Consider the following 57,671-nt stretch of genomic DNA (forward strand, 5'->3'; position numbering starts at 1 on the left):
GGTGAGCAGCCTGGTTACCAGCGGTGCGTTGGTCAGCGCCTTCGGCGACGCGAAGATGGCCCCTAACTGCCACGGCGTCTCGTCGCCAACCCAGCCGAGCAATTTCGCGCCGTTGGAATCCATCAGCGTCCGCGCGGTCGAGACCGGCAGCAGCGCGGCGTCGACGGTTTCGCCCTTCAGCGCCGCGGCCGCGTTCGACAGCGACTGCAGCGGCACCACCTTCACGTCGGACAGCCTGAAGCCGTATTTGTCGGCGAGCAGGCCGAGCGAATAATGGAAGCTGGAGCCGACCTGGGTCACCGCGACGCGCTTGCCCGCCAGATCCTTCGGCGTCTTCAGTCCGGCGGCATAGGCGTTGTTGCTGGCGAAGTAGCCGATCAGGGGATAGCCGGCCTTCTCGCGGCTCATGCCGCCGATCACCTTCAGCGTGCCCTTGCCGGCCAGATTGTAGAGGCCGGCGGTGACGGCGGTGATGCCGAAATCGACATCGCCCGACGCGGTCGCAACCGCGATCGGCTGCGCCGCGTCGAAGAACTTCAGCTCGACGTCGAGCCCGGCGTCGCGGAAATAGCCCTTGTCCTGCGCGATGAACACCGGCGCCGAGGACGACAGCCGCAACACGCCGATCTTCGCCTTCAGGAGATCATCGGCCCGCGCGAGACCGCTCGCGACCCACACCAGGAGACCCGCGAGTGCGAGCCGCGCCCAACCTCTCATTGCCGTCTCCACTCATAATCCTTCAGGCACAGCCTGATCGCGGCCGATGAACGCGCCCTGTGTGCCGAGCTGTTGTTGCAACTTTTCGACGGAAATGTCGCGCGGAATCGTATTGCCCGACAGCGCGAGCGCGGCCGCGGTTCCCGCCGCCTCACCCATCACAAAGCAGGCACCGGAGACCCGCGCCGCCGATTGCCCTTCATGGGTCATCGACGCGCAGCGGCCGGCGACCAGGAGATTGTCGACGCCTTCCGGTACCAGCATGCGGTACGGCAACTCGTTATAGCCGCGGCTCTCCGGGATCGGCGGAAACTCGAAGATCACATCGCCCGGCACATGGGATTCCTTCGGCCAGCCATTGACGCCAATCGAATCCTCGAACGAGGCGCAGCCCAGCACGTCCTCGCCGGACAGCATGTAGCCGCCGATCACGCGCCGCGTCTCGCGGATGCCGAGCTGCGGCGGCAGATCGACGATGTAGGAATTCTCGAAGCCGGGCACCGTGCGCAGGAACTTGAACGCTTCGACCGCCTGGCGGCGCCCCTCGATCTCGCCGCGCGTCATGTCATCGGGATCGATGCCGGAAATGGCGCCGCCGTCGCTGCGCGTCACCTGGGTGAAATTCACCCGCCATTCGATCTGCGATTTCTGCGGCCGCACGATCGCGGATTTGCGCGGGAATGTGTGGGTGCCGGCGGCCTCGGCCTGCGCCATCCGCTCCGGGATGGTGCGCCATGCATCGCCGGCCTTCGCCGGATCGATGCCGTTGAGGCGGAACATCATCGAGGGGTAGAGCATGCCGCCCTGGTTGTCGCCGACCTCATGGGGCGCACCCGCCCACACTGCGAGGTCGCCGTCACCGGAGCAATCGATGAAGATGCTGGCGCGCACCGCCTGCCGGCCGGCCTTCGTTTCGACCATCAGCGCACGGATGTGCGAACCATCCATGACGACGCCGGCGCCGAGCGCGTGGAACAGAATGTCGACCTTGTGATGCGCCAGCAGATCGTCGGCCGCGATCTTGTAGGCCGCGGTGTCGTAAGCCTGCGCAAAAATCTTGCCGAGGATCAGATGCGGCGCGTTCAGCCCGCCGAGCCGGTCGATCCGCGCCAGCAGGTCGGAGGCGATGCCCTGCACCACGCGGTGCATCTCGCCGAAGATGTTGGCGTGCAGTCCGCAGAAATTGGTCACGCCGGCCGCGGTGCCCATGCCGCCGAGAAATCCGTAACGCTCGATCAGCAAGGTCCGCCGTCCGGCACGCGCCGCGCCGACCGCTGCCGCGATGCCGGCCGGTCCGCCGCCAAGCACCACCACGTCATATTCGCCATAGACCGGGACCTGCCGCGCAGGTTCTTCGATCGTGCTCGCTCGCATCATTTCCGCCCTGAACAAAGTTGATTGGGCCAACTATGAATTGATGCAGATTGCAGTACAATCCACCAAATTATGTAATCAGCTTTCGCGAATCGAGAAAGGCCCGAGGCAGATGGATACGCTGGTCAATCTCGAAGCCTTTCTCGCCACCGCCGATGCCGGCGGCTTTTCCGCCGCGGCGCGCAAGCTCAATATCGCGACATCCGTCGTCGCCAAGCGCGTCACCCAGCTCGAGGAGCGGATCGGCACCGCACTGTTCCATCGCTCGACCCGCCAGTTGCGGCTGACCGAGGCCGGGCAGCAATACGTGCATCGCGCCCGTGGCGTGGTTGCCGATGTCGGCGATCTCTTGTCGCGGATGGGCGAGAAGCAGCGCGACCTCTCCGATCATCTGCGCGTCAAGGCGCCGACCTCGCTGACGGTTGCGCGGCTCGCCGATGCCTTCACGATCTTCCAGAAGCAGAACGGAAGCGTGAAGCTCGAGATCGTGATGATCGATCGCCCGGTCGATCCGGTGACCGAGGGTTTCGACCTCGCGATCGGCGCCTTCCCGCATTCCTTTGGCGGCGTCGTCGATGAACCTTTGTGCCGGCTGCCGCGCCTCGTGTGCGCCTCGCCGGCCTATCTGAAGAAGCACGGCATGCCGAAGCATCCGCGCGACCTGGTCGATCATCGCTGCCTCAGCTTTCTGCCGACCGGACCGGAATGGCCATTCGAGGGACCGCGCGGCCGCATCAATATCCAGGTCCGCCCGATTCTCTCTTCGAACGAAGGCCGCGTGCTGGCGCAAAGCGCGATCGCCGGCAACGGCATTGCGCTGCTCTCGCATTATCTGGTCGCGGACGCGCTGCGCGACGGCGCGTTGCAACCGGTACTCACCGACTTTCCGATCCCCGAATTGTGGGTCAAGGCCGCCGTTCCCGAACGCCGCATCGATGCCGCCGCGGTGCAGGCGCTGCTGAAGACATTGAAAAGATCGCTGTCGCAGCCGCTGTGATGCGACGCCCGCCTTGCCGTTGGCATACCGAGCTGAGACAAAGACGCGAAAGGATCGCCCGCTTGAAACTCCTGATCTCAATGTCGTTTGGTCTCGTCATCGTTGCGACGCCCGCGGCGGCGATCGAGACCTGCCGCTTCATCGAGGCCAAGGCGGAGCGCGAGGCCTGCTACCATCGCCAAGAGCAGGACCTTGCGGCGAAGCGCAAGCCCGAGCCGCCGGTGACGCGGTCGAGCGAATCGAAGACATTCGATCAGCTGCAGCAGATGCGCCGCGACGACGACGAGGTCTATCGCAGCATGCGCGGCATCTGCCGCGGCTGCTGAGCTTACGCGCCGCCGCCCCAGCGGCCCGCGCGCTTCTCGGCGAAGGAGGCAAGCCCTTCAGCAGCTTCCGCGGTCTGCCGCTTGGCCGAATGCAGATGAACGAGGCGCTTGTAGGCCCCATCGTCCACCGCCATGCCGCCGAACGAGCTTTCCATCGCGAGCTTCTTTGTCTCGGCCATCGCATCCGGCGCATTGCCGAGCAGCTGCTCGACGACCTTGGCGCCGGCACTGTCGAGATCGGCTGATGGCACCACCTCATGGACGAGGCCGATGCGGCAGGCATCCTCGGCGCCGAACCGTTCGCCGGTCAGCGCATAGCGGCGCACCTGGCGGACGCCGATCGCGTCGCAGAGCTGCGGGATGATGATCGCCGCGGTCAGGCCCCAGCGCACCTCGGTGATCGAGAACAGCGCATTGTCGGCCGCGATCACGATATCGCAGGCCGAGATCACGCCGGTGCCGCCGCCGAAGCAGCCGCCCTGCACCAGCGCCACGGTCGGGACCGGCAGCGTGTTGAGGCGCTGCACCGCCTCGAAGGTGGCGCGCGATGCCGCCTCGTTCTCCTCGAACGATTTCGGCCGTACGCCGTTGATCCATTTCAGGTCGGCGCCGGCCTGGAAATGCTTGCCGTTGCCCTTCAGCACGACGACGCGCACCGGTTTGGTCGAGAGATCGTCGATCGCGGCCAGCACGCCTGCGATCAGCGCGCCGTCATAGGCATTGTTGACCTCGGGACGATTCAGCGTGACGGTCGCGACCCCGCGCGCATCGAGGCTCCACAGGACTGGGCTGGCCGACATGACGTTGCTCCCTCGTTCGGCATTGCTGTTGTCTTGTACCAGCCTTGCACTATGGCGAGTGCAGATGCCCTGATCCATCACTTTCGAGCGCGCGCGACCGCGCCACGCGCATGACGGGTTGCGCGATGCCCCGCGCTTGTGGAAACTGACGGGACACGCTGCGGAGAATTGTTCCACTCATGCGTATTTGCATTTTCGGCGCGGGCGCCGTCGGCAGCCACTTCGCGGTCCGGCTCGCGCGCGCCGGTCACGATGTGTCCTGCGTGATGCGCGGGCCGCATCTCGACGCGGTCAGGGCCAATGGACTGACGCTGAAGGTCGGCGATAGCAGCGTCACCGCGAAGGTGAAGGCCTCAGCCGACCCTGCCGATCTGGGGCCGCAAGACATCGTCATCAGCACACTGAAGGCGACCGGCATCGGCGCGCTCGCAACCGGGCTCCCGCCGCTGCTTCAGCGCGACACGTCAATCGTGTTCGCGCAGAACGGCATTCCCTGGTGGTACGATCTCGGCCTGCCGCCGCAGCATCCCGCCATCCCCGACCTCGGCTTCCTCGATCCCGGCGGGCATTTGCGCAGCGTCATCCAGAACGAGCGGATCATCGGCGGCGTGATTTTCTCCTCCAACGAGGTGGTCGCGCCCGGCGTCGTCGCGAACCTGTCGCCGGACCGCAACCGCCTCCTGATCGGTGAATGCGACGATCGGCAGAGCGAGCGCATCGCCCGCCTGCGCGCGGCGCTCAGCGACGCCGCGATCGAATCGCCCGAGGTCAAGGAGATCCGCGAGACGATCTGGTCGAAGCTATTGACCAACATGTCGATGTCGGTGCTCTGCCTGTTGACCGGGCTGACCGCGCGCGGCGTCCGCGACGATCCTGACATGCAGGACGTGATCCCGCGCCTGCTCGACGAAGCCAATGCGGTGGCGACACGCTATATCCCCGCCGTCAAGCGCGTCACCCGCAGCGGGCCGGCGCCGGACCACAAGCCATCGATCCTGCAGGATTACGAACTCGGGCGCGCCATGGAGATCGATGTGCTGGTGCGCGCACCGGCGGCATTTGCCCGCGCAGCCGACATTTCGACCCCGATGCTCGACCTGATGGCCGCGCTCGCAATCCAGAAGGCGCGTGACAAGGGCCTGTATCAGGGCTGACAATCCGACCCACCACGATAACAAGCAGGGACATCGAACCATGCAAGTCAAGGACAAGGTCTGCGTCGTCACCGGCGGCGCGAGCGGGATCGGCGAAGCGGTGGCGCGGGCCTATGCGGACGCCGGTGCGCGCGGCGTCGTGGTCGCCGATCTCAAGACCTCGCGCGACAGGCTCGCCAGCGTCGCCGGCGATATCGACGGTCTGGCGGTCACCGCCGATGTCGGGCTCGAGGAGGACATCAAGGCGTTGATCGCCGCGGCCGAGGACAAATATGGCCCGGTCGACGTGTTCTTCTCCAATGCCGGGCTGTCGCGCAAGGGACAAGAAACCGCGTCCGATGCCGACTGGGATGTGAGCTGGCGCGTGCATGTGATGAGCCACGTGTTCGCGGCGCGCGCGCTGGTGCCCGGCATGCTCGCGCGCGGCTCCGGCTATCTCATCAACACTGCATCCGCCGCGGGGCTGTTGGCCTCGCTGAACTCGATGCCATACGGCGTGACCAAGAACGCCGCGGTCGCGCTCGCCGAACACCTCGCCATCCAGTATGGCGATCGCGGCATCCGCGTCTCCGTGCTCTGTCCGCAATCGGTGCAGACGGGGATGACCACGCCGGGCCCGAGTGCCGCGCGCGTTGACGGCGTGCTGCAGCCGGGCGAGGTCGCGCGCATGGTGATCGAGGCGATGGCCGAAGAACGTTTCCTGATTCTCTCCCATCCGCAGGTGCAGGAATACATGCAGCGCAAGGCCACCAATCGCGAGCGCTGGCTGTCCGGCATGCGCCGCCTGCGCGACCGGATCTATGGCGGGGTTGCGTCAACCTGACGGCGGCGCAAATTTCTCCAGCAGGCCGGAATAGGCTTTGGCCGCGGGCGACGCGTAAGCACCGCGGCGCGACGTCGTGAGCTTGAGGCCGGCAAGCGCCTCCGCCTGCTTCACCGCGGCGGCCACGCCGTCGACCACAGGCGCGCCGAACTGCACCGACAGCTCATGGGCAAGATCGGCCATGCCGGCGCAGCCGAGCACGATGGCGTCCGCACCCTTATCCAGCGCGCGGGCGACCTCAGCCTCCAGCCTCGGTCTGGCGCCCGAGCCCGGCTTCTCGAGATCGAGCACCGCGACATCGCAGGCGGTGACCACCGCGCGGTCGGTAAAGCCGTAGCGGCGGACCAGTTCCTCCAGCGGGACGATCGAGCGCGGCAGCGTGGTGACGATGCCGATGCGCTTGGCGATCTGCCCGGCGGTGACCAGCGCCGCCTCGCAGATGCCGACCACCGGATAGCGCGCCGCCGACCGCGCGGCATCGAGCCCGGTATCGTCGAAGCAGGCGATGATGCCGGCATCGGCATCGGGCGTCTTCAGCAGCGCCTCGATCAGCCCGGGAACGGCGAAGGCCTCGTCATAGAAGCCTTCGATCGAGGCCGGTCCCATCGCAGATGTGACGGCGACGATCTCGGTGCTAGGTGCGGCCACCGCCCGCGCGGCGGTCGCGACGGTCGCGGTCATCGACGCGGTGGTGTTGGGATTGACGATCAGGATCCTGGTCATGTGTTTCGACTCACGAATGCTTCGCCGCCCAGCCCGCGAAGGCATCGAGCACCTCGGCCATCACCTCGTGGTCGTCGCGGCCGGAGCGCTTGAGGACATGGAAGGAGTGATCGGCCTCCTGCACCAGATGCAGCGTCGCACGCGCCCCCAATCCCTTCACCACGGGCTCGAGCAGATCGAGCTCGGCCAGCGCATCGCGCGTGCCCTGCAGGAACAGCATCGGGACCTTGACCTCGGCGAGATGCTTGGCCCGCTCGCTCGACGCCCTGCCGGCGGGATGCAGCGGAAAGCCGAGGAACACCAGTCCGCGCACGCCGGCGAGCGGCGCCCTGGCCTGCGCCTGCGAGGTCATGCGTCCGCCGAACGACTTGCCGCCGGCGAACAGCGGCAGTTCGCCGCAATGACGCACGGCTTCCGCCACCGCGGCGCGCACCGTTGCCTGCGCGACGGCGGGCGGATCGGGCCGCTTGCTGCCCTTCTCCATGTAGGGAAACTGATAGCGCAATGTCGCGATGCCGCGCTCCGCCAGGCCCTCCGCGATCACGGCCATCGACGGATGCGTCATGCCGGCGCCGGCGCCATGGGCAAACACATAGGCGCTACGGGCCTGCGCCGGCCGCAGCAGCAGCGCGGACACCGTGCTGTCGTCCGAGACAGTGATCGAAAGCTGTTGTGCAGCTGACGCGTTCAAGATGACATCTCGAAGAATTGTTGCTCCGTTACTTCTAGTCGCAGGCCTCGATGCGCGCAAATGCCGCCGCAACCGGCACGCCGCAAGTGAACTGGCTCACAGCCAGCCAACGTTTCCTTTGCAACATTTCCGTTGTTAGACCAAGCGCCGCCACTGTAGGATGGCGCACACCGTATCACACGCTTAACGCGAACTCGTTTTTCGGCGAACTTTAACATCTCGTCCATATGAGGCGCGGGTACCGCGAATTGGGGGAACGGGGCATGCCTCGCAAGACGATATTCGTCATCGGACTGTTGATTGTCGCCGGCGTCCTCTATTTCAAGGACGATATCGAGACGGTCGCGAGCGGCTTCCGCGTCAAGGTCGTCGACTACCAGCCGCCGGCAAAGACCGTGTGGCTGGATCAGAATGTCAGCGCGGAGCGGCTGCGCTGGTTCTACCACGCCGACCAGGGCACGCGAACCTTCGGCATTCCCCATGAATGGTTCATGGCGCTGGAGCAGCCGACGGTCTGGCCGCTGCTCACCGCGGCGCCACGACTCAGCGAGACCAATTATCTCGGCCGCTTCGGCTTTATTCCCGACACGGTGATTCCGGGCAAACCCGATGCGCTGCCGATCGGCTTCGCGCAGGGCGGCCCGATGGCCGATGCCAACGGCGCGCCCTGGCGCAACCCGCACAGCAAGGCCGACATGACCGGCGTCGGCCTCACCTGCGCCGCCTGCCACACCGGCAGCTTCAGCTATCGCGGCACCGAGATCGTGATCGACGGCGGGCCGGCCAACACCAATCTGTTCGAATTCCAGAAGAGCGTCGGCGTCTCGCTGCTGCTGACGCGGTTCTGGCCGGGCCGCTTCGCGCGCTTTGCCGACGAGATCCTCGGCAAGGATGCCAGCCTCGACGAACGCATGGCGCTGCGCGGCCAGCTCGACCTCGTGCTGAAGCAATACGCCAACATCAATTCGCTGGAGAACAAGGTCGCCGCCAACAGCGTCGAGGAAGGCTATGCGCGGCTCGACGCGCTGAACCGGATCGGCAACCAGGTGTTCTCGATCGACCTGAACAACCCGAACAACTACGCCTCGCATTCGGCGCCGGTGCATTTCCCGCGAATCTGGAACGCGCCGTGGTTCAGCTGGGTGCAATATGACGGCTCGATCATGCAGCCGATGGTACGCAACGCCGGCGAGGCGCTCGGCGTCAGCGCCGAGCTCAACCTGCTCGACGAATCCAAGGGACTTTACAAATCGAGCGCGCGGATCGACGTGTTGCACGAGATGGAGCGGATGATCGCCGGCGAGCCGCCCAGCGAGGACAAGGGCTTTGGCGGACTTGCGTCGCCGAAATGGCCGGAGACCATCCTGCCGCCAATCAACATGGATCTCGCGAAGAAGGGCGGCGAGCTCTACAAGACGCGTTGCCAGGGCTGCCACGGCCCGGCGATCGACAGCAAGGCGCTGCCCGCGAGCGAAGCCTTTGCGCTGTTCAAGGACAAGAAGCGCTGGATCAAGAACGAGGCCGGCCAGCCGCTGCTCGATGTCGAGATGATTCCGATCAGCCATATCGGCACCGACAGCGCGCAAGCCGAGGGCCTCGCGCACCGCACCGTCGAAACGCCGGCCAATCTGAACATCAAGGACGGCAGTTTCGGTCCGGCGCTGGGCGATCTCGTCGAGAAGACCGTCGATTATTGGTACGACCAGAACAAGACCCCGCCGGAAGATCGCAAGCGCATCAACGGCTACCGGCCGAACGAGATCCAGGCGCCGCTCGCCTACAAGGTCCGGCCGCTCAACGGAATCTGGGCGACCCCGCCCTATCTGCACAACGGCTCGGTCCCGACCATCTACGCACTGCTGTCGCCGGTGAAGGACCGTCCGGCAACCTTCTATCTCGGCAGCCGGGAGTATGATCCGAAGGATCTCGGCTATGTCTGGAAGGACAAGATCAGGAACGCCTTCCTGCTCGACACCACCAAGCGCGGCAACAGCAATTCCGGCCACGAATTCTCCAACGAGAAGCGCACCGGCGTGATCGGGGCGGAGCTGAAGGAAGACGAGCGCCGCGCCCTGATCGAGTTCATCAAGACGCTGTAGGCCCCGAACGGGCTGCGCCCCCTCTCCCGCGAGCGGGCAGGGCTATCGCATATGCCCCTTGGCGACCGCGCAAGTGCTTGGCCTCGTGGTTCGAGACGCGCCGCAAGCGGCGCTCCTCACCATGAGGGTCTACTATTGTGCCGCAAAACAAGACCTCATCCTGAGGAGCCCGCCGAAGGCGGGCGTCGCGAAGGATGGCCACGAGGGCACCGCCACGATATGCGATAGCCCTGCGCTTGCGGGGGAGGGAGCGCAATTGCTGCGCCTCGCCCTCAACTCTTCGGCACCGGCTGCCGGCGCGCCGGGCGGGTCATGGCCTCGAGCTCGAGGAGCTGGTTGAGCTGCGCCTCGGTCAGAAGCTTTTCCTCCAGCACGATGTCGGCGACCGAGCGGTTCTCCTTGAGCGCACGGCGCGCCACGCGCGATGAGGCCTCGTAGCCGAGCGACGGCGCCAGCGCCGTGATCAGGCCGATCGAGCCCTGCACCAGGCTCCGGCAGCGCTCGCGATCGGCCTCGATGCCGTCGACGCAACGCTTGGTCAGCGTATCGACCGCCGCCGTCAGCATGCGCAGCGAGCTCAAGACGCAATAGCCGATGGTCGGCTCGAACGCGTTGAGCTGCAATTGGCCACCCTCGGCGCACATCGTCACCGTAAGGTCGTGCCCGATCACCAGGAAGGCCACCTGATTGACCACCTCGGGAATGACAGGATTGACCTTGCCGGGCATGATCGACGAGCCGGCCTGCACGGCTGGCAGGCGGATTTCGCCGATGCCGGTGCGCGGCCCCGACGACAACAGCCGCAGGTCGTTGCAGATCTTGGACAGCTTGACCGCGACGCGCTTGAGCACGCCGGAGAACAGCACGAAGGCGCCGAGATCGGACGTCGCCTCGATCAGATTGGAGGCCAGCACCATCGGCTGGCCGGACAGCCGCGACAGCTCCTCGACCGCGAGCGCCGCATAGCGCGGATCGGCATTGATGCCGGTACCGATCGCGGTGGCGCCGAGATTGACCTCGCGGAACAGCGCGGAAATCTCGTTCAGGCGCGCGACGTCCTCCTTCACGGTCACGTGGAAGGCATCGAATTCCTGGCCGAGCGTCATCGGCACCGCATCCTGAAGCTGGGTCCGCCCCATCTTCAACACGTCGGCGAACTCCACCGCCTTGCCCTTGAGCGAGTAGGCGAGATCGTCCAGCGCGCGCACCAGCGGCTGGGTAGCGAAGATCACCGCGAGCCGCAGCGCGGTCGGATAGGCGTCGTTGGTCGACTGCGCCATGTTGACGTCGTCGTTCGGATGCAGCGCGTGATAATCGCCGGGCTTGCGCCCCATCAGCCGCAGCGCGACGTTGGCGATCACCTCATTGGCGTTCATGTTGGTCGACGTGCCGGCGCCGCCCTGGATCGCGTCGACGACGAAGGATTCGGCATAGACCTTTTCGGTCGCAATCTGGGTGCAGGCGGCTTCGATCGCATCCGCCTTCTCGGGTGCAAGGTAGCCGAGCCGCTTGTTGGCGCGCGCGGCGGCCTGCTTCACCAGCGCCAGCGCGCGGACGAATTCCGGGAAGTGCCCGACCGGCACGCCGGTGATCGGAAAGTTCATCACCGCGCGCTTGGTGTGAATGCCCCACAGCGCATTGGCCGGCACGTCGTCCTCGCCGAGCAGATCGTGCTCGGTGCGGGACTGCGCCTGCTCGATCGGCACGGTGCGGACGGTCGCGACCGCGAGCTCGCTGGGGCCGCCGCTCTCGCCGGAGGCGGACGCGGCAGCTGCAGTGTTGGCGGTCTCAACCTTCGATTCGGTCATCGGTACCTCCGTTACGTCTCGCAGATCTTGTCGTCAGCGACGCCGACGATGATGCGCCGGGCGGGCGTCGAAAGCCAATGCCTATCGGCAGTGTCTTGCACACCGGTGAGCGGCAAGACGCGGAAAAGCGGCATTGGGGCGCGCCGAACCGGGAGATTAAGGGCTTTGCCTTATCCGTCATGATAACAACAACTTATAGCTCGATATCGTGGCTCGCTTGGCGACCGATGCGGCTGCTTTCTCCGCCCCGTCGTCGCGTGCTAGACGAGCATCGACTGGCGCAAGGGCGCCGCCGACACTGAACGAACCAAGGGCCAAAGCCGTGTCCAACAACAACGAAGCGATCACCATCAAATTCCGCTGCCCGGCGGAGCTCGAGGGCAAGATTCCGCCGCCGGTGCCTGCATCATTGGGTCTTCCCGGATGGCTCAAGGCGATGCCGACGCAGGCCTTCAATACGATGAGCAATCGCGAAGAGGATACCGTCAAGCGCTGCCCGCCATTCGTCGATGCGATGACATCGGGTTTCCTGTTGCCGCTGGTCTGCGATCTCAAGGTCGAGAATGGCGCGATCACCTGGGACAACGACCTTCCGGCCGGCGGCGCGCTCGAATTCCCGCGCTCACCAGTCGGATTCCACGACGAAAGCCAGGTGGTCGGCTCGCCGCTGTTCGAGCCCGACCGCTTCGTCATCAAGTTCATCAATCTGTGGACCATCGAGGCGCCGCCGGGCTATTCGCTGTTCTTCACGCATCCGGTCAACCGGTTCGACCTGCCGTTCACCACGCTGACCGGCATGGTCGATTGCGATCTGTTTCACGACAGCTGGGTTCATTTCCCGGCACGCTGGCACGACACCAGTTTCAACGGCGTATTGCCCAAGGGCACGCCGGTTGCGCAATGCTTCCCGGTCAAGCGCGAGAACTGGGTCGCGCAGACCGCGGCGATGACGCCGGACGAAACATCGCGCGCGCAGGAACTGACCAACAGGATGGCCCGCGAGTCCGGACTCTATCGGCGCCAATTCCGGACGTAGAGCGGGCGCGCGAAACCGCGTTGCGGGCGATGACGGGCGTTGGTGGGGAGAAGATTCCCCCCACTTGTCGTCCCAGCGAAAGCAGGGACCCATACGCCGCGGCGGGTGTTGTGAGCGGGACTCGTCGTTCTGGCATCGCTCAACAATGACCATTGGTGGTTATGGGTCCCTGCTTTCGCAGGGACGACACTGAACTTGTGGCGCGATCGCGAGCAGGTTCGGTGTCATCACCCGCGCATGCAGATGATCGAGTATTCCAGAGACGCTTGTGCTTGAACGCAGAGGCTTATCCCGGCTGTCGTCCCTGCGAAAGCAGGGACCCATACGCCGCAGCGGGTGTTGTGAACAGGACTCGTCGTTCTGGCATCGCTCAACAATGACCATCGGTGGTTATGGGTCCCTGCTTTCGCAGGGACGACACTGAACTTGTGGCGCGATCGCGAGCAGGTTCGGTGTCATCACCGCGCATGTGGGTGATCCAGTATTCCAGAGACGCTTGTGCTTGAGCCGAGTGGCCGCGGCTTATCCTGGCTGTCGTCCCAGCGAAAGCAGGGACCCATACGCCGCGGCGGGTGTTGTGAACAGGACTCGTCGTTCCGGCATCGCTCAACAATGACCATTGGTGGTTATGGGTCCCTGCTTTCGCAGGGACGACACTGAGTTTGTGGCGCGATCCTGAGCCAGTTCGGTGTCATCACCCGCGCATGCAGATGATCGAGTATCCAGAGACGCTTGTGCTTGAACGCAGAGGCCGTGGCTTATCCCGGCTGTCGTCCCGGCGAAAGCCGGGACCCATACGCCGCAGCGGGTGTTGTGAGCGGGACTCGTCGTTCCAACGTCGCGGAACAAGCAGCATTTGTGGTTATGGGTCCCGGCCTTCGCCGGGACGACGGTGCACCAGCGGCTGGACCGCCTAGCGCTTCTGTTCTCATTGTATCAGAACCGAAGCTCTGGATTCTAGTTTGACGTGCTTTCCTGGCGCGAACTGGTGTCCGCTTCGCTCGAAAACGCTAGCTCAGGAATTCCGCAAAGGCGCTGCGACGGAAGAAGAAGCGGCCGTGCGATGACATGATCAGCGCGGCGGTCGTGCGGCCGATCATTTGCGGCCGGCCGCGCAACGCCAGACGCAGATTGGCCTCGCCGGCGGCGCGGTCGCCCATTTCCAAAAGACTGGCGGAGAAGCTGAGACGCATCAAGGGATCGTCGGGCCGCTGCGCCATCACCTGGCGGTAGAGATCCGCTGCGGCAGCATATTCGCCATCGAGCAGCAGCACACGCGCGAGCGCGGCCAGAACATCCGGATGTCCCGGCGCCGCATTGCGCAGCTTCTCCAGAATCTCGCGCGCCCGGCCGCGCTCATTGCGCTGGGGCAGCAGCTGCGCGAGCAGGAGCTGAAACTCGAGGCTCCCCGGCGCGAGAGCAAGCGCGCTCTCAATGACGGCAACCGCCTCGTCGATGCGACCGCCCGAGTGCAATTGCCCTGCCAACGCCTGAAATGCGGGCAGGTACGGCGGCCGCCGCGCGGTGGTTCGCCGCAGCACGTCGATCGCCTCGCTGCCGCGACCGGCGCCGCCGAGCGCTGCGCCGAGCAGGGTCTCGAGGCCGGGATCGTCGACGCGGCGCACGGCTCGCTCGAGCGGCGCGATCGCCTCCTCGTTGCGGTTCTGGATCATCAGCGCCCGCGCCAGGATCGAGGCCGCGCCGACATCGGTCCGGTTTGCCTTCAAGACCTCTGCCGCCAGCCGCTCGGCTTCGACGACCTGTCCCATCTGCAATGCGACCACGGCGCGTTGCAGGACCGGAGATGGGCTGGGCCCGCGATTGGAAGGAGGCGGCGGTTTCGGCATGCGGTCCGTCGTGAGATGGCTCTTGTCAGCCGTTATCACTGCCGCCGACGGAGCGTCCAGCGAAAGTCGCATCCGGACACCGAGATACCGTCCGGTTCCAGCCTCCACCGTCCGATTTCATGCATCCCTGCGGCTGTCGGGCGACAGGGACCAACCGCCCTCTCCCTGCAATTTTTCGACTGCTTAACCTATTCAATCTAGCTTGGGTTGCCATCACAGGGCCCGGCTTGATGCTCTCGGTCACGGCCAGCAGATAGGGCCAGATGATCGACGAGCTTGGCGACGAGACCTCGGACGCATTGACGCCATAGCCGCCGGACCGAATGTGATCGGCAACGGCGAGGTGGATGTAGGGATCGTCGAGGGTGAAGATCAGCCGGCCGTCGCAGAGCGTGACGCTGAAGGTCAGGGTCGCCGCGAACAGCACGAACCACAGCGATGCCGTCACAAGCGGGACGCTCTGCCGGATCGCGCTGGATCGCGGGAACGACGCGTGGTTGGCGGCGACGCCAGGCATCAGATGCGCATCCGTTTGAAGATCGTCTCCGGCAGCGCGCAGATGATCGCCATCACCAGCCGGAAGCGGCGGGCCACATAGATCACGTCACGCGGCCTCGTCACATCGGCCCGGAAGATATCCTCCGCGACCCGATCCGGCTGCACCGTCAGGGGAGCCGGCAGCTTCATATGCGCCGTCATCCTGGTCCGCACGAATCCCGGCTTGACGGTGACGACACGGACTTTGCCCGCAAGCGCCAGGCGGTTGCGCAAGCCGGACAGGAACTGCGAGAAGCCGGCCTTGGCCGCGCCGTAGTAATAGTTCGAGGCCCGCCCGCGATCGCCGGCGACCGAGCTCACGCCGACGATGGTTCCCGAGCCGCGCGTCGCGAAGGCTTGCGCGAACAGTTCGAGCAGCAGCGCGGGCGCCTCGAAATTGGTGCGCATGATCTTCGTCGCAAGCTCGGGATCGGTCTCGGCACGCCCTTGATCGCCGAGCTCTCCGACAACGCATACGACGGTGTCAGGAAGTGTGGAAAGACCGGCGACGAAGCCGGCAAGGTGCCCTGTCTGCAGGACATCGAGCGCGACAACCGAGGTTTCGATACCGCTTCGCGTCTTGATGTCGTCCGCATTGCGCTGTGCCGCCTCGATATCGCGGGCGGCGAGCATCACGCGCCATCCCTCGCTCGCATAGCGCAGCGCGGTCGCATGCCCGATGTCCGAGCTGCCGCCAATCACCAGAATTGATTTTGTGCCGGTCATCAAATTCCAAGCCGTGCTGAAAGATGGGACACGAGACGGGTGTTCGCCCCGGTCTGCTGGCGGATGTCCCGCAAGGCCCCAAGGCCAGGATATCCGGATTCGAATGTCGCGCGGGACTGCCGCGCGTCCTTGGCGAGATAGAGCCGGCCGCCGGCATCGACCACCAGTGCATCAAGCTGGTCTAGAAACCCGAACAGCGCGTCGCTGACCGGAAAGTCCATCGTCAACGTATAGCCGCGGAGCGGAAACGACATCGGCCCGCTGCCTTCGCCAAGCTGCTTGAGCACCGCGAGAAACGACGCATCGCCGCGCCGCGACACGCGATCGAGAATTTCGGCGAGAACGCCGCGCGCGCGGTCGAGCGGGATCACGCATTGATATTGCACGAAGCCACGCCGGCCGTAGATCCTGTTCCAGTCGGCGATCGCATCGAGCGGAAAGAAATACGGGTCCCAATGGACCAGCCGCGGCTTGCCCGGATGCGCGGCGCCGCGGCGGAAGTACAGCTCGTTGAACACCCGCATCGATGCGCGATTGAGCAGCCATCCCGGAAACGGTTCCGGGACCGCGAGCAGCGACGTACGAAGCCTGGGAAACGTCTCGAGGCCGGGCCCCAGCATATCCTTGTCGCGGCGCGTGGCGTGCTCGGCGAGATAGACCAGCGACCGTCCGAGCGCCGCGCCGCGCGCGAGGCAGTCGATCCAGGCCACCGAATAGGTGGTCGATGCGCTGCTTTCCAACTGATCGATCGCCGCGTCGAGATTGCCGGCGACGCGGGTGTCCTGACGCAGCCAGGCGGTCTCGATCGGCAGCAGCCGCAGCGTCGCGTCGAGGATCATGCCCGTCAGGCCCATGCCTCCCAGCGTCGCCGCGAACAGCGCGGCGTTTTCCGATCGCGAGCAGGTGACGATCTCGCCGCCAGGTAGCGCGAGGCGGAACGAATCGACGATGGTGCCGAAGCCGCCATCGCGATGATGGTTCTTGCCGTGAACGTCGGCCGCGATCGCGCCGCCGATCGTCACGAATTTCGTGCCGGGCACGACCTTGAGGAAGAAGCCGCGCGGCTCGAAAACGGCAAGGATGTCGGCGATGGTCACGCCGGCTTCGACCGTCAATCGGGCGGTTGCGGCATCGAAGCTCCGCATCCGGTTCAGGCCACGCGACGAAATCGTCGATTGCGTTCCGATCGCGGCATCGCCGTAGGCCCGCCCGGCCCCGCGCGCGACGACGCCGGACCGCGCGAGCAGGTGGTCCCGCGCGCCTGCGGGCGTCTGCGGCGCCAGCAGTTCGGACGACGCCTTGGGATAGTTGCCCCAGCCGGACAGGCCAATGTCGCCCGGACTGGAGGTCGACATCACAGCTCCTGGTAACGCAGCCGCCGGCATCGCTAGATGGCGGCGAGCATGATGGCGCCGATCGCGCCGAGCGCGACCCAGCTGACGCGATCCCTCAGCGCAAAGATGACCGGATCGTCGTCGATCAATCCGCGCTGCGCGAACAGCATCACGCGGCCGATCCAGTACATCAATATCGGACAACCGACCCAGAGCAGTTGCGGATGGCTGTAAAGCGCGCGCACCGTATCGGACGAGATGTAGAGCGTGAAGATCACGACGGCGTTGAAACCTGACGCGGCGGCAAGGATCGCGATCATCGATTTGTCTTCGACCTGGTAGCCGCGCGCCGCCAGCACGGCGCCGTCCGGTTGGCTGGCGAGCTCGATGTAGCGCTTCACCAGCGCCAGCGACATGAAGATGAACAGCGAGAACGCAAGCAGCCATTCCGACATCGGCACGCTGATCGCGACGGCGCCGCCGATCACGCGGACGGTGTAAAGCGTGGCGAGCACGACGACGTCGACGGTCGCGATGCGCTTGAGCCAGAACGAATAGGAGGTGGTCAGCGCGAAATAGCCGAGCAGGACGCCGCCGAACTCGATCGATATCGACATTGCGATCGCAAATGCGGCGACCAGCGCCAGGGCCATCGCGCCGACGGCTTGCGATGCTGGGATGGCGCCGCTTGCGATCGGACGGTTGCGCTTGGTCGGATGCGCGCGGTCGGCCTCGACGTCGAGAAGATCGTTCAGAATGTAGGCGCCCGACGCGCAGAGTGAGAATGCGATCACGGCAAGCAGCGACGTCGCGGCCGATCCCGATGCGAATTTGTGTGCGGTTAGCAGCGGCACCAGCACAACGGCGTTCTTCGCGTATTGATGCACCCTGAACAGCTTCAGCCAGCCGCGCATACTGACGCGCATGCCGACTTGCGCGGGCGCGGGCGACTCGGATCGACCGGGGCGGGCGAGGCGCGATGCGGAATCGGGCAACACGACCGCCGCGCTGCCGATATAGTCAAAACCCTGGCGAAGCACGGGCGGCAGCTCTTTGCGCCGTGCCGCCGGCAATTGACGTTCCGGCGGGGCGGCCCAGGCGGTGAAGACGCCAAGATGCTCGGCGACCGCGCTGACGAACGGCTCGGGATGGGTTTCCGAGCAAAGGTAGACCGGGCGGCCTTCGCCCAGCACCTGCAGCAGGAACCTCACCGCGTCGTGGTCGAATTGCGCCCGGGATGGATCGAGCCCCGATGGATCTACACCATGCGTCGATCGCGCTTGCGGTCCAAGGGGAGCGGTGATCGCCGCAATGAACGCGCGAAAGCGGTCGATCAAATCGGACGCGATATCGGCCGGGACGGAGCTTCCCCGCACCATGACCTCGTCGACATCGACGACGAGCGGCCGGCCCTTTGAACGCAGCGGATCGCGAAGGGCATCGCCGCCCCCCTGCTCAACCCGTTCTGGAACGCTAGCTCGCATACGCGCGGTCTTCCGGTGCCCCCTCCCCATTGTCCCGGGCTTTCCCTAATTTGGGATGAACCTGATCTCGGGTGAACTTGGGGGAGCAAACGCCGGGCAGATCGCGCCGGAATGCATGGTGCAAAAGCCTCGCCGACAACGCGCGGCCGAGCGAAAAATGGCGATCCCGGGAAGACTCGAACTTCCGACCTACGGTTTAGGAAACCGTCGCTCTATCCGGCTGAGCTACGGGACCGCACCGCCCGCAGCGAAAGCATACGGGCGTCGCCATCCCATAGCAGAGCTGCCGGGTGATCGCCAGCCCGCGCCACAACGGACGCGCGCGAAGTTGCGCGGCGTTTGGCGCGTCGCGCGTTACGCCACCTGCCGGGCCGGATTCGAGGCGGCATCCGCGCTCGCCCGACGCGCCGGCAGAAACTCGATGGCCTCATCCTTCAGCGAGCCGAAGCGCAGCGTCACGATATCGAGCGCATAATTCTGGTAGAGCCGCCACGGCCGGCGCGAGCCCTGCTTGGGGAACCTGGCGGCGGCGCGCTGGATATAGCCCGAGGAGAAATCCACCCAGGGCAGTTCGGTGACGGTCGGATCGTTCCGCCGCGGCGTGACTTGCGCGTAGCCGTTCGCCTTCATGTGGTTGAGCATGCGGCAGACATATTCGCAGGTCAGGTCGCATTTCAGCGTCCATGACGCGTTGGTGTAGCCGAAGGCGGCGGCGAGGTTCGGCACGCCCGAGTACATCAGCCCCTTGTAGTTCATGGTCTTCGACAGATCGACACGCGCGCCGTCGACATTGATCTCGAGTCCGCCGAGCACCTGCAGATCGAGGCCGGTCGCGGTCACCACGATATCGGCGTCGAGCACATTGCCGCTCTTGAGCTTGATGCCCCCACGCGTGAAGGTCTCGATCTGGTCGGTGACGACGGAAGATCCGCCGTTGCGCAAGGATTGAAAGAGATCGCCGTTCGGCACCAGGCAGAGCCGCTGGTCCCACGGATTGTAGCGCGGCGTGAAATGGGTGGCGACGTCGTAGTCGGGGCCGAGCGCGTGACGCACGCCGCCGAGGATCAGCTTCTTCACGCGCTCGGGATCGCGCTTGCAGAGCCGGTAGAAATACATGCCGAACAGCACGTTCTTCCAGCGGGTGAGGCCGTAGGCGAGTTTCGCGGGCAGCCGCGCGCGCAGCCAGTTGGCGACCTTGTCCTCGTCCGGACGCGCCACGACATAGGTCGGCGAACGCTGCAGCATCGTGACATGGGCGGCGGTCTTGGCCATTTCCGGCACCAGCGTCACCGCGGTCGCGCCGCTGCCGATCACCACCACCTTCCTAGCCGTATAGTCGATGTCGTCGGTCCATTTCTGCGGATGGACGACGCGGCCGGCGAAATCGGCGATGCCGGGGAAGTCGGGCGTGTAGCCGTGCTCATATTTGTAGTAGCCGCTGCACATGAACAGGAAGTTGCAGGTGAAGCGCTCGATCGTCTTCTCCGGCCCGCGCTCGACCTCGACCGTCCATTGCGAGTCGGCAGATGACCAGTCGGCGCGCACGACACGGTGGTTGTAGCGGATGTTCTTGTCGATGCCGTAGACGCGCGCGGTCTCGCGCACATAGTTCAGGATCGAGGGGCCGTCGGCGATCGCCTTCGGCTCGGTCCACGGCCGGAACGAATAGCCGAGCGTGTACATATCGGAGTCGGAGCGGATGCCGGGATAGCGGAACAGGTCCCAGGTGCCGCCGATGCAGTCGCGACCTTCAAGAATGGCGTAGCTGCGGTTCGGGCAGTTGGCCTGCAAATGGTAGCCGGCGCCGATGCCCGACAGTCCCGCGCCCACGATCAACACGTCGAAATCAGCGGACATGCCCTGCCCCTCTCCCGTGGCAATATTGACAACGTATATTGTCAGATAACTTGACATCTGACAATGCCTCGTGTCAATAGGCTTTCATGGCAAGCAGCCGGAAAGCCCGCCTCTATGGCGGTATGGACGCCGAGGAACGCCGCACCGAGCGGCGGCTCAAGCTGATCGATGCGGCGATCGAGGTCTATGGCGAGGTCGGCTATCGCGGCGCCACGGTGAAGGCGATCTGCGAGGCGGCCGAGCTGACCGAGCGCTATTTCTACGAGTCCTTTGCCAACAGCGAGGCCCTGCTGATCGCCGCCTACGGTCATGTCGTCGGCCACCTGCACGAGGAAATGACCGCTGCCGCCGCAGCCGCGGGCGACGATGCCGAGATGAAGCTGCGCGCCGCCCTGATGCTGTATTTCACGCGGCTGAAGCAGCACCCGAAGCCTGCGCGGGTCTTTCTGCTGGAAATTTCCGGCATCAGTCCGGCGGTCGATGCCGTCAAGCTCGACGCCCTGCGCGTCTTCAGCGACATCCTGGTGCCGCCGACGCTCGATGCGAAGCGCGGCAAGGGCGCAGCCGCCTCGCTGCTCTCGGTCGGCATGGTCGGCGCCGTCATCTCGATCGCGCTGCGCTGGGTGTCGAAGCAATACCCGCAAGCCGTCGAGGAGGTCGTGGCGATCGCCGCCAGCTTCTGCCGTGTGGCGCTGACCGAAGCCGACCACCGTGAGGAAGGTCACTTATCGTAGCGGCCGGATCGTACCGGCGAGCCGACCCGCCGATTTTCGATCATGTTTCGCCAGTGCTTGCGGACCCGACCCCTAGCCTGTCGCTGATTTAACTTGCATATCGGGCCCCTCGGTTTTCTTATGCCCGGTACCGGGCGCAACGAGGTACAGCCTGTTTCGCCTGACAAAACAACGCTGTTTGCATCGGCGGAGCTGAATTTTGGTCGACCTGCACAGGCTTGACGATGTGACCGCGCGCCTCGGCGATGTGGTTCTCGATCCCTCGACCTGGCCGTCCTTCATGGACGAGGTTTGCGCCGCCATCGGCGCGACCGGCGCTGCGATGCTTCAGAGCGATATCCGCACCGAAGACATTCCGCGCACGGACTCGATCACCGAGTATTTCACCAAGACCTACTTCCCGCACAATCTTCACCTCACCGACATCCGCGCGGCCCGCGGCGTGCCGCTGATGCACGCCGGCGTCGACGTCATCACCGATGCGGATCTGTTCGAATCCGAAACCGAGATGCTGCGCGATCCGCTCTACGCTACGCTCGGCGAGTTCGGACTGAAATGGTTCGCGGCCGTCGGCTTCCACTCCGGCCCAGCATTGTGGGCACTGACGATCCAGCGCTCACCCACGGAAGGCCTGTTCGACGCCGACGAGATCAAGGCGCTGCGAAGGGTGTCGGCGCCGCTCACGGAAGCCGCGACGCTGTCCGCCGTCGTCGGCCGCTCCGCGCTCTCAGGCATCACCAGCGCGCTCGATCTGATCCAGGTCGCCGCGATTGCGGTCGGCCGCTTCGGCGCCGTGATCGGCATGAACAGCCAGGCGGAAAGCTGTCTCGGCCACGACCTTGCGATCCGCAATAATCGCCTCACGCTGCTCGACCGGCAGGCCAATGCCGATCTGACCAGGCTGATCGATCAGCTGGCCCACAGCTCGGACCTGCACCCATTACCGTCGTCGCCGATCGTGGTGCGCCGGATCGACAAGCGGCCAATCGTGATCCAGATCCAACCGGTGCCTCCGGCCGCGCGGTCGCCGTTCCTGGGGGCGCGCGCAATCCTGTTGATCCGCGATCTCGAAGGCAGCGCGGCGTTCGATCAGGCGCTGCTGGCGGCGACGTTCGAACTGACGCCGGCGCAGGCACGCCTCGCCACCCGGCTTGCACGCGGCGATTCGGTCGAAGCGGCCGCGCAGGAGGCCGGCGTTGCCCTTGCCACCGCGCGCAATCAGCTCAAGACGATCTTCCAGAAGACCGGCACGCACAGGCAGGCGGAACTGGTTGCGTTGCTGCACAGGGTGAAGTGAACGATTAAACGCGAATTGTTCTGATCTCCGGCCCGTTCCGATGAGATTCTTCAATTATTCCAATCGCGAAGGCTGTGTTCCATCAACCGCAGCAACATTCCACAGGTCAGGAAAATCGTCGGGTTCCCGGGTGACAAGTGTCACTAAAATGGCGACAATCTGCTCACTCTGTGTCGTTCGGGTTTGGTCTCAATGTCCGTGATGCCGTCACGATCATCGACGTTGGCTGTTGCCGCTTTCGCCGTCGCTTGCGTGCTGGCGCCGATGAGCGCGCACGCGCAATGGTGGCGCGGCGGGCCGAAGGACTTCGAGGACTGCGCCGACCTCGCCGAGAAGGCCAAGACCAGGGAAGACAAGACCGCGCAACTCGCCGATTGCAACGCCAAGTTCGCCGGCCGCCGCAAGCCCGGCGGCGGTTACACTTATTACGACTTTATGCAGGACCGCAGCTTCGACATTGCCGGTCCCAATCCGACGCCGGACGAGCAGAAGAAGATCGACCAGGAATATACCGGCTATCTCGAGCAGCAGCGGCGCTCGCGTATCGTCGCGGCGTTCAATGCGAAGCAACTCGAGCGGCAGGAGACACAGCCGGTGCGGCCGCCGCAGATCCAGCAGGCGTCATTGCACAATGAGCCGGTGCGCAGTGAAACTGCGAAAGTCCCCGTCCCCGCCGCAAGGCCGGTCAAGCCGCGGGTCGCTGCCGTCCCTATTCCCGAGCCGCGGCCGCGGGCAAGCAACTGCGTGAAGGGTACGTTCTCCTGCGAATGGCCGCGGCTTTCCGAGGGATTGGACGGCCTGAAGAAGCTGTTCACGCCGACACCGCCGCCACCGACCAAGGTTGCGAAGCGAAACTGACGACTCGCTTAGTCATTCCGGGGCTCGCGCAAGCGAGAACCCGGAATCTCGCTGCCATTACCGTCGAGATTCCGGGTTCGTCGCTTCGCTCCGCCCCGGAATGACACCGCAGGCTCAATCGGTAATCACCATCGCCCAGAACCTGCGGTACGGCGACTTCGGGTTGTCGACGAAGGCGACGCCGACGCGCTTGGCGCCCGGCATCAACAGGTTCTCGCGATGGCCGGGCGAATTCTCCCACTGCTTCAGCATCTCGGCGAAGGCGATGAAGCCGGCGCCGATATTTTCGGCGGCGCGCTGCTTCTTGAGCGGCGCGATGCGCGTGAAGAAGCTGCCGCCCGCGGAGTGGCTGACCGATCCGGTCGCCGACATCGCCTGCGCCTGCTTCAGCGCCATCGCGTTCAGCTTCGCGTCGAGCTTCACCGCGGGCATGCGATTGGCGCGCCGGTAGGCACTGATCGAACCGGCATAGTCGTCGGCGCCTGCGGCCGTGGCGAAGCCAAACACGAAGGTGAGCGCGAGGAACAGCAGCTTCATCTGAGGTCGTCTCTGTCATGGATCAGCGCGCGCGGGTGCGCTTGTGGTGTCGGGGCGCGACCGATCTGTGCGCAGGCACGGCCGCTCGGCTTGCTGCCGCAGCCGCCGCGCGCTGCTCCTGCAAGCGCGCATCATAGCCAGGCGACGGTGTCACGGTCGGCGGCGCCGCACGGGCCGGGCCGGCCACGAGCGCAACAAGCGTGAGCAGCATGATGCTGGACCGTTTCATGATGTCACCTCCTCTGTTGTTCGATCGACGTGGCGAACGATCATCGGCGTTCATGGTCGCTGCCATCGCGGATCTGTTCTGGCGTCAGCCCCGGCGATCCCTTGCCGTCCGCCTCCGCCTTCCGGATCAGCGCGATGACGCGGCGCGACAATGGCGCCGCGAGCCCGCGGCGATCCGCGATCGCGGTGATCACGCCCTGCAGATAGTCGATCTCGGTGCGGCGGCCGCGCTGCAGATCCTCCCACATCGAGGAGCGCGCCTCGGGATCGATCTTCATGGTGCGGCCGAGCAGCATGTCGAACAGCGCATCCGGCAGCCGCAGCAAAGACGGCATCCAGCTCGACGGCAGCGGCGTCGGCGACACCGGCGCAATGCCTTCGGCGCGCACCGCGGCCAGGCCCTCGGCCATCTGATCGGCAAGCAGTCGTCGCCAGCCGCGCTGCGCGAGCTGTTGCCGCAGCGGAATATTGGACAGCGCATTGAGCGCATTGTTGAGATTGACGATCAGCTTGCCCCACTGCACGCCGTCGATATCGCCGGTGGGCTTGATCGCAAGCCCGGGCACCGACAGCCGCGCCGCGGTGCCCGCGTCATCCTGCGCGATCACGATGTCGCCGGAGGTCGAGCGATGGAAGCGGCCGTCGCCGAGCGTGACCACGTTGAACGGCACCATGCCGCCGAGCACCTTGCGGCCCGGCAGGCGGTCGCGCAGCAGCGGCACATTGCCGACGCCGTTCTGCAGGCTGATCACCGCGGCATCGCCAGGCGCGTGGCGCGCGATCACATCGGCCATCGCGGCGGTATCGGCACTCTTCACCGTCACCAGCACGGTCTGAACGTCGGACAAGATCGACGGATCGTCGGACACAATGAGCCGGTCCGCGGATACCGTCCGCTCGGAGCCGTCAAAGCTGCTGATCCGCAAGCCGTTGCCTGCGATCTCCCGGATCAGCCGCGGCCGCGCCAGCAGCGCGACACGGCGCCCCGCGGCCGCGAGCATGCCGCCGACGAAGCAGCCGATGCTTCCGGCGCCCGCAATGCCGATCGGCCGGTCCTGGTTCATCTGGAACGTCCATTCATCATTGGCTCGATAGCAGACCTTGGGTTGCCTGCCTATTTCGACGCACCGCAGGTCGGGTGGCCCGCCTTGTAACCGTCATGGGCGGAAGCTATGTTTCCCGCTCGGGGCACGGTTGCGGCAGGAGACGATCATGGGTTTACTGGACGTACTCAACGGCATGCAGAACGGCCCGCGCGGTCCGAGCGCGCCAAGCACATCATCCGACAGCTCCAGCGGCGGCGGAATGTCGCCGATGACGATGGCGATCCTCGCGCTGCTCGCATGGAAGGCGGTCAAGCATTTCTCGGGCGACCAGGCGGACGCGAGCGCCCCTGAGCCGAAGCCGGCGCAGGCGCCGCCGCTTCCTCCCGGCAACGTCACTGCAGGCCTGCCCGGCGGCGCCGGTGGCGGCGGGCTCGGTGATCTGCTGAAGGGCGGCCTTGGTGGCCTGCTCGCCGGCGGCGCAGCCGGCACCGTGCTCAGCGGCGGCCTCGGCGACCTGCTCAACCAGTTGCAGCAAAAGGGTCACGGCGACGCGGCCAATTCCTGGGTCAGCAACGGTCCCAACAAGCAGATCGCGCCCGGCGATCTCGCCAACGCGCTCGGCGCCGACCAGATCGACTCGCTGGCGTCAACGAGCGGCCTGTCGCGCGACGATCTGCTGCAGGGCTTGAGCCAGTATCTGCCCGACGCGATCAATCACCTGACGCCGGACGGACGGCTGCCGAGCGGCGACGAGTTGCACCGCAGGCTCTGACGGCAGCGTTGATTCCATCTGAGGAGGACGACAGTCATGGGCGGCATCATCTGGGTCATCATCGTCGGCTTTATCGCGGGGATCATCGCGCGGTTCCTGTCGCCGGGACCGAACAATCCAAGCGGCTTTATTCTCACCACCGTGCTCGGCATCGCCGGTGCGTTTCTCGCGACCTTCATCGGCCAGGCGATCGGCCATTACGGTCCCGAACAAGGCGCCGGCTTCATCACCGCCACGATCGGCGCGCTGGTGGTGCTGTTCATCTGGAATCGGCTGGTCGCGGCGCGCGTGATCCCGGATCCGGGAAACAGGTGACAGCACAGCAAACCGAATATCGATCCAAAATCAAAATGCCCGGGCCTGGCCCGGGCATTTTCGTTTCCGTAACGGTCGGCAGACGTGGATAGCCAGTTCACTGAATCAGATGCATGCCGGCATCCATGCGGACGAACTCGCCGGTCATGTTGCTCGAGGCCGGGCTTGCCAGGAAGCAGACCAGATTGGCGATATCTTCGGCCGTTGATGCGACCTTCAGCGGCACCCGCGCGACCACGGCATCGCGCACCTGCTTGGCGCCCGTCTCGCCGCGCCCCTTGGTGAACCAGGGCGTATCGATATAGCCCGGACACACCGTGTTGACGCGGATCAACGGCGCCAGCGCGCGCGCCAGTGACTGCGTCATGGTGTTGAGCGCGCCCTTGCTCGCGGCATAGGCGACCGACGAACCACCGCCGGAAATGCCGGCGACCGAGGAGACGTTGACCACCGCCGAGGGACGGCCAGATGCCTTCGCGCCGGCTTCGAGCAGCGCGCGCGCGGCACGAACCATCTGGAACGGGCCGATGGTGTTGACGGCGTAGATGCGCTGGAAATCCTCCGCGGTCAGGCCGTCGAGATCGTGATGCGGCACGTGCTTGGTGGTGCCCGCATTGTTGACGAGCACGTCGAGGCGGCCCCAGCCCTGCGCGGCGGCTGCGATCTTCTTGCAGTCCTCATCGCGCGAGACGTCGCCCTGCACCACCAGCACCTCGGCGCCCTGCTTGCGGCAGGCTTCCGCGGTCGCTTCAGCTTCCGCCTTGCTGTTGGAATAGTTGATGATGAGGCGCGCGCCCTGCGTGGCGAGGATTTGCGCGGTGGCGGCGCCGAGTCCCGATGCCGATCCCGTCACGATCGCGCACAAACCATCCTTGGACATCTGCATTTTCCTTGTTGTTGTGAGCCAGATGAACTCCGGCGGCGGCACACCATATCGCGTGAGACAGCATCTGCAAACCGCGCCAAACCTTCACGTATAGGCATTCGGCCCCTTTTGCAGGCTGGCCCACTGCGCCTCGTCATGGCCGCAGATGATCCTGACGCCGGATGCCTCGAGCCTGGCGATCTCGTCGAGCGACTTCAGGAACTGGTCGACATCGAGACTGTTCTTCGGTGAAGTCCGCTGGTCGAGATTGGCGCGCACACTGAGCGCGTCGGAGGCGAGCAGGAATTCGCCGCTGTTGTCGAGCTTGACCAGCGCGCCGGTCGTTCCCTTCGAGTGGCCGGGCAGCGGGACCAGCGTGAGCTTGCCGTCGCCGAACACATCCATCTGCTTATCGAAGATCTCCATCTTCAGCGGATGATCCCAATCCGCCTTGATGTATCCGCGATCGAACGCGTTATCGGCATTCGCCGCCTCGACCTCGAGTGCGTGCACGAAGATCGTCGCCTTCTTGAAGAAGGCGTTGCAGCCGCAATGGTCGGTGTGCAGGTGGGAGCAGATCACCACGTCGATGTCGTCGGGGCCGAGGCCAACGGCCTTCAGGCTCGTCAGCACATGGTCGTCCGCCGGCATGATCGGGCGCATGTATTTGGCCAGCGTGCCGAGCCGTCCTTCAGGATCGGTCGCGACATCGGGATGGCATCCGGTATCGAACAGCACATTGCCTTGCGTGTGCCGCAACAGCACGCAGGACACCGGAAGCTCGATCATCTCGCCGCGCGCCGCGTCAGGCAGATAAGTCCGCTTCGACATCTGGAGACGGCCGCCCGACAACATGTGCATCTTCATCTCGTTACCTCCGATTTTGGCTTCAAATTACATATGAGTTTTATGGAAACTCATAATGGATTTGACAGCATATTATTCGTCCTTATAGCTTCCGCGCAACGTCGCGATCGCATGACAAATGCGCTCAACGAAGCACCCGGCTCTTTCGGATCGGCATCGTTGACATCGATCAGCGGCCGTCAGAGGGAAGTTTCGCCACGATGTACACCGTGTTCAGCACGTTCGCTGCGACATCCGATGCGGCAGCGTTCAAACCCTTTCTCTGCATTCCCGCGCGTCCCGACCGCGCATACTTTCCCGATGGCGTCGAACTGTCCTATGGCGCCATTGCGCGGCAGGTCTGCGCATTGCGCGATCAGTACCGCGCAGCAGGCTTCGGCCACGGACACCGCGCCTGCCTGCTGCTGGAGAACCGGCCCGATTTCATCGTGCATTGGCTGGCGCTCAACGGCCTCGGCGTCTCGATCGTTCCGATCAACCCGGCCTATCGCGCGGCGGAAATCGCGTACCTGATCGCGCATGCCGAGCCTGACCTGATCGTCACGCTGGCCGATCAGAAGGAATTGCAGAAAGCGTTGACCGGCGACGTTCCGCTGCTCACCGTCTCCGGTGACGATCTCGGCGCCGGCATCGAGAAAGTCCCGCCGGCCAGGCGGCCACCACCGCACGCCGGCGAGCCGGGAAGCGAGACCGAGGCTGCGCTGCTCTACACGTCAGGCACGACGGCGCGCCCGAAGGGATGCATCCTGACCAATGAATACGTGGTCTCGACCGGCCGCTGGTACATCAGCCACGGCGGCGAAGCGACGTATCATGCAGGAACGGAGCGCCTGTACAGCCCGCTGCCGCTGTTTCACATGGCCGGCCTGACGCTGACCCCGATCGCGATGATGCTGACCGGCGGCTGTCTGATCCTGCCGGAACGCTTCAACGCGAAACATGCCTGGCGCGACATCGTCGCGTGCCGGGCAACCGTGCTGCATTATCTCGGCGTGATCGTCGCGGCCCTGCTGGCGCAGCCGGAGACGCCGGACGAGAAAGCCCATGCGCTGCGCTTCTCGATGGGCGTCGGCGCCAATCCCGAGCAGCGCGCGCGGGCTCGCGAACGCTTCGACATCCCCTTCGTCGAAGGCTGGGGCATGACGGAGACCGGACGCAGTCCGTTCAACACGGTCGAGCCGCGCCATCTCGAGACCAACACAATCGGTCGCAGCGTCCCCGGCCTCGAAATGATCATCCTCGATGCCGACGGCAATGCGCTGCCGGCAGGCGCAGTCGGTGAGCTCTGCGTACGCCATTCGGAAGCGACGCCGCGGCGCGGCTTCTTCTCCGGCTATCTGAAGGACCCCGAGGCCACCGAGCAGGCCTGGCGCGGCGGCTGGTTTCACACCGGCGACAGCGCCTGGCAGCACGAGGACGGCGCCTTCGTGTTCGTCGACCGGCTGAAGCACCTGGTTCGGCGCGCCGGCGAGAACATCTCGGCGGCGGAGGTCGAGGCCGTGCTGACGACGTCGCCTCTGGTCAAGCAGGCCGCAGTCGTCGCCGCGCGCGATCCGATCCGCGACGAGGAAGTTGCGGCCTTCATCGTGATCAACGACGGCACCGATGCTGCACGCGAGCTCGCGCAAGACATCTTCCATTTCTGCCGCGAACGCCTGGCGGCGTTCAAGCTGCCGGCGTGGATCGCCTTCGTGGCGGAGCTGCCGCTGACCTCGACCAACAAGATCCAGAAACACGTGCTGCTCGGCGCGGACAGGGATCCGCAGTCGCATCCGGGCATGATCGACCTGCGGCAAGACAAGACCAACGCCATAAGGCAATCGAAGTAGAGGAAACCAGGGACAATGACATCGAGATACGGATGGATGGCCGCGAGCGCTGCAATCCTCTCAGTCGTCTTCGCCGCACCATCCCACGCGCAGATTTCCGACGACGCGGTGAAGATCGGCGTGCTGACCGATCAGGCCGGCCTCTACGCCGACGCTGCCGGCCCCGGCGCGGTCGAAGCGGTCCGGATGGCGATCGCGGATTTCGGCGGCAAGGTTTTGGGCAAGCCGATCGCCATGGTCGATGCCGACCATCAGAACAAGGCGGATATCGGCGCCGGCATCGCGCGGCGCTGGTACGAGCAGGAGAATGTCGACGTCATCGTCGATTTCGCCAATTCCGCGGTCGCTTTCGCCGTGCTCGAGCTCACCAAGCAGAAGAACAAGGCGATGCTGGTGTCGTCGGCCGGCTCCTCCGATCTGACCGGCAAGGGCTGTTCGGCGAATTCGGTGCAGTGGACCTACAATACCTATGCGCTCGCCAACAGCACGGTTCGGGCGCTGGCCAAATCGGGCGCCAAGAGCTGGTACTTCGTCACGGTCGACTACGCCTTCGGCCATGCGCTGCGCAACGACGCGGCCAGGACCGTGGAGAAGGTCGGCGGCAGCATCGCCGGCGAGGTGCGGCATCCGCTCAACAGCATGGATTTCTCGTCCTATCTGCTGCAGGCCCAGAGCTCGAAGGCCGACGTGATCGCCTTTGCCAACACCGGCGGCGACCTCGCCAACTCGATCCGGCAGGCGCAGGAATTCGGGATGGCGCACACGCAAAAGCTCGCGGCCTTCCTGATGCAGACCAGCGACATCCACGCGATCGGCTTGCAGGCAGCCCAGGGGCTGCAGCTCGCGACCGCCTTCTATTGGGATCTCGACGACAAGACCCGCGACTTTGCCGCGCGCTTCATGGCCAGGACCAAGAAGCGGCCGACCATGGTGCAGGCCGGTCTCTACTCCGCGGTCATGAACTATCTCAAGGCGGTCGAGAAGTCCGGCACCGACGACGGCCCCAAGGTGATCGCGCAAATGAAGGACATGCCGATCGACGATTTCTTCGCCCGCAACGCATTCCTGCGCGAGGACGGTCAGCTGATCCACGACATGTATCTCGTGCAGGTGAAGTCGCCGGCCGAATCGAAGGGCGCCTGGGACTACGAGAAGCTGGTTCAGGTGATCCCGGGCAAGGAGGCGTTTGCGACGCCCGAGGAGAGCGCCTGCCCGCTGTTGAAGAAATGATCGCCCACGAACCCACACATCACAGGCAAGAAACCACAAGCAAGGCTGGAGATCGCATGACCGAGCTGCCGCTGCTCTTTACCCCGCTGCAACTGCGCGACCTCGAACTGAAGAACCGGATCATGGTCTCGCCGATGGCGACCTATTCGGCGCGGGAGGGGCGCGCCACCGATTGGCACACCGCGCATATCGGCAAGCTCGCCGCCGGCGGCGCCGGCCTCGTGTTCGTCGAGCAGAGCTCGGTGAACACCCAGGGGCGCATCACCCATGGATGCCTCGGCATCTGGGACGATACGCACATCGCGGACCACGCCGCCCTCGCCGCGCTGATCCACAGCTTCAACGCCAAGGCCGCGATCCAGATCGCACATGGTGGCCGGAAGGGCTCGTCGCAGCGGCCGTGGGAAGGCGGCAACCCGCTGGGTGAGGCCGACATCAAGGCGCGCGGCGAAGGCCCGTGGCAGATCGCGGCCTCGAGCGGCATTCCCTTCGACGACGGCTGGCCCTCGCCGCAGATGATGACGTCAGAGCAGATCGATGCCCTGGTGGACGACTATCGCCAGGCGTTTCGCCGTGCGAGGGCGGCCGGTTACGACGTCATCGAGCTGCACTGCGCGCACGGCTATCTGATGCACTCGTTCCTGTCGCCGCTGGCGAACAACCGCAACGACGAGTATGGCGGATCGCGCGAGAACCGCATGCGCCTGCCGCTGCGGATCGCGGCGATCATGCGCGAGGAATGGCCGGACCATCTGCCGGCCTTCGTCCGCATCTCGTCGGTCGACGGCGTCGACATCGGCTGGGGAATCGAGGACTCGATCGCGTTTGCGACCGAGCTGAAGGCGATCGGGATCGACATGGTGGACTGCTCGTCGGGCGGCATGAAATTGCCGCGCGGCAATTCGCTGGTGTCGCGAACCCCGGGCTTCCAGGTGCCGTTCGCCGCGCGCATCCAGAAGGAAGCCGGCATGCCGACGGTGGCGGTCGGGCTGATCCGCGAACCGGACTACGCCGAAGCCATTTTGCGGGACGGCAAGGCGACGCTTATTGCGCTCGGCCGCGAACTGCTGTGGAATCCGAACTGGCCCGCGCAGACGGCACTTGCGCTCGGATGCGATCCGGAGTGGACGAGTTGGCCCGAGCAATATGGCTGGTGGCTGAAGCGGCGGGTGGCGCAGCAGGGACGATAGCGATGCCGGTGGCGAAGAAGGATGTGGCGAAGGCCGGCGCAGCCGCCGGCCCGCGGACTTTCGATCGCCCCGATTTCCCCGGCGACACCTCGCGCGACCTGCCGAAGATGGACAATGCGGTCAAGTCGGCGCGGCGCGTGTTCGATGTGCTCGAATTCTTCGAGGAGCACCAGCGCGCCGCTTCCGCGATCGAGGTCGCGGCCGCGCTCAAGTTCCCGCAATCCAGCACCTCGGCGTTGATGCGAACGATGACGGCGTTCGGCTATCTCCACTATGACACCAGCCGCCGCACCTATATCCCGACGCCGCGAATCTCGATGCTGGGGCACTGGCTGAGCCCGGCGTTGTTCACGAAGGGACGCCTGGTCAATTTGATGGAAGAGCTCTCCGCGCGGACCGGGGAGACCATCATGCTCGCGGTGCGCAACGGGCTCAGCGCGCAGTATGTCCATATCATTCAGGCCAAGCTGCCGATGCGGCTGTATGTCAAGGCCGGAACGCTGCGGCCGCTGGCGCGATCGGCATCGGGTTACGCGCTGCTGTCGGCCTATCCCGACAAGGAGGTGCGCCGCCTGGTGCGCCTGATCAATGCCAACGAGACCCGGCCCGATCGGCAGGTCGACATCAAGGCGCTGCTGCTGGAGCTGAAGAAGGTCCGCGCCAAGGGGCACGCCTTCTCGCTCGGCCTGGTCACGCCGGGCGCGGGCGCCGTCGCCATGAACCTGCCGCCATCAGCGGAATCGAACGAACCGCTGGTGCTATGCGTGGCCGGATTGAACGACGCGCTGGTCACCCAGGAGACCGAGTTCGCCGACCTGATGCGGAAGGCGATCGAGTTTCATCTGGCGGACTGAACAGATGTCACCGGCCAGTTTGCACGTGTGCGTGGCATACAAACAGGGACCATCGAAAGTTCACAATGCGGAATTCGTGCAAGGCGTCCGGCTTCATGCCATCCGCGCAAGTGGCCCTGCGGGCAGCGCTTGTCACGGCTATGGCTTTTCCGCATCATTGAGCGCAAGACAACATCGCAAGCAGGGCATGGCCGAACGGCCAGCCCGAGCCAATCAACACGAGGAACGCTGTGGCGGAGAGTGAGAACATCGTCGCCGAGACCGCGGAAAAGATTTTCGCCGATCTCGCGGATGCCCAAACCATCAATCACGACAAGCAGGGCGCATGGAAGGCGCCGCTGTGGCAGGCGCTGACCGAAGCCGGCCTGCCGCTGTCCTGGGTGCCCGACGATCTCGGCGGTTCCGGCGCCAGTCTTGCCGAGGGATTTAGCGTCCTCAACGTCGCCGGGCGACATGCGATCGCTGTTCCGCTGGCCGAAACAATGCTGGCCGGCTGGCTGCTGACGCAGGGCAAGATAAACTCCCCCGAAGGCGAGATGACCGTGCTGCCGGCAAGCCCGAAGGACCGCGTCACGCTCAACGCCGACGGCAGCCTCTCCGGCCGGGCCCGCGGCGTGCCGTTTGCCAAGGACGCAAAGCATTTCGCGGTGCTGGCTGTTGGCAATGGCGGGGTGTCGATTGCGCTGGTCGACGCCGCGAAGGGCCGGATCGAATCCGGCGTCGGGCTAGGCGGCGATCACAACGACACCGTCACGCTCGACAAGGTGCAGCCGGTCACGACCAGGCCGGCGCCGAAGGGTTTTGACCAGACCACGCTGATGCTGATGGGCGGCGTGGTGCGCAGCCTGCAGATCGCCGGCGCGCTGGAAGCGATGCTCGACATCTCCGTGCGCTATTCCAACGAGCGCGTCGCCTTCGAGAAGAAGATCTCGAAATTCCAGGCGGTGCAGCACAACCTCGCCCGGCTCGCCGGCGAAAACGCCGCGGCACTCGCCGCCGCGACCTCGGCCGCCGACACGATCGTCAGCGCCAAGTCGCTGGACACCGATGCGGTGTTCCTGGAGGCCGCAGCGGCCAAGATCCGCTGCTCGGAAGCGGCGGAGAAAGGCAGCAGCATCGCCCACCAGGTGCATGGTGCGATCGGCTTCACGATCGAGCACATCCTGCACCGCTATTCGCTGCGGGCGCTCGCCTGGCGCGACGATTTCGGCTCGGAGAGCTACTGGGCGGTCGAGCTCGGCAAGCTCGTCGCGAATCGTGGCGCCGATGAATTGTGGCCGCTGGTGGCTTCGCGCTGAGATCAGGCAGAAAGATCAGGACTGGACATCATGACTGCAGCCCTTCGTTTCGATCCGATCCGCCTGCCGGAAAAGTGCGAGCAGCTCCGCAAGGAGGTGCGCGCCTTCCTCGCCGAGGAAATCGCCGCCGGCACCTTCGATCCCCACGCGCCGAACCGCGAGGACAATGACGCGCCGGAATTCTCCCGCCGCGTCGGCGCCAAGGGCTGGCTCGGCATGACCTGGCCGAAGAAATATGGCGGCCAGGAACGTTCGTTCCTCGAGCGCTATGTGGTCACCGAGGAGATGCGGGTCGCGAACGCGCCGACCCGGCGCTTCTTCGTCGCCGACCGCCAGAGCGGGCCGGTGCTGCTGAAATACGCCCCCGAGCACATCAAGATGGACATCCTGCCGCGGATCTGCCGCGGCGAGGTCTGCTTCGCCATCGGAATGAGCGAGCCGAACTCCGGCTCCGACCTGTTCGCGGCGAAGACCCGCGCGACCAAGACCGACGGCGGCTATCTCATCAATGGCACCAAGATCTGGACCTCGTCGGCGCACATCGCCGACTACATGATCGCGATCTTCCGGACCTCGCCGCCGACCAAGGAAAACCGCCGCCACGGCCTGACCCAGTTCCTGGTCAAGATGAAGCAGCCGGGCATCCAGGTGAATCCGATCGGCCAGATCACCGGCCAGTTCGAATTCAACGAGGTCGTGTTCACCGACTACTTCGTCCCCGACGATCACGTGCTGGGCGAGGTCGACGGCGCCTGGAAGCAGGCAACGTCGGAGCTCGCCTATGAGCGGAGTGGTCCCGAGCGCTTCCTCGAGACCTATTACGTGCTCACCGAGCTCGTGCGCGCGGTCGGCAAGAATCCGGACACCCGCAGCGCCGAGGGCATCGGACGCCTGGTGGCGCAGGTTCATACCATGCGTCGCATGTCGGTATCGGTCGCGGGCATGCTGCAGGCCGGCAAGGAGCCGGTGGTCGAAGCTTCCATCGTCAAGGACATCGGCACGGTGTGGGAGCAGCAGCTGCCGCATCGCGTGCGCGATCTCGCCGCATTCGTCGAGGAGACCGCGACCAACCGCGAGACGCTGGAAAAGCAGCTCGATTTCGCCATCAAGACCGCGCCCAAGCTGACGATCCAGGGCGGCACGACCGAAGTGCTGCGCGGCATCATCGCCCGCGGACTTGGCCTGCGCTAGCCGCGCGGGCTCGCCTGCGCTAATTCAACGAGGACAGATCATGACCAAGTACACTGATATCGGCGTCGAAACCCACGGCCATGTCGGCCTGATCGAAATCCGAAAACCCCCGCTGAACTTCTTCGACGTCGCGCTGATCAACCAGATCGCCGACGCGCTGGAGGAGTTCGACAACAATATCGAGATCCGCGCCTCGGTGCTCGCCGCCCAGGGCAAGGCGTTCTGCGCCGGCGCCAATTTCGGCGATCCGGCCCGCCAGGAGCAGGAGGAGCGCGCCAAGAGCGATCCGGCTTCCAACCTGCCGATCAACCATCTCTACGTCCAGGCGGTGCGCATCTTCCGCAACAAGAAGCCGATCGTCGCGGCGATCCATGGCGCCGCGATCGGCGGCGGCCTCGGCCTTGCCGTCTCCGCCGACTTCCGCGTCGCCTGCCCCGAGGCGCGCTTCTCGGCCAACTTCACCAAGCTCGGCTTCCATCCGGGCTTCGGCCTGACCGCGACGCTGCCAGAGCTGATCGGCAAGAACAATGCCGAGCTGATGTTCTACACCAGCCGCCGCGTCACCGGCGAAGAAGCCTATCGCTGGGGCCTCGCCAACGTGCTGGTGCCGCAGGACCAGGTGCGAGCGGAAGCGATGAAGCTCGCGCAGGAGATCGCCGAATGCTCGCCGCTCGGCCTGGTCTCGACCCGCGCCACCATGCGCGCCGGCCTCGCCGACCGCGTGCTCGCCGCGACCAACCATGAGCTCGCCGAGCAGACCAAGCTGCGCGCGACCGAAGACTTCAAGGAAGGCGTCAAGGCGACGGCCGAACGCCGCGTCGCCAACTTCAAGGGGCGGTGAGGCCTTTCTCTCTCAACGGCCGTTCTCTCTCAACATGGTCGTCCCTGCGAAAGCAGGGACCCATACGCCGCGGCCAGCGGAAAGGGCACAAGCGGCGTTACCTTGCTCCGCCAACACCATTCGGTGGTTATGGGTCCCTGCTTTCGCAGGGACGACGGTGGGGAGATAGTACGCTAACCCCTCGGCACCACCAGCGCGTCGACGATCGTCACGCCCTGCCCTTCCGGGTGCACCAGCACCGGATTGACCTCGATCTCGGCGATCTCGCCTCGGTGCTGCGCCGCCAGCACCGAAATCTGCGAGATCAACCGCACCAGTGCCGCGACATCCGCCTTCGGCGCGCCGCGGAAGCCGTGCAGCAGCGGCGCGGCCTTCAGCGTCTCCAGCATCGTGGCCGCTTCAGCCGCGCTCACCGGCGCGGGGCGATAGGCCACGTCCTTGAACAGTTCGGTGGTGATGCCGCCGAGCCCCACCATCACCATAGGCCCGAAGGTCGCGTCCAGCATGGTGCCGATGATGATCTCGACGCCTCGCCTCGCCATCGGCCCGACCAGCACGCCCTGAATTTCAGCGCCCGGCCGCTGCTTCTGCACCGTCTCCAGCATGTCGCGATAGGCCGTGAATGCCGCACCCTTGGCGGCGATGTTGACGCGGACGCCGCCGACCTCGCTCTTATGCGCGATCGCGGGCGACTGAATCTTCATGACCAGTGGAAATCCGGCGCGCTCGATCGCAGCGTCGAGCCCGTCGCGGTCGGTCACCAGCACCTCATCCGGCAGCGCAATGCCGGCCGCGCGCAGCAGCGATTTGCTGTCATATTCGGACAGCGTCTTCGACGTGAGATGCCGGGAGAGATCGTGCGCCGGCGACGCTGATGCCGCGATCTCCGGTGCAGGCTTGAAGCCGGCATAATCAGCCAGCCGCCGCATCGCGACGCCGACATGGGTCAGCCCCGAGAGCACTACGACGCCCGACTTGGCAAGCTCCTGCCGCGCGAATTGCGACGGCAGCGTGTAGGAGTAGAACACCACCGGCTTGTTCTGCGCCGCGATCACTGGCTTCAGCTCGGCTTCCTTGAACGGCATCCGCGTCTCGCTCGACAGCGACAGCACGACCAGCGTCGCGTCCACTTCATCAGACGTATCGAACAGCTCGATGCTCTTCTGCAGCCCGCCGGAGGAGACGCCCTGCGCGGTGACGTCGACCGGATTGCCCGCCGCGCCGTAGGACGGCATCCATTGCTTGATCTGGCTCTGGATCGCGGCTGAAAGCTCTGGCACCCGCAGGCCCTGCATCGAGACGGTATCGGCGCCCCAGATGCCGGCGCCGCCGGACACCGTCAGCACCGCGACGCGATCGCCCTTCGGCAGCGGATTGGTGGTCAACACGGCAGCAATCGTCACGGCCTCGTCGAGATCGTTGGACACGATGAAGCCGTATTTCGCGAACACCGCATCATAGGCCGCCGACCAGCCCGCCATGCTCGCGGTGTGCGAGGCCGCCGCGCGCTCGCCGGCGCCGGAGCGGCCCACTTTAGTTACGATGACGGGCTTTTTGAGCTCCGCCGCGCGCTTGGCCGCCACCAGGAACTTGTCGACGTCGCGGATACCCTCGATGAACAGCAGGATCACGTCGGTCGAGGCATCCTGCACCATGTAGTCGAGGAACTCGCCGGCGCCGAGATCGCTCTCATTGCCGGCGCTGACGACATAGCTGAGCGCAACCCCGAGCGCCTTGGCGCGATGATAGATCGCAAAGCCGATGCCGCCGCTCTGCGCGACAATGCCGATGCGCCGCTTGCCGGCGACCAGATCGGGTGCCTCCGGCTTGACGTCGACGGTCGGGCTGAAGGTCGCGGCGACCTTCTGCGCCTGGCTGTAAAACCCTTCCGCGTTGGGCCCACTGATCCGCATCCCGGTCCGCTTCGCCAGCGCCACGATCGCGTCCTGCATGTCAGCGCTGTCGCCGCCCTCTTCGGCGAAGCCGGACGAGATGATGACCGCATTCTTCACACCGGCGGCCGCGCACTGCTCCAGCGCCGGCAGCACCGCACGGGCGGGAATGACGATAACGGCAAGATCGATCGGCGCGCCGATCTCGGCGACCGACTTGAAGCATTTCAGCCCGTCGATCTCGTCATAGTTCGGATTGATCGGATAGAGCGCGCCGGGATAGCCGTTCTTGCGCAGCATCGCGAGCAGCCGCCCGGGAATCTTCTCGTGATCGCGCGAGGCGCCGATCAGCGCGATGCTTTTTGGGGCGAAGAAGGTATCGAGCGGATGCGGCATGGGGGCGTATTCCCGATTGTTATTGTTGCGCTCGACGATATTGAATCGTCGCCGCTAGCTCAACCGCCCTTCCCGTCATCCTGAGGTGCGAGCGGAGCGAGCCTCGAAGGATGGACGGCCACCAGCCGGGCCGTGCATCCTTCGAGACGCGCTGCGCGCTCCTCAGGATGACGGGAAATAAAGACACATAGCCCGGATCGTGCGCAGCGCAATCCGGGAACGCTCCATCCGCGAAGAGCGCGGCCCCGGATTTCGCTTCGCTGCATCCGGGCTACGAAATCACGCCGTCAGCTTGAACGTCACGCCGCAGAGCAGGAACTCGTCGCCCTTCACCGCACAGCCTCTGGCTTTCGCGGCCTCCAGCACCTTCGCCTTGTCGGCGACCTTGAACGTCAAGCCGCTCATGATCTCGCTGTCGCCCTTGACGAAGCGGAAGGTGCCGTTCGGCAGCTTCACCACGGTACCATCGGCGGGAATGCCGATGATCCTGCCCCAATGCGCCGCCAACCCCTCAGGCTCGGGGCTCTGCATCTCGACCTCGGTCAGCGACAGCGTCGTGTCCTTGCGGATCGACTTCTGCCAGTCCGGGCCGGCCGGCGGATACGGTCCCAACACGTCGTCGCTGCCGTCGGTGTGATTGAACTCGATGAAGGCAGCGCGGCAGTCGCGCGGGTGCAGTTGCACGCCGTGATACGGCGCGTGCGTGATCACGTTGGCGGTGCGCACGCCGATCGCGTTGGCCTTGGCGCCGCGCGCGTCGGGATCCTCGCACGTGAAGATCGCCATATAGCCGCCGCGGCCGCCGGTCTTCTCGATGAAGCGGCCGGCCGCCGTGCCCGGCCCCGGCTGGAACGGCGCCACGACTTCGAGCAGGATTGTATCGACCGGCAGCAGCGCATTCTCGAGGCCGTATTTCGCGACATTGCCGTCGCGATAGCAGACATCGAGGCCCATGATCGCGGAGATGTCCGCGATGACAGGCGCAAGCTGCGGTGCCACCAGGCAGATCTGCCGCAGCCGCATGTACTCGGCCATGGTTACTGCCCCTGGAAGGTGGGCTTGCGCTTCTCGACGAAGGCCTTGGCCGCTTCCTTGTGGTCGGTGGTCTCGCCGGCACGCGTGTGGTGGATCGCCTCGCCGTCGAAGCAGGCTTCCAGCGTCATGGTCTCGGCATTGTTGATGTTGCGCTTGATGTAGCCGAGCGCCACCGACGGCCCCTGCGCCAGCGAGCGCGCCAGTTCCAGCGCCTCGGCCTCGACATCGGCATCGGGCACCACCTTGGAGACCATGCCGAGGTTGTAGGCTTCCTGCGCCGACAGCACCGGCGACATCATGTAGAGCTCGCGCGCTTTCGCGCTGCCGAGCATCTTGGTCAGGAAATAGGTGCCGCCGTAATCGCCGGAGAAGCCGACCTTGGCGAAGGCGGTGGTGATCTTGCAGGAGGCGCTGGCAACGCGGAGATCGCAGGACAGCGCGATCGAGAGGCCCGCGCCGGCCGCCGCGCCGTCGAGCTGCGCCACCACCGGCTTCGGCATCTGGTGCAGGATGCGCGAGACCTCCATGCCGCGGCGCAGATTGGCCATCTTGGCCTCGAACGGCAGCGGTGCGCGTCCTTCCGCCATCGACTTGACGTCACCGCCGACGCAGAAGGTGCCGCCGGCGCCCCTGATCAGCACCGCGCGCACCTCGGTATCGTCCTGCGCGCGCCGCGCCGCCTCGACGAGGCCGCGTGTCATGTCGGGATTGAGCGCGTTGCGCCGATCGGGACGGTTCATGGTGATGGTGAGCAGGCCCTTGTCGAGGGATTGGAGGACCATCTGATTATCGCTCATGGCGTTTTGCCTTTCGTTGTTGTTGGTTGTTGCCACGTCGTTCCGGGATGGTGCGCTAGCACCAGACCCGGAACCTCGAGATCCCGGGTTCGATGCTAACGCATCGCCCCGGGATGACTGCGTGACTTCGTCACTTCGTCACTTCTTCACAAGCGGGCAGCGCGACTCCGACAGCGGCTGGAAGGCCTGGTCGCCCGGCACGGTCGCCACCAGCTTGTAGTCGTCCCAGCGGCCCTTCGATTCCGACGGCTTCTTGACCTCGAACAAATACATGTCGTGCACCATACGGCCGTCCTCGCGGATCTTGCCGTTCTTGGTGAACATGTCGTTGATCGGGGTCTCCTTCATCACCTTCATGACGGCGGCCGCATCGGTGGTGCCGGCGGCCTTCACCGCCTTGAGATAGTGCGTCACCGAGGAATAGACGCCGGCCTGTGCCGAAGTCGGAACCCGCTTGGTGCGTTCCATGAAGCGCTTGGTGAAGGCGCGGCTGTCGTCGTTGAGATCCCAGTAGAAGGCTTCCGCCAGCAACAGGCCCTGCGCGGTCTCGAGCCCGACGCTGTCGATGTCGGTGACGAAGGCCAATAGCGGCGACAGTTTCTGGCCGCTCTTGGTGAGACCGAATTCCGCCGCCTGCTTGATCGCGTTGATGGTGTCGCCGCCCGCATTGGCAAGCCCGATCACCTTGGCCTTCGAGGCCTGCGCCTGCAGCAGGAAGGATGAGAAATCCGAGGTGTTGATCGGATGCCGTACGCTGCCGAGCACCTTGCCGCCCGACTTCACCACGACATTGCTGGTATCCTTTTCCAGGTCCTGGCCGAACGCGTAGTCCGCGGTGAGGAAGAACCAAGTATCGAGACCGGATTTCACCGCGGCAAGGCCGGTCACATTGGCCTGCGCGAAGGTGTCGAACACGTAGTGCACGGTATAGGGGCCGCAGGCCTCGTTGGACAGGCGGATCGAACCCGGACCGTTGAACATGATGATCTTGTTGCGCGCCTTGGCGATCTCGGCAGCGGCGAGCGCGGTCGCGGATGCTGCGACGTCGAAGATCATCTCGACGCCCTGGTTGTCGATCATGTCGCGGGCGATGTTGGCGGAGAGGTCGGCCTTGTTGAGATGGTCGCCGACCACGATCTCGACCTTGCGGCCGAGCACCTTGCCGCCGAAATCCTCCACCGCCATCTTGGCGGCGGTTTCGCTGCCCGAGCCGGTGATGTCGGCATAGAGGCTCGACATATCGAGGATGCCGCCGAGCTTCAGCGGAGGCTTGTCCTGCGCCAGCGACGCATTCGCCGAGATCGCAAACGCACAGGCCAACACGCCGGCCAAAACTCGTCTCATTCCAATCCTCCCTTGCAGCGCGGACCTCGTTCCATCAGGTCCGTTTCGAGGGCCGGATCATGCCGCATGGCCTGCACTGCAGCAAGCCGCAGCGGCAGCAATCTGTTTTCCGCTAAGCGGAATGAGGCGCCGCGCCGGAGCTTCCAGCCGCGCCGCGATCAGAGATGAAAGTCGGGAACGGTCTGATGGGGCGTTCCCGCCGGCAGGCCGAGGAACAGGTACTGCATGCCATAATGTCCGGCGAATGCCGATGCTGTTGCATCCATGATGATGCGACCGCCCAGATCCAGATGCAATTCCGGCCGCGTAATGGCGCCGAGCGTGTAGGCCGGCACGATGGTCTCGTTGATGTGCAGGGCGTCGAAGACGGCGGACACCGCCGAAAGCGAAGCCGCATTGCCGGCCAGGTCGACGACATCGGCGCCATTGGCGGCGAAGCCGGTCACCGCCAGCGAGCCGGCGCGATCGGTCGACGACACGATGTGATCGAACACCAGCTTCGAGGAATCGCCGAGCAGCGCCGTTGCCGCGGCGTCGTAGATTGCGGTGCCGCCATCGTTCAGCGTCAGGCTCGGCGTGCCGCCATTGACGTGCACCGCCTCGTTGAACCCGACCGTCAGTTGCACCAGCGAACCCGGCGTCGCGACGCCGCCGGAGGGCGTCGCCGTGATTCCGATGAGATGAGGCGCCGTGGTGTCGAGGGTGAAGGTCAGGTTGGAGGACGCGCTGACATTGCCGGCGGCGTCGATCTCCTGCACTGTCACGGAATGCACGCCGTCCGTTGTGAAGACCGGCGCCGCCGTCGAGAAGCCCGACGCGCCGTCGGCCTTGTAGCGCAGCGTGTCGGCCGCATCGAACTTGGTGTAATCGATCAGCGCATTGCTGGTGATGTGGTCGGCGCTGGAGACGCCGGTGTCCCGGTGCAGCATTAGCGTCGGCGCCGATGGCGCCTTGGTGTCGCCGGTGAAGCCGATCGCGTTGCTTGCTCCGCCGGCATTGCCGGCGATGTCGGTGTAGCTCGCCCCCGCAACCGAAAGATCGGCCGACAGGTGGTCGGTGACATCGGCCGTGAAGGTCGCGGTGTAGATATCGTGGCCTGCGCCGTTGATGCCGACATGAACGAGGCTGCCCAGCAAGCCGCCATGGACGGTGACGTCGCCAAGCCCGAAGCCTGCGACCGCCTCGGAGAAGGTGAACGTCATCAGCGCGGCGTCACCGGCGTGCAGCAGGGTGTGATCGGCCACCACCGATACCGTCGGCGGATGCGTGTCGCCGCCGATCGTCGCGGTATTGCTTGCCGCGCCGGTATTGCCTGATACGTCGGCATAGCTCGCGGCGGTGACCCGGATCGAGCCCGCCACGACGTCGTTGATATCTGGCGTGAAGGTCGCGGTGTAGACGTCCTGCCCCGACATGTTGAGCCCGACATGGACCAGATTGGTCACCGTGCCGCCGGCGACGACGGTATCGCTGAGCGCAAAGCCCGCGACCTGCTCGGAGAAGGTGAAGGTGACAACCGAAGTCTGGCCCGAAAGCACCGTGCTCGGGCTCGCGGCAACCGACACCGTCGGCGCCCTGGTATCGCCGGTAAAATTGATGGTGCCGCTCGCCGCACCGGTATTGCCGGCAATATCCATATAGCTCGCAGCCGTGACCTGCACCGAGCCCGCTTCAGTGTTGCTTTCATCCGGCGTGAAAACCGCCGTGTAGACGTCCTGGCCCGATGCGTTGACGCCGACATGGACCAGATTGCCCAACGCCCCGCCATGCACCGTGACGTCACCGAGCGCGAAGCTCGCGATTTGTTCCGAGAAAGTGAACGTCACCAGCGCGGTCTGGCCCGCCAGCACCGCGTTACGATCCGCCGCGATCGACACCGTCGGCGCCAGCGTATCGCCGCCGATCGTGGCGGTGTTGCTTGCCGCGCCGGCATTGCCGGCCACATCGCTGTAACCGGACGCATTCACCTTCACCGAACCGGTCTCGGTGTCGCTGACATCGGGCGTGAAGGTCGCGGTGTAGACGTCCTGCCCGGCGCTATTGAGCCCGACATGCACGAGATTGCTCAGCGCGCCGCCATGGACGGTGATGCCGCCAAGGGCGAAGCCCGACACGGCCTCCGAGAAGGTGAAGGTCGCGACCGAGAGGTCGCCGGCCAGCACTGTGTCGGGATTGAGCGTGACGGAGACCGTCGGCGCCTGCGTGTCACCGGTGAAGTTGATGACGTTACTGGCGGCGCCAGCGTTGCCGGCCGTATCGCTGTAGCTCGATGGGCTGACCTGCACCGAGCCAGCCTCGGCGTTGGTGACATCGGGCGTGAAGGTCGCGGTGTAGATGTCCTGGCCGGCGCCATTGACGCCGACATGGACAAGGCTGCCCAGCGCGCCGCCGCTGACGCTGACATCGCCGAGCGCGAAGCCCGCGACGGCCTCGGAGAAGGTGAAGGTCACGACCGCGGTCTGTCCGGCGAGCAGCGTGCCATGGTCAGCCGAAACCGACACGGTCGGCGCCTTGGTATCGCCGCTGAAGCTGATCGTGTTGCTCGACGTGCCGGAATTGCCGGCAACGTCGCTATAGCTTGACGCGTTGACCTGCACCGAGCCAGCCTCGGCATTAGTCACGTCGGGCGTGAAGGTCGCGGTGTAGACGTCGTGACCGGCGCCATCGACGCCGACATGGATGAGATTGCCCAGCGCACCGCCCTGGACAGTGACATCACCCAATCCAAAGCCGCTGACGGCCTCGGAGAAAGTGAACGTGACAACCGCGCTATCGCCGGCAACCAGCGTGGTGTGATCGGCTGCAACCGCCACCGTCGGCGCCTTGGTATCGCCGGTGAAGGTGATCGCGCTGCTTGCCGCGCCGGCGTTTCCGGCGCTGTCGGTATAGCTCGATGCGTTGACCTGCACCGAGCCCGCCTCGGCGTCTGTAACGTCGGGTGTGAAGGTTGCCGTGTAGATGTCCTGGTGCGCGGCGTTGACGCCGACATGCACGAGGTTGCTGAGCGCGCCGCCGCTCACCGTCGTGTCCATCAGCGCGAAGCCGGTGACCGCCTCGGAGAAGGTGAAGGTGACGGTCGAGGTCTGCCCGGCCAGCAGCGCGGTCGAGCTCGCCGCAACCGACACAGTCGGCGCGATCGCGTCGATCACGAGATGCAAATCGGTCGCCGCATGGGTCACGTCGGCGTCCTGGCCGCCGGGATCCCTGATCGTGCCGCCGTTGAGCGAGAGGCTCTGCACCTGCAAATCAGACGTGCTGTCGCCGTCCTGCACCGTGTAGCTGAACACCAGCGCCTGCGAGCCGCTGCCGCTGAGATAGGTCGCGGCCTTGCCGTCATTGAGCAGCAACTCGGGCGCGCCGGTCATGCTCACCGTGTTGCTGAAGTTGACGGTGATGGTCACAACCTTGCCGGCGTTCAGGATCGTGAGATGATCGGTGGTGTCAGCCGTGATCGAGGCGATGCTCGCCTGCGACCGGATTTCCAGATGCGGCGTCGCCGAGCCATCGGAACCAAGAAGCAGCGAGCCGGCCGAGGCGCCGGCCCCAAAGCTCAGGTTCAGCGAGGCGAGCGTCGTGCCGCTGCCGCTCTTCACCAGCAACACGCCGTTCGCATAGGACAGCGTGGCCGTGGCGTCATAGCCGATGTTGCCGAAGTCGATGGTGTCACCGCCGGCAAAGCCGGTGATCGACGTGCTGAACGAGGTGCCGGAGAATGCCGCGGCATCGAGCACGAGTTTTTCGGTGCTGCCGTCGGTGAAGGCGACCGCGCCGGTTCCCGCCGCGCCGTTCGCCGCCAGCTCGAGGATCGAGCCCTTGATGACGGTACCGCCCGAATAGGTGTTGTGCGCGGACAGCACCAGCCGGCCGCCGCCGGTCACCTCGACATCACCAGGCGTCGCGCCATCGGAGATGACGCCGCTCTGGGTGACGGTCTCGCCGGCCGCGACATTGAAGACCGGATCGCCGGCGACGGTGATGTTGCGGGTCTGCGTGAAGCCGTCGGTGAAGCTGATGCCGGTGCCGTCGCCGAGCTTCAGCACGTTGGTGACCGCGCCGAGATTGACGTTGGCGGAGATCGACACCCTTGTGCCGGCGCCGCTGACCGTGGTGTTGCCGGTGTAGGTGTTGTTGCCGCCGAGGATGACGGTACCGCCGCCGCTGATCGCGAGCCCGCCGACGCCAGCATTGGCGCCGGTGCCGCCGTTGCCGCTCTGGTCCGCGATGTCGTTTGCGACAGTCAGCGTCTGGCCGCTGCCGGGCGCGAAGCTGAGATCGTTGTTGCCCTGGATGAAAATGCCGGAGCCGAAACCCGAGCCGCTGGCCTGGCCGATGCCGTTGGTGCCGCCTTTGACGGCGCTGAAGCCGGAATCGTTCGACAGCGAGCCGCTCTTAGTGGTCAGCGAACCGCCTTGCTGGACGAAAACGTCGCCGCCCGCGCCAAGGCCGCCACCGCCGCCCGGCGCGCCGTTGCCGCCGCCGAAGCCGCCGACACCGCCGATGCCACCGCCGCCACCGAAGCCACCGTCGCCATTGTAGCCGCCGCCACCACCGAAGCCGCCGTTGCCGCCATCGCCGCCGCCGCCGCCGAAGCCGCCATTGCCGCCATCAGCCCCGTTGCCGCCGCCGACACCGCCGCCCGGACCGTAGGGTGCGCGGACGCCGCTGCCGATCCACCCAGCCGCGCCGCCGCCTCCACCGTTGGCGCCGCCTGCTCCGCCATACCAGTAAAGCTCGGTCCCGCCCCCGATCGAGATCAGGTAACCGTCGCTCCCTTTGCCGCCCCCAGCGGTGTTGGGGATAATGCCGGGCGAACCGCTTCTAAAGAGATCACTGTCCGCGCCCTGAGCGCCGAGGCCGATACCGCCGCCGCCGCTGCTTCCGCCGCGTCCGCCCATCCCGCCGCCGCCGCCGTAGCCGTAGCCGGAGCTGATACTGCCAGTGCCGCCGGCACCGCCGTTGCCGCCGATCGCTGCGCTGTTGTGGAAGGTGACGTTGTCGATGGTGGCGCTGCCGTTCGACGAGACGAACAGCGCGCCGCCGAGCCCGGCGCCGCCACCGCCGCCGCCGCGAACGACACCGCCGCCGGCGGCCACCGTGTTCTGGATGGTCAGGTTCTCGAGATTGACGTTGCCAGCATAGACGAAGAAGCCACGCTGGGCGTTGAGGCCGTCGATCGTATGCGTGCCGCCGTGGCCGTCGCTGCCGTTGATCGTGACGCTCGATCCGCCCAAGAGATTGAGCGCGTACAGCTCCGACGTCAGGCTGAAGTTCGCCGTGATGTTGATTGTGTAGTTGGCATTCGGCGCGGCGTTCTGCCCGCCGGAATCCATCTGCAGGATGGCCGCGTTGAGCTCGGCGACGTTGGAGACATTGAAGACACGGGTCGAGACGACCTGCACGATCGTTCCGCCGTTGGCATCCTGCGAGAGCTGGAAACTGGTCCCGGCGCCGACGCCGGCAAGGGTCAGCGTATCGGTCGTGGTGCCGTTCGAGATCGAGAGCGTGTTGCCGGACAGGCTGACCGTGTTGAGCGACGGATTCTGGGTGTTGTACTGCAGCCCGGTCAGATCGATGAACTGGCCGGGATTGAAGTTCGCGATCGTGTTGGCGAACGCATTGCCGCTCAGCGCGGCATTGTCGATCTTCAGCGTGCCGGCGATGCCGGTCGAGAACGAGATGTTGCCGGTCCCGGCGGCGCCGGCCGCGGTGAGCCACACCGTGCCCGAATAGATCGTCGTGCTGCCGTAGGTGTTGGCGGCATGGCCAAGCACGAGCGTACCGCCGCCGTCGACGCCGAGATTGCCGCTGCCGGTCACGAGGGCGGTGTCGGAGATGGTCTTGCCGTTCGCGATCGACAGGATCGAATTGCCGCTGACCGAGAGCGTGTCGTCGAAAGTGCCGCTCGATGTCAGCGACAGATGCGCGCTGCTCAGACCGAACGTCCCGGTCAGCCCGGCGAGCTGACCCATCCCGAGCTGCAACGTGCCGGCGCCGGACAGCATGAACGTACCGGAGCCGCTGATCGAGCCGGTGTCGATGATCGTGCCGGACAATATGTCGAAGGTGCCGCCATTGCTGGTGAGCTGAATGTCGTGCGTGAAGTTGTAGCCGCCGGTCGTGGTCAGCGTGCCGCCGTTGAGGATCAGCGCGCCGGCCGAACCGCCGATGTTGTTGTCGGCCGTGATCGAGAGCGTGTTGCCGGCATCGATCTGCGTGCCGCCGACATAGCTGCTCGCACCCGTCAACGTCAGCGTACCGCCGCCGGAGACGACCAGCTTGCCGGTCGTGCCGCTGCCGCTGATGCCCCGCTCATCGGCGATCGTGTCAGCTATCGTGAGCGTCGTCGATATCGTCGGCCCGCCCGCGAAGGGGGAGGAGATGGTGTGCGTCGGCGTGACGACCATCGTGCCCTGGATGAAGATGTCGCCATAGGCGGAGCCGTTGCCCGCACCATTGGCACCGGTGCCGCCGGTCTCGGTCGCATCCATCAAGGTGCCGCCGATCACGGTCAGCGTGCCGCCTTGCTGAACGAAGATGTCGCCGCCGGCGCCAAGGCCGCCGCCACCACCGCCGGCGAGCGAGCCGCTGCCGGCGCCGAATCCGCCGGTGCCGGGCGTGCCGTTCGAACCGCCGCCACCGCCGCCGAAGCCGCCATTGCCGCCGGTATGCGCGTATCCGCCGCCGTTGCCGGAGCCGCCGCCACCGCCGGCGAAACCACCGTTGCCGCCGCCATAAATGCCGCCGCCGCCACCGCCGCCCATGCCGCCCGCGCCGCCGAAGCCGATCAGGGTGCCCGAGGGGCCGCCGCCCACCGAGTTGGCGCCACCGATGCCGCCGCCGCCGCCACCGACACCGCCGCCACCACCGCCGCCGCTCGCGCCACCGCCGGCGTGCGCGCCATAGCCGATGCCGCCGTAATTGTCGGCCCCCTGTCCGCCGCCCGCCGCACCTTCGATCGTCGCCGGTGTGCCGCCCGCGGTCTGCGCCCCGGTCGAGGGATGCTGGCTGTCGGAGCCCGCCTCGCTGTAACCGCTGCCGCCATTGCCGTGGTAGCCGTAGTAGTCTTGGCCGCCGAAGCCGCCACCACCGCCGCCGCCACCATTGCCGCTGCCGCCATCGGCACCGATGCCGCCACCACCGCCACCGCCGCCGGCAGGATCGACCACGCCGCCATCGCCGCCCTTGGCCGTGTTGCTGCCGAAATTGACATTGTTCAGCGTGACGTTGGCGTTCTGTCCGACGAACAGGCCGCCGCCGAGGCCCGCGCCGCCGCCGCCACCGCCGACCCCGCCATTGCCGCCGCTCGCAACCGCATTGACGATCGTGAGGTTCTTGAACGTCACTGTGCCTGATGTGACGACGAAGCCTTGATAGCCGCGCGCATCGATGATGTCGCTGTTGTCCTGGCCACCGAGTTGATTGTTGTAGTCGGAGTTTCCGTCGAAAGTGAGCGTCGAGCCGCTCATCAGGTTGATGGCAGGCAGATCGTCGAGCAGCTGCAATGTGCGGGCGCTGCCGGAGGTCGAGAAGTTGATGACGTAGTCGGTGTTGGCCGACGCTAGTCCGCCGCCGACGCTGATCGCCGAGATCGCGTTGTAGAGCTGGAGATAATCGTGGAGCGGATCGCTGGTCGTCAGCGTCAGAACAACGGGATTCGACACAAGGACCTCGGCAATATGCGTGAGCGACCGCAATCGGTCGCCTTTCAAAAAAATTGCCGAATAGTTACCTTGCGCCGCAAGTCATTGGCAACAATAACGAATTCTCATTCCGCGCACGGAGTTGAGATGATGAATGGGTAAGGTTGACGCGTGTGAGGACCGCTCGACGCACGATCGGACGGCAATTTTCGTCACGACGAGGGTCGCTGAAGACGAGTTGGTCCCGCGACAGGCACGCATTGATGTGAAACACGAATCTCGCGTGTGCACGTGATGAGAAGCGCCGCAGAAAAATTGACCACCGAATCAATGATGGCACCCCTCGATGCGATCTCGCTTCGCTTGTGGTGGCTCCGAAGCGATCTTTCCGTCAGACTGTCCTTGTTGGCGACCACGCTCCGACCGGAGCGCACCGGAGTGACGAGTGCCGCATGACGCCTCCACGCGATAAAGCATGGCGTTGCCGTCCGTGGGCGGTGATGATGACAGCATGCGTCCTCGCGATCGGCGCGTGCATCGGACGCGCCGAAGCGACTGGCTGCAATTTCGAAATTCAGGGCGAGGGTCGCGTCGCAGCCGTCGTCGATGCGCGCAGCCTTCGGCTGGACGACGGCCGCGAGGTCAAGCTCGCCGGTATCGAGGTGGCCGACAAGGCGAAAGCCAAGGCAGCGCTTACGGCGCTTTTGGTCGGCCGCGAGGTGACGCTGCGCGGACAGGACGACACGCCGGACCGCTACGGCCGGCAGCCGGCCTACGCATTCCTCGCAGGTCACGAGATCCCCGTGCAGAGCGAACTGCTGCGCCAGGGCCTCGCGCTGGTGTCGTCCGAGACCGCCGACAAGGACTGCGCCACGGCGCTAATGGCGGCCGAGGCCGAGGCGAGGGCCGCTCGATCGGGAACTTGGGCCGAGGCCACGGTCATAAAAAACGCCGAAAGTTCCGCCGATATTTTGGCCGGGATCGGGCGTTTTACAGTGGTCGAGGGCAGGGTTTTGTCCGTGCGTCAGGCGGGCGCGACGACCTACCTGAATTTCGGTCGAAACTGGACTCAGGACTTTGCTGCGACTATTTCAAGGCGCATAGTCCCTGCGTTTGAGGCGGCCGGGCTTGCGCCCAAGTCTCTGGAAAATCGTAAGATTCGTGTACGAGGCTGGGTGGAAGCACGACGTGGGCCGCGAATCGAACTGCTCCGGGTGGGGCAGCTTGAAGTGCTCGGCGGGAACTAGGGCCCAAGGGACTCAAGAAACCCAGGGGCCCTGCCCCAGTCTCTTTACGGGACAATTTGTGAGTTTTTGACGTGATTGAGCGCGCAGGACGGCGTGAAAAGGGGACTGGCCGCCGCCTTTCGGCTGCGCCGGCGCTCGTTTGCGCCGCCCTGACGCTGTCGGCCTGCGGCAATGTCGGCCGATTCGAGCAGGCCACGCCCACGGCAGCGGCGGCGCCGGTAAAGCCGAACCGCGTGGTGCAGCAGACGCCCACGAGCGAACGCGAGCATGAGCGCATCCTGTCGTCCTATGGCGGCGCCTATGACGACCCTAAGCTCGAGGGCCTGATCAGCAAGACCGTCGAGCGGCTGGTCGCCGCCTCCGAACGGCCCGACCAGGCCTACAAGGTCACGATCCTCAATTCCGGCGCGGTCAACGCCTTCGCGCTGCCGACCGGCCAGCTCTATGTCACGCGCGGCCTGATTGCGCTCGCCAGCGACACCTCCGAGCTCTCCTCGGTGCTGAGCCACGAGATGGCGCATGTGCTGGCCAAGCACGCGGCGATGCGCGAGGACCAGGCCCGCCAGGCGGCGGTGGTGACGCGCGTCGTCACCGACATGAGCACCGATACCGATCTCACCGCGCTGGCGCTCGCCAAGACCAAGCTGACGATGGCAAGCTTCTCGCGGCAGCAGGAGTTCGAGGCCGACGGCATCGGCGTCGGGATCGCCGCCCGCGCGCATTTCGATCCCTACGGCGCGGCGCGCTTCCTGACCGCGATGGAGCGCAATGCGGCGCTGAAGATCGGCAAGACCGCGCTCGATCCGCGCGCGCAGGACTTCACCTCGTCGCATCCGGCGACGCCCGAGCGCATCAACAACGCGCAGACCACCGCGCGGCAATACTCGTCGCCCGAGAGCAACGAGCGCGACCGCGAGACCTATCTCGCCGCGATCGACAACATCGTCTATGGCGAGGATCCCAGCGAAGGCTTCGTGCGCGGCCGCCGCTTCCTGCATCCCAAGCTCGGCTTCACCTTCACCGCGCCCGACAATTTCACGCTCGACAACACCGCGCAGGCGGTGATCGGCGTGCGCGAGGGCGGCAGCCAGGCGATGCGCTTCGACGTGGTGCGGGTGCCGGCCGAGCAGTCGCTCGGCGACTACCTGAATTCGGGCTGGATGGAAGGCGTCGAGAAATCCTCGACCGAGGACCTCAACATCAACGACTTTCCGGCGGCGTCGGCCACCGCGCATGGCGACCAGTGGCAGTTCAAGGTCTACGCGCTGCGCTTCGGCAGCGACGTCTACCGCTTCATCTTCGCCGCCAAGCAGAAGTCCACCGAGAGCGAGCGCAACGCGCGCGAGACCGTCAATTCGTTCCGCCGCCTGACGCTCGACGAGATCCAGGCCGCGCGGCCGCTGCGCATCAAGGTCATCAACGTGCAGCCCGGCGACACCGTGGAATCGCTGTCGCACCGCATGTCCGGCGTCGATCACCCGGCCGAGCGCTTCCGCGTGCTCAACGGCCTCGACGCCCATGCCCAGGTGAAGCCGCGCGACCGCGTCAAGATCGTGGTGGATTGAGGCTGCGAGGCGTCGCGCTCGCGCCTCACTCCCGCTGTCGTCCCGGCGAAGGCCGGAACCCATAACCACAGCTATCGATTGATTGAAAAAAGCTGGGGCCACAGCGCGTCCCAACAACATATTCCTGTGGTTATGGGTCCCTGCCTTCGCAGGGACGACTGACAGAGAGCGCGCTACTTCGCCTTCTCCTTCAGGAAGGCGATGATGTCGGCGCGATCCTTCGGATCCTGAACCTCGTAGAACATCTTGGTGCCCGGAACCATGGCGTCCGGACCGGTGAGCCATTTGTCGAGATTCTGCTCGGTCCACACGATCTTCGAATTCTTCAGCGCCTCCGAGTAATTGTAGCCCGCGACGGAGCCGGCAAGCCGGCCCACCACGCCCCTGTGCATCGGGCCGACGTCGTTCTTCTCGATCGAATGGCAATCGCCGCAGCCCTGGTACAGGGCGGCGCCGCGCGCCGCATCTCCTGCGGCACGGGCGCTGTTCACGGCGAGCAGAATCGCGATGGCCGCCATCGCGGCAATTTTGGCTTGCCGCGGCGCCAGCACGCCTGCGATCGAACGAATGGTCATTCCCGGGGCTCTCCTGTTTGCCATCACAACAGGAGCAGCCATGCTGCCATTCTATTCCCTGAAATGCCGTGCGCTTCGCGCGGCCGGCGACTGACGAAGATTTTTGAGCCAGCCGGGAATATCCCCGCGCGCCGCCGATCTCTATCGAAGCTGCCACCTCCGCAGCGGCGCCGGGCTATTGGAGCATCCCCAGTGTTTCAGAATCGGTTCGGCGCCGTCGCTCGATTTGCCGAACTCGGGTGCGTGCTTGCTGCGCTCACACTCGCAGCAGCCACCGCCGCGCGCGCGGACGGCTGTCCCAAGCCGAGCGACGAAATCGCGACCGACCGGCCCGACGTCACCAATTCGAGTATCGTCGTGCCGGTCGGGAGCCTGCAGAACGAGAACGGCATCAACCTGACCGGCCGCAGCAGTGGCCGCAGCATCGACGGCAGCAACAGCCGCTGGCGGCTCGGGATCGCCCCCTGCCTCGAAGTGCTGATCGACCTGCCGAGCTATATCGGCACTGTGAAGTCGCCCGGCGCCTCGGGCTTTTTCGACGTCGCGCCGGGGATCAAATGGCAGATCAGCCCGCTGCCGCGGAAGCTCGACCTCTCGATCACGGCCGGCGTCGCGCTGCCGACGGGCGCGGCCGAAATCGCCGGGCGCGGCGCGCAGCCCTATATCCAATTGCCGTGGTCATGGGAGCTGCATGACGGCTGGGGCGTCAGCGGCATGTTCACCGAATTCTTCCGCCCCGCCGAGCTGAGCGGCCAACACATGTCGGAGGCGACCTTCGTGATCGAGAAGAAGCTGACCGAGCGGATCAGCATGTTCACCGAATATGTCGGCGACTATCCCGACGGCGCGCGGCCGACCCAGCTCATTAACTCCGGCGGCCTGTACCAGATCACGCCGACCCAGCAGGTCGACTTCCATGTCGCGTTCGGACTCAACCGCAACTCGCCGAACTACATCGTCGGCCTGGGCTATTCGTTCCGCGTCGACGGATTGTTCCGCTAGCCCACCTCCCCTTGAAAAGGGGAGGTCGCTTTGCTCGCCAAAGTCGGATCGTAGCCATGTCGTTCTGTGAGCCAAGGAGTTGCCAGACATATTTGTCTTCCTAAGACCGCTTGGCCTCCGACTTAAGCCTCGGCTTCGCGCAATCCGCTCAGCCACAGCGCCAGCAGCGTCCACACCGCGCCCGACAACAGATACGCACCGGCCGAGATCAGGCCGAAATGCGTCGCCAGCAAGAGCGCCGCGAGCGGCGCAAAGCCGGCACCGAACAGCCAGGCGAAATCCGAGGTCAGCGCCGAGGCCGTGTAGCGATAGTTGCGCGCGAAGCTCGACGCGATCGCGCCCGACGACTGGCCGAACGACAGACCGAGCAGCACGAAGCCGAGCACCATATAGACGGTCTCGCCGAACGCGCCGGCGTCGAGCAGCTGCGGCGCGAAGCCGCTATAGACCGCGATCGCGACCGCCGAGCCCAGCAGCAGCGGCTTGCGGCCGACGCGGTCGGCGATCATGCCGGAGGCGACGATCGCGACGACGCCGACCATGGCGCCGATCATCTCGATGATGAGGAAGCGCACCGGGCTTTCCTTGGTGAACAGGAACACCCAGGACAGCGGAAACACCGTGACCATGTGGAACAGCGCAAAGCTCGCCAGCGGCGCGAAGGCGCCGAGCAGGATGTTGCGGCCCTCCTGCGCGACGGTCTCGCCGACCCGCGCCGGCTCGAGATCGCGGCTTTCGAACAGCTCGGAATATTCATCCGTCGCCACCATGCGCAGCCGCGCGAACAGCGCCACCACGTTGATGGCGAAGGCGACGAAGAACGGATAGCGCCAGCCCCAGTCGAAGAAATCATCCGCCGAGAGGTTGCCGGCGAAGAAGGCGAACAGGGCGCTGGCCACGATCAGCCCGAGCGGCGCGCCGAGCTGCGGCACCATCGCGTACCAGCCGCGGCGATGCGCCGGCGAATTCATCGCGAGCAGCGAGGCAAGGCCGTCCCAGGCGCCGCCCCAGGCGATGCCCTGCAGCACGCGCGCGGCGGCCAGCAGCCAGATCGCCGCGACGCCGATCGTGTCGTAGCCGGGCAGGAAGGCGAGCGCGACCGTGGCGGTGCCGAGCAGGAACAGCGCGATGACGAGCTTGGCGCCCTTGCCGTGGCGGCGGTCGACCGCCATGAAGATCACGGTGCCGAGCGGTCGCGCGGCGAAGGCCAGCGCGAAGATGCCGAACGAATAGAGCGTGCCGGTCAGTTCATTGACGAACGGAAACACCAGCTTCGGAAACACGATGACCGAGGCGATCGCATAGACGAAGAAGTCGAAGAATTCCGACGTGCGTCCGATGATGACGCCAATGGCGATATCGCCGGGTTTCGCCTGCACGTGACCTGATGCGGTCGGGGTGCCGTGAGCCATTGCTGGGGCTTGTGCCATCGCCGGAGAACCGTCCTTTGGAGCACGATCAAACCGGTTTTCCGAACAGACCGTGCTCAAACAAGAAGTGAGGCCACGGGCAGATTGCCACGCGGTCCACCTCACCTTCTGACCTTTCATCTCGCAGTGCAACATTGGACAAATTGTCCAATGTGAACTTTGCTGCATCGCAGCTACCCCTTGGCGGAACTCATAAAATTCAAGTGGGGTGAGCCGTGCGCGCCTTGAAATTATTGGCCTTATTGCCGTTCGCGGCGCTCCTTGGCGGGTGCGATTTCGTCGTCCTCGCCCCTGCCGGCGACATCGCCGCCCAGCAGCGCGACCTCGTCGTCATCTCGACCGTCCTGATGCTCATCATCGTGCTTCCGGTGATGGCACTGACCGTCTTCTTCGCCTGGCGCTACCGCCAGTCCAACGCCGCGGCCCCCTATGAGCCGGAGTGGGATCACTCTACCCAGCTCGAGCTCGTGATCTGGTCGGCGCCGCTGCTGATCATCATCTGCCTCGGCGCGCTGACCTGGATGGGCACCCATTTGCTCGATCCCTACCGCTCGCTCGGCCGCATCGCCGCCGACAAGCCTATCAAGAGCAAGGACGCCCCGCTCAATGTCGAGGTGGTCGCGCTCGACTGGAAATGGCTGTTCATCTACCCGGACTACGGCGTCGCCGCCGTCAACGAGCTGGCAGCTCCGGTCGACCGCCCGATCCGCTTCCGCATCACGGCGTCCTCCGTGATGAACTCGTTCTACATCCCCGCGCTTGCCGGCCAGATCTACGCCATGCCCGGCATGGAGACCAAGCTGCACGCGGTCGCCAACAAGGAAGGCACCTATCGCGGCTTCTCCGCCAATTACAGCGGCGCCGGCTTCTCCGGCATGCACTTCGAGTTCAAGAGCCTGTCGGCAACGGATTTCGACAAGTGGATCGGCAGCGCCAAGGCCAGCGCCAACATGCTCGGCCGTACCGACTATCTGCAGCTCGAGCGTCCGAGCCAGAACGATCCGGTCCGGCTCTATCGCTCGGTCGATCGCGATCTCTACAAGGCTGTCCTCAACATGTGCGTCGAGCCCGGCAAGATGTGCATGAGCGAGATGATGGCGATCGACGCCAAGGGCGGCCTCGGCCGCGAAGGCTTCAACAACACGCTGCCGCTCACCTACGACAAATACGCCCGCCGCGGCGCGCCGCTCGGCTCTGAGCCGACCTTCGTCGCCGGCATCTGCTCGATGGACGAGATCAAGGACGCGCCGTCGCGCGAGGTCACCGCGCCGCTCGACCTGACGCCGCTGCGCGGCTTCGGGCTGAAGCGCCCGCCGTTCTCGCCCGCGCATCCGTCATCGACATCCTTGCTGCTCGGCCAGCGTCCGAAATCAGAGTCCTGAGGAGGACCGCATGAATCCCGATCTCGTCAAGACGATCTTCGGCCGCCTCAATCTGGAGGCGCTGCCGTTCCACGAGCCGATCCTGATCGGCACCTTCGCGGTGGTGGCGACCGGCGGCCTCGCGCTGTTCGCCATCGTCACCTACTTCCGGCTCTGGGGCTATCTGTGGCGCGAGTGGTTCACCACCGTGGACCACAAGCGCATCGGCATCATGTACATGATCCTCGGCATCGTGATGCTGCTGCGCGGCTTCGCGGACGCGCTGATGATGCGCCTGCAGCAGGCGATCGCATTCAACGGCTCCGACGGCTACCTCCCGGCCCATCACTACGACCAGATCTTCACCGCCCACGGCGTGATCATGATCTTCTTCGTGGCGATGCCGCTGGTGACCGGCCTGATGAACTATGTGGTGCCGCTGCAGATCGGCGCTCGCGACGTCTCCTTCCCCTTCCTCAACAACTTCAGCTTCTGGATGACGGTCGGCGGCGCCGTGCTGGTGATGATGTCGCTGTTCGTCGGCGAATTCGCCCGCACCGGCTGGCTCGCCTACCCGCCGCTGTCGAACATCGGCTACAGTCCCGACGTCGGCGTCGACTATTACGTATGGGGACTACAGGTCGCCGGCGTCGGTACGACGCTATCGGGCATCAACCTGATCTGCACCATCGTTAAGCTGCGCGCGCCGGGCATGACGATGATGAAGATGCCGGTGTTCACCTGGACCTCGCTCTGCACCAACGTCCTGATCGTCGCCTCCTTCCCGGTGCTGACGGCGGTGCTGGCGCTGCTGTCGCTCGACCGTTACGTCGGCACCAACTTCTTCACGAACGACTTCGGCGGCAACCCGATGATGTACGTGAACCTGATCTGGATTTGGGGCCACCCCGAGGTCTACATCCTGGTGCTGCCGGCGTTCGGCATCTTCTCCGAGGTGACCGCGACGTTCTCCGGCAAGCGGCTGTTCGGCTACACCTCGATGGTCTACGCCACCGTCGTCATCACCATCCTATCCTACCTGGTCTGGCTGCATCACTTCTTCACGATGGGCTCCGGCGCCAGCGTGAACTCGTTCTTCGGC

At 65.4% G+C, this 57,671-nt stretch carries 47 protein-coding genes and 1 tRNA gene (2 of these 48 cut by a window edge); 23 read left to right on the plus strand and 25 right to left on the minus strand.

The window, feature by feature from the left end; translation table 11 throughout:
- A protein-coding gene (locus tag QJT82_RS25285) for an ABC transporter substrate-binding protein (RefSeq protein ID WP_028341829.1) crosses the window boundary here: on the minus strand, positions 1-717 show its 5' portion. It extends 288 nt beyond the left edge of the window; the window shows 717 of its 1,005 coding nt (coding positions 1-717); the start codon lies at positions 715-717; its stop codon lies off the left edge, out of view.
- 12 nt (positions 718-729) lie between these two features.
- The gene (locus QJT82_RS25290) at positions 730-2,091 is read right to left on the minus strand and encodes an FAD-dependent oxidoreductase (protein ID WP_028341830.1); all 1,362 of its coding nucleotides are present in this window, start codon (positions 2,089-2,091) and stop codon (positions 730-732) included.
- A gap of 112 nt (positions 2,092-2,203) precedes the next feature.
- Between QJT82_RS25290 and QJT82_RS25295 the strand changes: the two genes are divergently transcribed.
- Both QJT82_RS25295 and QJT82_RS25300 read left to right on the plus strand, forming a co-directional pair.
- Positions 2,204-3,088: a LysR family transcriptional regulator gene (locus tag QJT82_RS25295; RefSeq protein WP_028341831.1), complete on the plus strand. Its 885-nt coding sequence runs from the start codon at positions 2,204-2,206 to the stop codon at positions 3,086-3,088.
- A 62-nt stretch (positions 3,089-3,150) separates the two neighbouring features.
- Positions 3,151-3,414 carry a type VI secretion protein gene (locus QJT82_RS25300; protein ID WP_245288774.1) on the plus strand — a complete coding sequence of 88 codons (264 nt, stop codon included), beginning with the start codon at positions 3,151-3,153 and terminating at the stop codon, positions 3,412-3,414.
- A gap of 2 nt (positions 3,415-3,416) precedes the next feature.
- Here the strand turns inward: QJT82_RS25300 and QJT82_RS25305 are convergent, their stop codons facing one another.
- On the minus strand, positions 3,417-4,214 hold the full coding sequence (locus QJT82_RS25305; RefSeq protein ID WP_028341833.1) for an enoyl-CoA hydratase-related protein: 798 nt from the start codon (positions 4,212-4,214) through the stop codon (positions 3,417-3,419).
- A 179-nt stretch (positions 4,215-4,393) separates the two neighbouring features.
- On the opposite strand from QJT82_RS25305, the gene QJT82_RS25310 reads away from it, so the two are divergent.
- Complete coding sequence (locus QJT82_RS25310) at positions 4,394-5,368, plus strand: ketopantoate reductase family protein (protein ID WP_028341834.1); 975 nt, start codon at positions 4,394-4,396, stop codon at positions 5,366-5,368.
- 40 nt (positions 5,369-5,408) lie between these two features.
- Positions 5,409-6,191 carry an SDR family oxidoreductase gene (locus tag QJT82_RS25315; RefSeq protein WP_028341835.1) on the plus strand — a complete coding sequence of 261 codons (783 nt, stop codon included), beginning with the start codon at positions 5,409-5,411 and terminating at the stop codon, positions 6,189-6,191.
- On the opposite strand, the gene QJT82_RS25320 is transcribed toward QJT82_RS25315, so the two are convergent.
- Both QJT82_RS25320 and QJT82_RS25325 read right to left on the minus strand, forming a co-directional pair.
- Positions 6,183-6,914 (minus strand): aspartate/glutamate racemase family protein, encoded by a 732-nt coding sequence (locus QJT82_RS25320; protein ID WP_028341836.1) that lies wholly within the window; start codon positions 6,912-6,914, stop codon positions 6,183-6,185. The genes QJT82_RS25315 and QJT82_RS25320 overlap by 9 nt on opposite strands.
- A 10-nt stretch (positions 6,915-6,924) precedes the next feature.
- A complete protein-coding gene (locus tag QJT82_RS25325) occupies positions 6,925-7,605 on the minus strand; it encodes an alpha/beta family hydrolase (RefSeq protein WP_028341837.1) in 681 nt (226 codons plus the stop codon).
- A gap of 263 nt (positions 7,606-7,868) precedes the next feature.
- On the opposite strand from QJT82_RS25325, the gene QJT82_RS25330 reads away from it, so the two are divergent.
- Positions 7,869-9,704, plus strand: coding sequence for a di-heme-cytochrome C peroxidase (locus tag QJT82_RS25330; protein ID WP_028341838.1), 1,836 nt, complete (start codon positions 7,869-7,871; stop codon positions 9,702-9,704).
- A 272-nt stretch (positions 9,705-9,976) separates the two neighbouring features.
- Here the strand turns inward: QJT82_RS25330 and QJT82_RS25335 are convergent, their stop codons facing one another.
- A complete protein-coding gene (locus QJT82_RS25335; protein WP_080686802.1) occupies positions 9,977-11,512 on the minus strand; it encodes an aspartate ammonia-lyase in 1,536 nt (511 codons plus the stop codon).
- A 322-nt stretch (positions 11,513-11,834) separates the two neighbouring features.
- Between QJT82_RS25335 and QJT82_RS25340 the strand changes: the two genes are divergently transcribed.
- On the plus strand, positions 11,835-12,548 hold the full coding sequence (locus QJT82_RS25340) for a hypothetical protein (RefSeq protein ID WP_028341840.1): 714 nt from the start codon (positions 11,835-11,837) through the stop codon (positions 12,546-12,548).
- 1,010 nt (positions 12,549-13,558) lie between these two features.
- Here QJT82_RS25340 and QJT82_RS25345 read toward each other — a convergent pair.
- The 7 genes from QJT82_RS25345 to QJT82_RS25375 all read right to left on the minus strand — a co-directional run bounded on the left by QJT82_RS25345 (position 13,559) and on the right by QJT82_RS25375 (position 20,333).
- A complete protein-coding gene (locus QJT82_RS25345) occupies positions 13,559-14,332 on the minus strand; it encodes a tetratricopeptide repeat protein (protein WP_264641738.1) in 774 nt (257 codons plus the stop codon).
- An 88-nt stretch (positions 14,333-14,420) separates the two neighbouring features.
- Positions 14,421-14,912 carry a hypothetical protein gene (locus QJT82_RS25350; RefSeq protein WP_028341842.1) on the minus strand — a complete coding sequence of 164 codons (492 nt, stop codon included), beginning with the start codon at positions 14,910-14,912 and terminating at the stop codon, positions 14,421-14,423.
- Positions 14,912-15,658 carry an SDR family oxidoreductase gene (locus QJT82_RS25355; protein WP_028341843.1) on the minus strand — a complete coding sequence of 249 codons (747 nt, stop codon included), beginning with the start codon at positions 15,656-15,658 and terminating at the stop codon, positions 14,912-14,914. The genes QJT82_RS25350 and QJT82_RS25355 overlap by 1 nt, the downstream gene beginning before the upstream one ends.
- Complete coding sequence (locus tag QJT82_RS25360) at positions 15,658-17,013, minus strand: FAD-binding oxidoreductase (protein ID WP_035631916.1); 1,356 nt, start codon at positions 17,011-17,013, stop codon at positions 15,658-15,660. The genes QJT82_RS25355 and QJT82_RS25360 overlap by 1 nt, the downstream gene beginning before the upstream one ends.
- Before the next feature lie 32 nt (positions 17,014-17,045).
- Positions 17,046-18,476: a UbiA family prenyltransferase gene (locus QJT82_RS25365; RefSeq protein ID WP_028341845.1), complete on the minus strand. Its 1,431-nt coding sequence runs from the start codon at positions 18,474-18,476 to the stop codon at positions 17,046-17,048.
- Between the two features lie 158 nt (positions 18,477-18,634).
- Positions 18,635-18,711 (minus strand) — tRNA-Arg (locus tag QJT82_RS25370).
- A 119-nt stretch (positions 18,712-18,830) separates the two neighbouring features.
- On the minus strand, positions 18,831-20,333 hold the full coding sequence (locus QJT82_RS25375) for an NAD(P)/FAD-dependent oxidoreductase (RefSeq protein ID WP_259245048.1): 1,503 nt from the start codon (positions 20,331-20,333) through the stop codon (positions 18,831-18,833).
- 86 nt (positions 20,334-20,419) lie between these two features.
- Between QJT82_RS25375 and QJT82_RS25380 the strand changes: the two genes are divergently transcribed.
- The 3 genes from QJT82_RS25380 to QJT82_RS25390 all read left to right on the plus strand — a co-directional run bounded on the left by QJT82_RS25380 (position 20,420) and on the right by QJT82_RS25390 (position 23,222).
- Positions 20,420-21,067: a TetR/AcrR family transcriptional regulator gene (locus tag QJT82_RS25380; RefSeq protein WP_063607094.1), complete on the plus strand. Its 648-nt coding sequence runs from the start codon at positions 20,420-20,422 to the stop codon at positions 21,065-21,067.
- Positions 21,068-21,266: 199 nt separating this feature from the next.
- Complete coding sequence (locus tag QJT82_RS25385) at positions 21,267-22,364, plus strand: helix-turn-helix transcriptional regulator (protein ID WP_028341847.1); 1,098 nt, start codon at positions 21,267-21,269, stop codon at positions 22,362-22,364.
- Positions 22,365-22,556: 192 nt separating this feature from the next.
- Positions 22,557-23,222 (plus strand): hypothetical protein, encoded by a 666-nt coding sequence (locus tag QJT82_RS25390; protein WP_035631918.1) that lies wholly within the window; start codon positions 22,557-22,559, stop codon positions 23,220-23,222.
- A gap of 114 nt (positions 23,223-23,336) precedes the next feature.
- Here the strand turns inward: QJT82_RS25390 and QJT82_RS25395 are convergent, their stop codons facing one another.
- Genes QJT82_RS25395 through QJT82_RS25405 form a run of 3 tightly spaced genes read right to left on the minus strand, consistent with a single transcriptional unit; the run spans position 23,337 to position 25,051 of the window.
- The gene (locus QJT82_RS25395; RefSeq protein ID WP_028341849.1) at positions 23,337-23,759 is read right to left on the minus strand and encodes a CAP domain-containing protein; all 423 of its coding nucleotides are present in this window, start codon (positions 23,757-23,759) and stop codon (positions 23,337-23,339) included.
- 22 nt (positions 23,760-23,781) lie between these two features.
- The gene (locus QJT82_RS25400) at positions 23,782-23,988 is read right to left on the minus strand and encodes a hypothetical protein (protein ID WP_028341850.1); all 207 of its coding nucleotides are present in this window, start codon (positions 23,986-23,988) and stop codon (positions 23,782-23,784) included.
- A 40-nt stretch (positions 23,989-24,028) separates the two neighbouring features.
- The gene (locus QJT82_RS25405; RefSeq protein ID WP_028341851.1) at positions 24,029-25,051 is read right to left on the minus strand and encodes a 2-dehydropantoate 2-reductase; all 1,023 of its coding nucleotides are present in this window, start codon (positions 25,049-25,051) and stop codon (positions 24,029-24,031) included.
- A 148-nt stretch (positions 25,052-25,199) separates the two neighbouring features.
- On the opposite strand from QJT82_RS25405, the gene QJT82_RS25410 reads away from it, so the two are divergent.
- Positions 25,200-25,805, plus strand: a complete 606-nt coding sequence (locus QJT82_RS25410) for a YidB family protein (RefSeq protein ID WP_028341852.1) — start codon at positions 25,200-25,202, stop codon at positions 25,803-25,805.
- A gap of 36 nt (positions 25,806-25,841) precedes the next feature.
- Positions 25,842-26,120, plus strand: a complete 279-nt coding sequence (locus QJT82_RS25415; RefSeq protein ID WP_028336227.1) for a GlsB/YeaQ/YmgE family stress response membrane protein — start codon at positions 25,842-25,844, stop codon at positions 26,118-26,120.
- 97 nt (positions 26,121-26,217) lie between these two features.
- On the opposite strand, the gene QJT82_RS25420 is transcribed toward QJT82_RS25415, so the two are convergent.
- Both QJT82_RS25420 and QJT82_RS25425 read right to left on the minus strand, forming a co-directional pair.
- Positions 26,218-27,000 (minus strand): SDR family oxidoreductase, encoded by a 783-nt coding sequence (locus QJT82_RS25420; protein WP_028341853.1) that lies wholly within the window; start codon positions 26,998-27,000, stop codon positions 26,218-26,220.
- Between the two features lie 90 nt (positions 27,001-27,090).
- Positions 27,091-27,852 carry an N-acyl homoserine lactonase family protein gene (locus QJT82_RS25425; protein WP_028341854.1) on the minus strand — a complete coding sequence of 254 codons (762 nt, stop codon included), beginning with the start codon at positions 27,850-27,852 and terminating at the stop codon, positions 27,091-27,093.
- Positions 27,853-28,052: 200 nt separating this feature from the next.
- On the opposite strand from QJT82_RS25425, the gene QJT82_RS25430 reads away from it, so the two are divergent.
- The 7 genes from QJT82_RS25430 to QJT82_RS25460 all read left to right on the plus strand — a co-directional run bounded on the left by QJT82_RS25430 (position 28,053) and on the right by QJT82_RS25460 (position 36,285).
- Positions 28,053-29,681, plus strand: coding sequence for an AMP-binding protein (locus tag QJT82_RS25430; protein WP_245288775.1), 1,629 nt, complete (start codon positions 28,053-28,055; stop codon positions 29,679-29,681).
- A gap of 15 nt (positions 29,682-29,696) precedes the next feature.
- Positions 29,697-30,911: an ABC transporter substrate-binding protein gene (locus QJT82_RS25435; protein ID WP_028341855.1), complete on the plus strand. Its 1,215-nt coding sequence runs from the start codon at positions 29,697-29,699 to the stop codon at positions 30,909-30,911.
- 56 nt (positions 30,912-30,967) lie between these two features.
- Positions 30,968-32,101, plus strand: coding sequence for an NADH:flavin oxidoreductase/NADH oxidase (locus tag QJT82_RS25440; RefSeq protein WP_028341856.1), 1,134 nt, complete (start codon positions 30,968-30,970; stop codon positions 32,099-32,101).
- Positions 32,102-32,103: 2 nt separating this feature from the next.
- The gene (locus QJT82_RS25445) at positions 32,104-32,955 is read left to right on the plus strand and encodes a helix-turn-helix domain-containing protein (RefSeq protein WP_028341857.1); all 852 of its coding nucleotides are present in this window, start codon (positions 32,104-32,106) and stop codon (positions 32,953-32,955) included.
- A 230-nt stretch (positions 32,956-33,185) separates the two neighbouring features.
- Entirely contained in the window at positions 33,186-34,253 is a 1,068-nt protein-coding gene (locus QJT82_RS25450) for an acyl-CoA dehydrogenase family protein (RefSeq protein ID WP_028341858.1), read from the plus strand.
- A gap of 30 nt (positions 34,254-34,283) precedes the next feature.
- On the plus strand, positions 34,284-35,444 hold the full coding sequence (locus QJT82_RS25455) for an acyl-CoA dehydrogenase family protein (protein ID WP_018269158.1): 1,161 nt from the start codon (positions 34,284-34,286) through the stop codon (positions 35,442-35,444).
- A gap of 40 nt (positions 35,445-35,484) precedes the next feature.
- On the plus strand, positions 35,485-36,285 hold the full coding sequence (locus tag QJT82_RS25460) for an enoyl-CoA hydratase/isomerase family protein (RefSeq protein WP_028341859.1): 801 nt from the start codon (positions 35,485-35,487) through the stop codon (positions 36,283-36,285).
- Positions 36,286-36,458: 173 nt separating this feature from the next.
- Here the strand turns inward: QJT82_RS25460 and QJT82_RS25465 are convergent, their stop codons facing one another.
- The 5 genes from QJT82_RS25465 to QJT82_RS25485 form a co-directional block, all read right to left on the minus strand.
- Complete coding sequence (locus QJT82_RS25465; protein WP_028341860.1) at positions 36,459-38,573, minus strand: acetate--CoA ligase family protein; 2,115 nt, start codon at positions 38,571-38,573, stop codon at positions 36,459-36,461.
- 279 nt (positions 38,574-38,852) lie between these two features.
- The gene (locus QJT82_RS25470) at positions 38,853-39,608 is read right to left on the minus strand and encodes a hypothetical protein (protein ID WP_028341861.1); all 756 of its coding nucleotides are present in this window, start codon (positions 39,606-39,608) and stop codon (positions 38,853-38,855) included.
- Positions 39,609-39,610: 2 nt separating this feature from the next.
- Positions 39,611-40,405 (minus strand): enoyl-CoA hydratase, encoded by a 795-nt coding sequence (locus QJT82_RS25475; protein WP_028341862.1) that lies wholly within the window; start codon positions 40,403-40,405, stop codon positions 39,611-39,613.
- Positions 40,406-40,543: 138 nt separating this feature from the next.
- Entirely contained in the window at positions 40,544-41,749 is a 1,206-nt protein-coding gene (locus QJT82_RS25480) for an ABC transporter substrate-binding protein (protein WP_028341863.1), read from the minus strand.
- A 158-nt stretch (positions 41,750-41,907) separates the two neighbouring features.
- Entirely contained in the window at positions 41,908-49,410 is a 7,503-nt protein-coding gene (locus QJT82_RS25485) for an Ig-like domain-containing protein (RefSeq protein WP_196238184.1), read from the minus strand.
- A 479-nt stretch (positions 49,411-49,889) separates the two neighbouring features.
- Here QJT82_RS25485 and QJT82_RS25490 point away from each other — a divergent pair, with 479 nt between their 5' ends.
- Positions 49,890-50,636: a thermonuclease family protein gene (locus QJT82_RS25490; RefSeq protein ID WP_028341865.1), complete on the plus strand. Its 747-nt coding sequence runs from the start codon at positions 49,890-49,892 to the stop codon at positions 50,634-50,636.
- A 71-nt stretch (positions 50,637-50,707) separates the two neighbouring features.
- A complete protein-coding gene (locus tag QJT82_RS25495; protein WP_028341866.1) occupies positions 50,708-52,201 on the plus strand; it encodes a M48 family metalloprotease in 1,494 nt (497 codons plus the stop codon).
- A 173-nt stretch (positions 52,202-52,374) separates the two neighbouring features.
- Here QJT82_RS25495 and QJT82_RS25500 read toward each other — a convergent pair whose 3' ends face one another.
- Positions 52,375-52,776, minus strand: coding sequence for a c-type cytochrome (locus tag QJT82_RS25500; RefSeq protein WP_051447948.1), 402 nt, complete (start codon positions 52,774-52,776; stop codon positions 52,375-52,377).
- Positions 52,777-52,968: 192 nt separating this feature from the next.
- Between QJT82_RS25500 and QJT82_RS25505 the strand changes: the two genes are divergently transcribed.
- A complete protein-coding gene (locus QJT82_RS25505; protein ID WP_028341868.1) occupies positions 52,969-53,778 on the plus strand; it encodes a transporter in 810 nt (269 codons plus the stop codon).
- A 122-nt stretch (positions 53,779-53,900) separates the two neighbouring features.
- On the opposite strand, the gene QJT82_RS25510 is transcribed toward QJT82_RS25505, so the two are convergent.
- A complete protein-coding gene (locus QJT82_RS25510) occupies positions 53,901-55,190 on the minus strand; it encodes an MFS transporter (RefSeq protein WP_028341869.1) in 1,290 nt (429 codons plus the stop codon).
- 233 nt (positions 55,191-55,423) lie between these two features.
- Between QJT82_RS25510 and cyoA the strand changes: the two genes are divergently transcribed.
- Positions 55,424-56,590 (plus strand): ubiquinol oxidase subunit II, encoded by a 1,167-nt coding sequence (gene cyoA, locus QJT82_RS25515; protein ID WP_028341870.1) that lies wholly within the window; start codon positions 55,424-55,426, stop codon positions 56,588-56,590.
- Between the two features lie 10 nt (positions 56,591-56,600).
- On the plus strand, positions 56,601-57,671 hold the 5' portion of the coding sequence (gene cyoB / locus QJT82_RS25520) for a cytochrome o ubiquinol oxidase subunit I (protein WP_028341871.1). 933 nt of this gene lie beyond the right edge of the window; only the first 1,071 of its 2,004 coding nucleotides appear in the window; its start codon is at positions 56,601-56,603; the stop codon falls past the right edge of the window.

It is taken from the genome of Bradyrhizobium sp. Mp19, from assembly GCF_029952935.1.
Lineage (GTDB): Bacteria > Pseudomonadota > Alphaproteobacteria > Rhizobiales > Xanthobacteraceae > Bradyrhizobium > Bradyrhizobium elkanii.

Coding starts and splice junctions, on each gene's coding strand:
- QJT82_RS25455 (WP_018269158.1), top strand. CDS start 34,284: ATGACTGCAGCCCTTCGTTTCGATCCGATCCGCCTGCCGGAAAAGTGC.
- QJT82_RS25480 (WP_028341863.1), bottom strand. CDS start 41,749: ATGAGACGAGTTTTGGCCGGCGTGTTGGCCTGTGCGTTTGCGATCTCG.
- QJT82_RS25360 (WP_035631916.1), bottom strand. CDS start 17,013: ATGTCGACCTCCAGTCCGGGCGACATTGGCCTGTCCGGCTGGGGCAAC.
- QJT82_RS25400 (WP_028341850.1), bottom strand. CDS start 23,988: ATGAAACGGTCCAGCATCATGCTGCTCACGCTTGTTGCGCTCGTGGCC.
- QJT82_RS25295 (WP_028341831.1), top strand. CDS start 2,204: ATGGATACGCTGGTCAATCTCGAAGCCTTTCTCGCCACCGCCGATGCC.
- QJT82_RS25390 (WP_035631918.1), top strand. CDS start 22,557: ATGTCCGTGATGCCGTCACGATCATCGACGTTGGCTGTTGCCGCTTTC.
- QJT82_RS25395 (WP_028341849.1), bottom strand. CDS start 23,759: ATGAAGCTGCTGTTCCTCGCGCTCACCTTCGTGTTTGGCTTCGCCACG.
- QJT82_RS25320 (WP_028341836.1), bottom strand. CDS start 6,914: ATGACCAGGATCCTGATCGTCAATCCCAACACCACCGCGTCGATGACC.
- QJT82_RS25490 (WP_028341865.1), top strand. CDS start 49,890: ATGATGACAGCATGCGTCCTCGCGATCGGCGCGTGCATCGGACGCGCC.
- QJT82_RS25305 (WP_028341833.1), bottom strand. CDS start 4,214: ATGTCGGCCAGCCCAGTCCTGTGGAGCCTCGATGCGCGCGGGGTCGCG.
- QJT82_RS25475 (WP_028341862.1), bottom strand. CDS start 40,405: ATGAGCGATAATCAGATGGTCCTCCAATCCCTCGACAAGGGCCTGCTC.
- QJT82_RS25430 (WP_245288775.1), top strand. CDS start 28,053: ATGTACACCGTGTTCAGCACGTTCGCTGCGACATCCGATGCGGCAGCG.
- QJT82_RS25445 (WP_028341857.1), top strand. CDS start 32,104: ATGCCGGTGGCGAAGAAGGATGTGGCGAAGGCCGGCGCAGCCGCCGGC.
- QJT82_RS25415 (WP_028336227.1), top strand. CDS start 25,842: ATGGGCGGCATCATCTGGGTCATCATCGTCGGCTTTATCGCGGGGATC.
- QJT82_RS25380 (WP_063607094.1), top strand. CDS start 20,420: ATGGCAAGCAGCCGGAAAGCCCGCCTCTATGGCGGTATGGACGCCGAG.
- QJT82_RS25365 (WP_028341845.1), bottom strand. CDS start 18,476: ATGCGAGCTAGCGTTCCAGAACGGGTTGAGCAGGGGGGCGGCGATGCC.
- QJT82_RS25465 (WP_028341860.1), bottom strand. CDS start 38,573: ATGCCGCATCCGCTCGATACCTTCTTCGCCCCAAAAAGCATCGCGCTG.
- QJT82_RS25420 (WP_028341853.1), bottom strand. CDS start 27,000: ATGTCCAAGGATGGTTTGTGCGCGATCGTGACGGGATCGGCATCGGGA.
- QJT82_RS25470 (WP_028341861.1), bottom strand. CDS start 39,608: ATGGCCGAGTACATGCGGCTGCGGCAGATCTGCCTGGTGGCACCGCAG.
- QJT82_RS25355 (WP_028341843.1), bottom strand. CDS start 15,658: ATGACCGGCACAAAATCAATTCTGGTGATTGGCGGCAGCTCGGACATC.
- QJT82_RS25425 (WP_028341854.1), bottom strand. CDS start 27,852: ATGAAGATGCACATGTTGTCGGGCGGCCGTCTCCAGATGTCGAAGCGG.
- QJT82_RS25500 (WP_051447948.1), bottom strand. CDS start 52,776: ATGACCATTCGTTCGATCGCAGGCGTGCTGGCGCCGCGGCAAGCCAAA.
- QJT82_RS25350 (WP_028341842.1), bottom strand. CDS start 14,912: ATGCCTGGCGTCGCCGCCAACCACGCGTCGTTCCCGCGATCCAGCGCG.
- QJT82_RS25290 (WP_028341830.1), bottom strand. CDS start 2,091: ATGCGAGCGAGCACGATCGAAGAACCTGCGCGGCAGGTCCCGGTCTAT.
- QJT82_RS25405 (WP_028341851.1), bottom strand. CDS start 25,051: ATGAACCAGGACCGGCCGATCGGCATTGCGGGCGCCGGAAGCATCGGC.
- QJT82_RS25435 (WP_028341855.1), top strand. CDS start 29,697: ATGACATCGAGATACGGATGGATGGCCGCGAGCGCTGCAATCCTCTCA.
- QJT82_RS25375 (WP_259245048.1), bottom strand. CDS start 20,333: ATGTCCGCTGATTTCGACGTGTTGATCGTGGGCGCGGGACTGTCGGGC.
- QJT82_RS25510 (WP_028341869.1), bottom strand. CDS start 55,190: ATGGCTCACGGCACCCCGACCGCATCAGGTCACGTGCAGGCGAAACCC.
- QJT82_RS25440 (WP_028341856.1), top strand. CDS start 30,968: ATGACCGAGCTGCCGCTGCTCTTTACCCCGCTGCAACTGCGCGACCTC.
- QJT82_RS25335 (WP_080686802.1), bottom strand. CDS start 11,512: ATGACCGAATCGAAGGTTGAGACCGCCAACACTGCAGCTGCCGCGTCC.
- QJT82_RS25460 (WP_028341859.1), top strand. CDS start 35,485: ATGACCAAGTACACTGATATCGGCGTCGAAACCCACGGCCATGTCGGC.
- QJT82_RS25310 (WP_028341834.1), top strand. CDS start 4,394: ATGCGTATTTGCATTTTCGGCGCGGGCGCCGTCGGCAGCCACTTCGCG.
- QJT82_RS25330 (WP_028341838.1), top strand. CDS start 7,869: ATGCCTCGCAAGACGATATTCGTCATCGGACTGTTGATTGTCGCCGGC.
- QJT82_RS25315 (WP_028341835.1), top strand. CDS start 5,409: ATGCAAGTCAAGGACAAGGTCTGCGTCGTCACCGGCGGCGCGAGCGGG.
- QJT82_RS25410 (WP_028341852.1), top strand. CDS start 25,200: ATGGGTTTACTGGACGTACTCAACGGCATGCAGAACGGCCCGCGCGGT.